51 protein-coding genes (1 of these 51 running past the window's edge) are annotated in these 57,671 nt (G+C 44.0%); 22 read left to right on the top strand and 29 right to left on the bottom strand.

Translation table 11 applies throughout. The features are described 5' to 3' along the window. A protein-coding gene (gene cysK / locus MHN02_RS15910) for a cysteine synthase A (protein WP_014949690.1) crosses the window boundary here: on the bottom strand, nt 1-11 show its beginning. Its footprint begins 955 nt before the window's first position; only the first 11 of its 966 coding nucleotides appear in the window; the start codon lies at nt 9-11; its stop codon lies beyond the left edge, outside the window. Between the two features lie 271 nt (nt 12-282). Here cysK and MHN02_RS15905 point away from each other — a divergent pair, with 271 nt between their 5' ends. The 3 genes from MHN02_RS15905 (at nt 283) to MHN02_RS15895 (ending at nt 3,238) form a co-directional block, all read left to right on the top strand. Then, a complete protein-coding gene (locus MHN02_RS15905; RefSeq protein WP_039220753.1) occupies nt 283-1,119 on the top strand; it encodes a MoxR family ATPase in 837 nt (278 codons plus the stop codon). Beyond that, the gene (locus tag MHN02_RS15900; RefSeq protein ID WP_239247301.1) at nt 1,119-2,300 is read left to right on the top strand and encodes a hypothetical protein; all 1,182 of its coding nucleotides are present in this window, start codon (nt 1,119-1,121) and stop codon (nt 2,298-2,300) included. The genes MHN02_RS15905 and MHN02_RS15900 overlap by 1 nt, the downstream gene beginning before the upstream one ends. Before the next feature lie 137 nt (nt 2,301-2,437). Further along, nucleotides 2,438-3,238, top strand: coding sequence for a nucleotidyltransferase family protein (locus MHN02_RS15895; protein ID WP_171338516.1), 801 nt, complete (start codon nt 2,438-2,440; stop codon nt 3,236-3,238). Between the two features lie 45 nt (nt 3,239-3,283). Here MHN02_RS15895 and MHN02_RS15890 read toward each other — a convergent pair whose 3' ends face one another. From MHN02_RS15890 to cmoA, 9 genes are all read right to left on the bottom strand, one after another. After that, nucleotides 3,284-4,657: an MATE family efflux transporter gene (locus MHN02_RS15890; protein ID WP_239247299.1), complete on the bottom strand. Its 1,374-nt coding sequence runs from the start codon at nt 4,655-4,657 to the stop codon at nt 3,284-3,286. Nucleotides 4,658-4,808: 151 nt separating this feature from the next. Then, a complete protein-coding gene (glp, locus tag MHN02_RS15885) occupies nt 4,809-6,023 on the bottom strand; it encodes a gephyrin-like molybdotransferase Glp (RefSeq protein ID WP_239247297.1) in 1,215 nt (404 codons plus the stop codon). Between the two features lie 138 nt (nt 6,024-6,161). Further along, entirely contained in the window at nt 6,162-6,833 is a 672-nt protein-coding gene (locus tag MHN02_RS15880; protein WP_232379032.1) for a phosphoglycolate phosphatase, read from the bottom strand. Nucleotides 6,834-6,932: 99 nt separating this feature from the next. After that, a complete protein-coding gene (locus MHN02_RS15875; protein ID WP_239247295.1) occupies nt 6,933-8,687 on the bottom strand; it encodes a sugar phosphorylase in 1,755 nt (584 codons plus the stop codon). A 5-nt stretch (nt 8,688-8,692) separates the two neighbouring features. After that, nucleotides 8,693-9,916, bottom strand: a complete 1,224-nt coding sequence (locus MHN02_RS15870; protein ID WP_014949682.1) for a glycosyl transferase — start codon at nt 9,914-9,916, stop codon at nt 8,693-8,695. Nucleotides 9,917-9,928: 12 nt separating this feature from the next. After that, nucleotides 9,929-10,738: an HAD-IIB family hydrolase gene (locus MHN02_RS15865; RefSeq protein ID WP_014949681.1), complete on the bottom strand. Its 810-nt coding sequence runs from the start codon at nt 10,736-10,738 to the stop codon at nt 9,929-9,931. Next, a complete protein-coding gene (locus MHN02_RS15860) occupies nt 10,735-11,607 on the bottom strand; it encodes a kinase (protein WP_239247293.1) in 873 nt (290 codons plus the stop codon). Before MHN02_RS15860 ends, MHN02_RS15865 begins: the two co-directional genes overlap by 4 nt. A gap of 94 nt (nt 11,608-11,701) precedes the next feature. Further along, entirely contained in the window at nt 11,702-12,700 is a 999-nt protein-coding gene (gene cmoB / locus MHN02_RS15855) for a tRNA 5-methoxyuridine(34)/uridine 5-oxyacetic acid(34) synthase CmoB (RefSeq protein ID WP_239247291.1), read from the bottom strand. 53 nt (nt 12,701-12,753) lie between these two features. Then, nucleotides 12,754-13,485 (bottom strand): carboxy-S-adenosyl-L-methionine synthase CmoA, encoded by a 732-nt coding sequence (gene cmoA / locus MHN02_RS15850; RefSeq protein ID WP_039227627.1) that lies wholly within the window; start codon nt 13,483-13,485, stop codon nt 12,754-12,756. A gap of 173 nt (nt 13,486-13,658) precedes the next feature. On the opposite strand from cmoA, the gene MHN02_RS15845 reads away from it, so the two are divergent. Beyond that, complete coding sequence (locus MHN02_RS15845; protein ID WP_014979427.1) at nt 13,659-14,294, top strand: response regulator transcription factor; 636 nt, start codon at nt 13,659-13,661, stop codon at nt 14,292-14,294. A 35-nt stretch (nt 14,295-14,329) separates the two neighbouring features. Here the strand turns inward: MHN02_RS15845 and MHN02_RS15840 are convergent, their stop codons facing one another. The 5 genes from MHN02_RS15840 to purM form a co-directional block, all read right to left on the bottom strand. Next, entirely contained in the window at nt 14,330-15,043 is a 714-nt protein-coding gene (locus MHN02_RS15840) for a CAP domain-containing protein (RefSeq protein WP_343212234.1), read from the bottom strand. Further along, the gene (gene fadE, locus MHN02_RS15835) at nt 15,027-17,489 is read right to left on the bottom strand and encodes an acyl-CoA dehydrogenase FadE (protein ID WP_014976690.1); all 2,463 of its coding nucleotides are present in this window, start codon (nt 17,487-17,489) and stop codon (nt 15,027-15,029) included. Before fadE ends, MHN02_RS15840 begins: the two co-directional genes overlap by 17 nt. Before the next feature lie 386 nt (nt 17,490-17,875). Continuing rightward, nucleotides 17,876-18,637 carry a DUF3108 domain-containing protein gene (locus MHN02_RS15830; RefSeq protein ID WP_239247287.1) on the bottom strand — a complete coding sequence of 254 codons (762 nt, stop codon included), beginning with the start codon at nt 18,635-18,637 and terminating at the stop codon, nt 17,876-17,878. Next, a complete protein-coding gene (gene purN / locus MHN02_RS15825) occupies nt 18,597-19,247 on the bottom strand; it encodes a phosphoribosylglycinamide formyltransferase (protein WP_014979424.1) in 651 nt (216 codons plus the stop codon). The genes MHN02_RS15830 and purN overlap by 41 nt, the downstream gene beginning before the upstream one ends. Further along, nucleotides 19,244-20,284 (bottom strand): phosphoribosylformylglycinamidine cyclo-ligase, encoded by a 1,041-nt coding sequence (gene purM, locus MHN02_RS15820; RefSeq protein WP_014976688.1) that lies wholly within the window; start codon nt 20,282-20,284, stop codon nt 19,244-19,246. The genes purN and purM overlap by 4 nt, the downstream gene beginning before the upstream one ends. 304 nt (nt 20,285-20,588) lie before the next feature. Between purM and MHN02_RS15815 the strand changes: the two genes are divergently transcribed. Further along, complete coding sequence (locus MHN02_RS15815) at nt 20,589-22,040, top strand: DUF2066 domain-containing protein (RefSeq protein ID WP_239247285.1); 1,452 nt, start codon at nt 20,589-20,591, stop codon at nt 22,038-22,040. A 6-nt stretch (nt 22,041-22,046) separates the two neighbouring features. Further along, entirely contained in the window at nt 22,047-22,784 is a 738-nt protein-coding gene (gene hda / locus MHN02_RS15810; RefSeq protein WP_014979421.1) for a DnaA regulatory inactivator Hda, read from the top strand. Nucleotides 22,785-22,888: 104 nt separating this feature from the next. Here hda and MHN02_RS15805 read toward each other — a convergent pair whose 3' ends face one another. From MHN02_RS15805 to arsC, 4 genes are all read right to left on the bottom strand, one after another. Further along, the gene (locus tag MHN02_RS15805) at nt 22,889-24,856 is read right to left on the bottom strand and encodes a hypothetical protein (RefSeq protein WP_239247283.1); all 1,968 of its coding nucleotides are present in this window, start codon (nt 24,854-24,856) and stop codon (nt 22,889-22,891) included. Between the two features lie 43 nt (nt 24,857-24,899). Continuing rightward, entirely contained in the window at nt 24,900-25,322 is a 423-nt protein-coding gene (locus tag MHN02_RS15800) for a DUF2069 domain-containing protein (protein ID WP_039220793.1), read from the bottom strand. 75 nt (nt 25,323-25,397) lie between these two features. Then, nucleotides 25,398-25,988: an NAD(P)H:quinone oxidoreductase gene (gene wrbA, locus MHN02_RS15795; protein ID WP_239247281.1), complete on the bottom strand. Its 591-nt coding sequence runs from the start codon at nt 25,986-25,988 to the stop codon at nt 25,398-25,400. After that, complete coding sequence (gene arsC / locus MHN02_RS15790; protein ID WP_014979417.1) at nt 25,988-26,341, bottom strand: arsenate reductase (glutaredoxin); 354 nt, start codon at nt 26,339-26,341, stop codon at nt 25,988-25,990. The genes wrbA and arsC overlap by 1 nt, the downstream gene beginning before the upstream one ends. A gap of 218 nt (nt 26,342-26,559) precedes the next feature. Between arsC and MHN02_RS15785 the strand changes: the two genes are divergently transcribed. After that, nucleotides 26,560-27,072 carry a TlpA disulfide reductase family protein gene (locus tag MHN02_RS15785; protein WP_061485947.1) on the top strand — a complete coding sequence of 171 codons (513 nt, stop codon included), beginning with the start codon at nt 26,560-26,562 and terminating at the stop codon, nt 27,070-27,072. A 17-nt stretch (nt 27,073-27,089) separates the two neighbouring features. On the opposite strand, the gene MHN02_RS15780 is transcribed toward MHN02_RS15785, so the two are convergent. Then, nucleotides 27,090-28,553, bottom strand: a complete 1,464-nt coding sequence (locus MHN02_RS15780) for a M48 family metalloprotease (RefSeq protein WP_061485946.1) — start codon at nt 28,551-28,553, stop codon at nt 27,090-27,092. A gap of 344 nt (nt 28,554-28,897) precedes the next feature. Between MHN02_RS15780 and MHN02_RS15775 the strand changes: the two genes are divergently transcribed. Further along, nucleotides 28,898-29,971, top strand: coding sequence for an AI-2E family transporter (locus tag MHN02_RS15775; protein ID WP_239247279.1), 1,074 nt, complete (start codon nt 28,898-28,900; stop codon nt 29,969-29,971). A gap of 143 nt (nt 29,972-30,114) precedes the next feature. On the opposite strand, the gene bcp is transcribed toward MHN02_RS15775, so the two are convergent. Beyond that, the gene (gene bcp / locus MHN02_RS15770) at nt 30,115-30,579 is read right to left on the bottom strand and encodes a thioredoxin-dependent thiol peroxidase (protein ID WP_239247277.1); all 465 of its coding nucleotides are present in this window, start codon (nt 30,577-30,579) and stop codon (nt 30,115-30,117) included. Beyond that, on the bottom strand, nt 30,557-31,120 hold the full coding sequence (locus tag MHN02_RS15765) for a glycine cleavage system transcriptional repressor (RefSeq protein WP_014976680.1): 564 nt from the start codon (nt 31,118-31,120) through the stop codon (nt 30,557-30,559). Before MHN02_RS15765 ends, bcp begins: the two co-directional genes overlap by 23 nt. A gap of 178 nt (nt 31,121-31,298) precedes the next feature. On the opposite strand from MHN02_RS15765, the gene dapA reads away from it, so the two are divergent. From dapA to MHN02_RS15735, 6 genes are all read left to right on the top strand, one after another. Continuing rightward, complete coding sequence (dapA, locus tag MHN02_RS15760) at nt 31,299-32,183, top strand: 4-hydroxy-tetrahydrodipicolinate synthase (RefSeq protein ID WP_061485944.1); 885 nt, start codon at nt 31,299-31,301, stop codon at nt 32,181-32,183. A gap of 12 nt (nt 32,184-32,195) precedes the next feature. Then, the gene (gene bamC, locus MHN02_RS15755) at nt 32,196-33,299 is read left to right on the top strand and encodes an outer membrane protein assembly factor BamC (RefSeq protein WP_014979413.1); all 1,104 of its coding nucleotides are present in this window, start codon (nt 32,196-32,198) and stop codon (nt 33,297-33,299) included. 12 nt (nt 33,300-33,311) lie between these two features. Then, nucleotides 33,312-34,025, top strand: coding sequence for a phosphoribosylaminoimidazolesuccinocarboxamide synthase (gene purC, locus MHN02_RS15750; protein ID WP_014949658.1), 714 nt, complete (start codon nt 33,312-33,314; stop codon nt 34,023-34,025). 187 nt (nt 34,026-34,212) lie between these two features. Continuing rightward, the gene (locus MHN02_RS15745) at nt 34,213-35,088 is read left to right on the top strand and encodes a DMT family transporter (RefSeq protein ID WP_239247275.1); all 876 of its coding nucleotides are present in this window, start codon (nt 34,213-34,215) and stop codon (nt 35,086-35,088) included. 120 nt (nt 35,089-35,208) lie between these two features. Next, the gene (locus MHN02_RS15740; protein WP_336246535.1) at nt 35,209-35,664 is read left to right on the top strand and encodes a GGDEF domain-containing protein; all 456 of its coding nucleotides are present in this window, start codon (nt 35,209-35,211) and stop codon (nt 35,662-35,664) included. A 65-nt stretch (nt 35,665-35,729) separates the two neighbouring features. After that, nucleotides 35,730-38,063 (top strand): EAL domain-containing protein, encoded by a 2,334-nt coding sequence (locus MHN02_RS15735; protein WP_239247271.1) that lies wholly within the window; start codon nt 35,730-35,732, stop codon nt 38,061-38,063. Between the two features lie 37 nt (nt 38,064-38,100). Here the strand turns inward: MHN02_RS15735 and MHN02_RS15730 are convergent, their stop codons facing one another. After that, complete coding sequence (locus tag MHN02_RS15730; RefSeq protein WP_039234623.1) at nt 38,101-39,198, bottom strand: NADH:flavin oxidoreductase; 1,098 nt, start codon at nt 39,196-39,198, stop codon at nt 38,101-38,103. 300 nt (nt 39,199-39,498) lie between these two features. Beyond that, nucleotides 39,499-39,840 (bottom strand): hypothetical protein, encoded by a 342-nt coding sequence (locus MHN02_RS15725; RefSeq protein WP_239247269.1) that lies wholly within the window; start codon nt 39,838-39,840, stop codon nt 39,499-39,501. A 326-nt stretch (nt 39,841-40,166) separates the two neighbouring features. Between MHN02_RS15725 and MHN02_RS15720 the strand changes: the two genes are divergently transcribed. Further along, nucleotides 40,167-40,409: a DUF2164 domain-containing protein gene (locus MHN02_RS15720; RefSeq protein ID WP_014949652.1), complete on the top strand. Its 243-nt coding sequence runs from the start codon at nt 40,167-40,169 to the stop codon at nt 40,407-40,409. An 82-nt stretch (nt 40,410-40,491) separates the two neighbouring features. Here the strand turns inward: MHN02_RS15720 and MHN02_RS15715 are convergent, their stop codons facing one another. The 5 genes from MHN02_RS15715 to ubiG all read right to left on the bottom strand — a co-directional run bounded on the left by MHN02_RS15715 (nt 40,492) and on the right by ubiG (nt 46,457). Continuing rightward, complete coding sequence (locus MHN02_RS15715) at nt 40,492-41,229, bottom strand: SDR family oxidoreductase (RefSeq protein WP_014949651.1); 738 nt, start codon at nt 41,227-41,229, stop codon at nt 40,492-40,494. A gap of 114 nt (nt 41,230-41,343) precedes the next feature. Then, entirely contained in the window at nt 41,344-41,616 is a 273-nt protein-coding gene (gene yfaE / locus MHN02_RS15710) for a class I ribonucleotide reductase maintenance protein YfaE (RefSeq protein WP_014949650.1), read from the bottom strand. Between the two features lie 12 nt (nt 41,617-41,628). Then, nucleotides 41,629-42,759 (bottom strand): class Ia ribonucleoside-diphosphate reductase subunit beta, encoded by a 1,131-nt coding sequence (nrdB, locus tag MHN02_RS15705; protein WP_014949649.1) that lies wholly within the window; start codon nt 42,757-42,759, stop codon nt 41,629-41,631. A 122-nt stretch (nt 42,760-42,881) separates the two neighbouring features. Further along, on the bottom strand, nt 42,882-45,203 hold the full coding sequence (nrdA, locus tag MHN02_RS15700) for a class 1a ribonucleoside-diphosphate reductase subunit alpha (RefSeq protein WP_014949648.1): 2,322 nt from the start codon (nt 45,201-45,203) through the stop codon (nt 42,882-42,884). A 549-nt stretch (nt 45,204-45,752) separates the two neighbouring features. Then, a complete protein-coding gene (gene ubiG, locus MHN02_RS15695; protein ID WP_239247267.1) occupies nt 45,753-46,457 on the bottom strand; it encodes a bifunctional 2-polyprenyl-6-hydroxyphenol methylase/3-demethylubiquinol 3-O-methyltransferase UbiG in 705 nt (234 codons plus the stop codon). 302 nt (nt 46,458-46,759) lie between these two features. Between ubiG and gyrA the strand changes: the two genes are divergently transcribed. The 7 genes from gyrA to MHN02_RS15660 all read left to right on the top strand — a co-directional run bounded on the left by gyrA (nt 46,760) and on the right by MHN02_RS15660 (nt 57,547). Further along, complete coding sequence (gene gyrA / locus MHN02_RS15690; RefSeq protein WP_239247265.1) at nt 46,760-49,474, top strand: DNA topoisomerase (ATP-hydrolyzing) subunit A; 2,715 nt, start codon at nt 46,760-46,762, stop codon at nt 49,472-49,474. A 145-nt stretch (nt 49,475-49,619) separates the two neighbouring features. Continuing rightward, nucleotides 49,620-50,705: a 3-phosphoserine/phosphohydroxythreonine transaminase gene (gene serC / locus MHN02_RS15685; protein ID WP_014949645.1), complete on the top strand. Its 1,086-nt coding sequence runs from the start codon at nt 49,620-49,622 to the stop codon at nt 50,703-50,705. Nucleotide 50,706: 1 nt separating this feature from the next. Next, nucleotides 50,707-51,990, top strand: a complete 1,284-nt coding sequence (aroA, locus tag MHN02_RS15680; protein ID WP_014949644.1) for a 3-phosphoshikimate 1-carboxyvinyltransferase — start codon at nt 50,707-50,709, stop codon at nt 51,988-51,990. 183 nt (nt 51,991-52,173) lie between these two features. Further along, the gene (gene cmk, locus MHN02_RS15675) at nt 52,174-52,845 is read left to right on the top strand and encodes a (d)CMP kinase (RefSeq protein WP_039227644.1); all 672 of its coding nucleotides are present in this window, start codon (nt 52,174-52,176) and stop codon (nt 52,843-52,845) included. 118 nt (nt 52,846-52,963) lie between these two features. After that, complete coding sequence (rpsA, locus tag MHN02_RS15670; protein WP_014949642.1) at nt 52,964-54,634, top strand: 30S ribosomal protein S1; 1,671 nt, start codon at nt 52,964-52,966, stop codon at nt 54,632-54,634. A gap of 76 nt (nt 54,635-54,710) precedes the next feature. Then, on the top strand, nt 54,711-54,998 hold the full coding sequence (gene ihfB / locus MHN02_RS15665; protein ID WP_014949641.1) for an integration host factor subunit beta: 288 nt from the start codon (nt 54,711-54,713) through the stop codon (nt 54,996-54,998). A 206-nt stretch (nt 54,999-55,204) separates the two neighbouring features. After that, nucleotides 55,205-57,547: a PilZ domain-containing protein gene (locus MHN02_RS15660; RefSeq protein ID WP_014949640.1), complete on the top strand. Its 2,343-nt coding sequence runs from the start codon at nt 55,205-55,207 to the stop codon at nt 57,545-57,547. Nucleotides 57,548-57,671 lie beyond the last annotated feature (124 nt).

The following is a 57,671-nucleotide window of genomic DNA, read 5'->3' as shown; positions in this document are numbered from 1 at the left end:
AATACGTTCATTATAAATCCTTACCTCGTTCCTTATTTTATAGGAAACCCCGTCTGTCGTGATCTGTACGACCTTTTTAGTAGTTAATAATTCAACGCGTGTGATAGTTAATAATTCACAGCCTGAATTAGGGGATTTCGTCATACCCCTATATCATTGGTCCCAATCAGTAAAATGCAAAGTGCTTTTTAGCTATATGTTATATCTATGGGCAATCATGAGAAGGCCTTGATATTATAGTTAAAATTGCAAAGACGAAAAATTATACGGAGTACAACAATAATGGCTTTTAGTGGCACGTCTAATTATATCGCAACCAAAGACTTACAGCTGGCGGTTAACGCAGCTATTACGCTAGAGCGTCCGCTTTTAATTAAAGGCGAGCCGGGCACAGGTAAAACCATGCTTGCTGAAGAATTGGCCGAGAGTTTAGGCACCGAACTAATTCAGTGGCACATTAAATCAACCACTAAAGCACAGCAAGGTTTGTACGAATACGACGCAGTGTCACGTCTTCGCGACTCTCAACTTGGTGATGATCGCGTTCACGATATCAGCAACTACATCGTAAAAGGTAAATTATGGGAAGCCTTTAGCGCAGAAAAGCGCCCGGTACTATTAATTGACGAAATTGATAAAGCTGACATTGAGTTTCCCAACGACTTGCTGCTAGAGCTCGATAAGATGGAGTTCTTCGTTTATGAAACGCAGGAACGTGTAGTCGCGAAGCAGCGTCCTATTGTTATTATTACATCGAACAACGAAAAAGAGCTGCCAGACGCTTTCTTGCGCCGTTGTTTCTTCCACTACATTCAGTTCCCGAATCCAGAGGAAATGCAAGAAATCGTTAACGTACATTTCCCAGATTTAAAGAAAAAGCTGCTTGATGAAGCGTTAAAGGCCTTCTTTGAAATTCGAGATGTACCAGGGCTTAAGAAAAAGCCTTCTACCTCTGAACTTATCGACTGGCTTAAGCTCTTGGTTGCTGAAGATATTCCACCAGAAGCGCTTCACTCAAAAGACGGAAAAGCTGCTATTCCACCACTTTACGGGGCACTACTTAAAAACGAACAAGACATACATTTGTTTGAAAAACTGGTCTTTATGGCGCGTCGCTAATGCTTATTCAGTTTTTTTATACACTGCGAAAATATCAGGTTAAAACCACGCTGCGCGAGTTGCTGGATTTGCTTAGTGCGCTTGAAAAGCACGTGGTGTATGCCGATATCGAAGCGTTCTACAGTTTGTCGCGTACCATAATGGTGAAGGACGAAACTCAGTACGATAAGTTCGACAGGGCGTTTGCTGAATATTTTGAAGGTGTTGAATCTGTTGATTTGTTTGGCAAAGACATTCCTGAAGAATGGCTGCGTAAGGAAATTGAGAAAAATTTAAGCCCCGAAGAGCGTGAGGCGCTGCGTAAAGCCGGTGGCCTTGAAGAACTGATGGAAACGTTGAAAAAACGCTTAGAAGAACAAGAAAAGCGTCATCAAGGTGGAAATAAATGGGTGGGCACCGGCGGAACATCTCCGTTTGGCGCTTATGGCGATAATCCCGAAGGTGTGCGAATAGGGCAAAAGGGCAATAGAAAGTTTTCGGCAGTAAAAGTGTGGGATAAACGCGAGTTTAAAAACTTAAGCTCTGATGTCGAACTGGGTACGCGTAATATTAAAGTGGCGCTTAGAAAGCTGCGCAAGTTTGCTCGCACGGGTGCCAGCGAGCATTTAGATGTACCTACGACGATAGGTGAAACCGCAAAGAAAGGTGGCTTGCTTGATATTCATATGGCGCCAGAACGTCATAATGCGGTTAAGGTATTGATGTTTTTTGATGTGGGCGGCTCTATGGACCCTCACGTTAAGAGCACCCAAGAGCTTTTTTCAGCAGTGCAGACCGAGTTTAAGTACCTTGAGTACTTTTACTTTCACAACTGCGTGTATGAAGAAGTGTGGAAAGATAACCTTCGCCGCAATAAAGAGCGCATTTCTATTTGGGATATCATTCACCGCTACGGAAAAGACTATAAAGTTATTTTTGTAGGTGATGCAACCATGGGGCCGTATGAAATTACCTACCCAGGGGGCAGCGTAGAGCATTGGAATGAAGAGCCAGGTAGTGTATGGATTCAGCGTTTGTTAAACCACTTTAATAACGCGGTATGGCTTAACCCACAGCCTGAAAATTATTGGCCGTATTATTCGTCTATTAAAATTATTCGTGAAATAATGGAAGACAGAATGTATGGGCTTACGCTTGAAGGACTAACGGCTGCTATAAAGGGGCTTAGCAGAAGCCGTTAAGCCCTTTGCGGTTACAAGGTTTCATACTCACGAAAACCGCGATGGCGATAATGTTATTTCCCTGGGAACTGGCTTTGTTAAAGCGTAAATGGTTTTGCGCTCGCTTAGATAAAGCGCGTTGACTAAAAGGTGTTACATTGAGTTCGGTTGTTTATCGCTTAGCTTTCGTTTTACTTGCTGGCGGGCAAAGCTCCCGCTATAACGGCAACAAACTCTTATCAGAGCATCCGATTACAAAATTGCCGCTTGTTCAGCACAGTGCTAACGAACTTATTCAAGCTCGCGATAAAATAGTGTCGATCAGCAAACATCCAGTTACGGTTGTTACAGGCAAATGGCACGACAGCGTGAGTTCGCAGTTAGCTGAAGCTTTTTCTGGTCTACCTGAAACACCCGTTGAGGTGATACACAATACGCAGTGGGAAGAGGGGATAGCATCAAGTATTCGCAGCGGGCTTTTACATTTACTACGCCTGGCATTACAACCTAAAACGTCGCTTTCACCAACTTCGCTTCCAAAATCGCCTCTACAAACATCGTCGTTATTAGATGGAACATCTTCGGGCACCAATCCTTCACATGTGCTTGTTACCCTTGCTGACCTGCCAAGTCTAAACACACAGGATCTTGCCCGCCTTATTGATGCTTCTAAAGCTTACCCAAACCACATAGTGTGTAGCGAGTGGCAGAAGCATGGGGAGAAGGACGGGCAGAGGGATGGGCAGAAATACGGGGAGCCTAATAGTCGGTTAACAGTGCCTGCTATTTTCCCAGAAGCAATGTTTAGCGAATTATTAGCGCTTCAGGGAGATACCGGCGCTAAGCCAATCATTAAAAAGTATGCGAAGTTAGGGAATGTAAGGGCTGTGTCTATACCTAATGCACGAATTGATATAGACACCCCGCAAGATTGGGTAAAATTTAAACAGCGAGACTAGCCCTTTTTCTATCGCATTTTAGGCAGTCTTCGGCAGTTAAGGTGCTCAAGCACTCGCGATGCGATGGGCTGCACTTGGCCTTTGAATGTAAAGAAGACGGGCTCCAAGCATTACGGCTGCTGCACTTAAGCCTACGATGAATCCTATCCAGAACCCCGCTGCAGCCATCGGCTCAGCCGTTACCCAGTCTGTTCTTCCCAAAACTACACCGGTAGGAAGTCCTATTAACCAGTACGACACAAAGGTAATGATAAACATCGCCGTAGTGTCTTTGTAACCGCGTAGAGCATTGGCAGAGATAACCTGAACGGCGTCTGACAGCTGAAACAGTGCAGCGTATATAAGTAGTGCATTGGCTAGCGTGTAAACAGCATCGTCGCTAGTATATAGCCCAATAATGAAACCCTTTGCTAACAATGTGAAGCTAGCAGTGCACGCAGAGGTGAAAAAGCCGATAAGAATAGCGGTACGGGCTGCTATTTTGGCCTGACGCTGATTTCTTTGCCCAATGCGATACCCAATACGAATCGCGGCAGCCATCCCAATACTCATGGGAAACATAAACATAAGCGCCGAGAAATTCAGGGCAACTTGATGGGCCGCTACCGTGGTAGCGCCAAATGGTGCCAATAGCAATGCAACTAGTGAAAACAGGGTTACTTCGAACAAAATCGTCATGGCGATGGGTAAACCCATCTTAAAGGTTCGGCTTATGGTAACCATGTTTGGCTTGTATAGCTGGCTGAACAAATTATATTTTTGCAGGGCAGGGGCAAAGCGCACATAGACAAAGGTTGCAATCAGCATAGTGTAAATAACGATGCCGGTAGCAATACCACAGCCGGCGCCACCCATAGCAGGCAGTGGGCCAACACCATAAATAAACAGGTAGTTTCCAACAATGTTTGCCATTAAGCCAATTACGGTAATGATCATAGTTGGCTTGGTTTTACCTAAGCCTTCACAATAGTTTCTAAGCCATTGGTACAGCGCAAAACCCGGCATGGCAAATAGCACGTATAGCACATAGTCTACCGTTATACTGTGTAGTTCAGGCGCCATAGGAAAAATCGCTACCATACTCTCAGTAAAAGGAATTAACCCTGCTATTACCAGCCCCACAAAAAAGATAAGGTAGCCGGCCTGCTGACTGGCATCAGCAATACTGCTAATACTTTTGTTGCCTTGTAACCGCGAGATAATAGGAGGAAGCGCAAGGGCTATACCTTGTATAAAACACAGAAGTGGTACGGTTATGCTAAACCCAAGCGCCACTGCTGCCATGTCGGTAGCGCTGTAACGTCCTGCCATAATCGTATCGCTAACGCCCATTAGCATTTGTGTAATCTGCGCAACTAGCAATGGCCAGGCTAGCTTTAAAATATCTCTTCCTTCTACAAGAAAGCGTTTCTTATTCACGGTGATGTGTCTCTATATGGGTCGCCAAAGGCGATAAGAATAATGGGTAATTGTTTCGTGTAATGCGGCGATTGCGCTTTCAATCAGATACAGCAACAAAAACTACACTGAAAAACATGTTTTAGTACAAAGCGTTTAAGCAATAGTCGTTTTAAAAATGCAGTGGCATAACGGGAACCGTGTCGCCAATGTTTAACTCACTTATATCTTCATGAACAACCATAAGACAGTTAGCAGAGGTGATTGACGTCATAACACCAGAACTTTGTGATTTAAACGGCGTGACTTCCCATTCTCCTCGGTTGTTTCTCACCATAGTTGCACGCTGAAAGTCTCGGCGGCCTGCACGTCGCTTAAGAGGTGTCGTAATGCTAGCGTTAACAAAGAACGGCTCGTGCGGTTGTACTTGTCCTTGCATTTTTTTGATAACAGGCACAACCAATAATTTTGCGGTAACAAATGAAGACACAGGATTGCCCGGCAAACCGCAAAACAACGTGTTGTTTATTTTGCCCAGAGCAAAGGGTTTACCCGGTTTAACCGCGACTTTCCAAAAGTCGATAGTGCCCAATTCAGCGATGATATCTTTTACATAGTCGGCATCGCCCACAGATACGCCACCGCTACTTACCATTACATCTACACGCTTGCTCGCCTCAATGAAGAGTTTACGCAAAGATGCTTCGTCGTCTTCTACAATGCCGAAATCAATAAGCTCTACGTTTTCATTGCTTAAAATGCTGCTTACACCAACGCGATTAGACTCGAAAATTTGTGTCGATTTACAGGGTTCGCCAGGTGCAGCAAGTTCAGAACCAGTCGCGACTACACCAACGCGAAGTTTTCTGAATACTGCCACCTTACTGTTTCCTTGGGAAGAAAGCAGCATAAGGTGTTCGGCGTGAAGGCGCGTGCCCTTGCTTATTAGTGTATCGCCACTGGCGATATCATTGGCCTTTTTACGTATATTCTCTTGCGCCGATGGAATTTTATTGATCAAAACCGCGCCATCATGACTTTCGGTATTCTCTACCATTACAACGGCGTTAGCATTGGCAGGCACCGGGGCCCCCGTCATTATTTTAAAGGCTTTGCCTTTTTCAAGCGGCTCATCAGCACTCATGCCAGCTGTAATTACACCCTGTACTTCGAGTTTATCACTGTGTTTGAGATCTTCCGCATTTACGGCATAGCCATCCATTGCTGAATTATCCCAGGGCGGGACATCAACGTGGGCAGTTACATCTTGGGCCAAGATGCGGTTGTTGGCGTCAAAAATGCTCACTTGCTCAACGTCGTTTATCGCTTTTGCAGCGTCTAATGCTTTAGTGAGGGCTTCTTCTAGTGAAAGCCATTTAGATGACATACCAACAACTCCATTAAATGATTTAACACGCGGATATTACAGAAAAAGCGGCCTTATACCAAAGGTTAAAGCGTGAAATAAAAGAAAGTATGCGTAAACGACGCAATTGAAGTTTCATCAACGGCTATGTCAGATGAATTAAGAAGCGAGCGTTAATATCTCTTCAAAGTCGTCGAAAACCCAGTTAGGTTTATATTTTGCGATGCTCTCACCATAGTTATACCCGTAGGTAAGCCCTATACTTTTTATGTTCGCGGCTTTTGCGGCAACAATGTCATTTTTAGAATCTCCAACCATTACACACTGTGAGGGCGAAACACCAAGCTTTTCACAGGCATGCAGAAGGGGAAGGGAAGAAGGCTTTTTTTCCGGTAAACTATCACCGCCAATGGTAAGCGAAAACAACGAAAATATTGAGAACGAAGAAAGAATAGGCTCAATAAATTCCGAAGGTTTATTAGTGATTAATGCTAGCGTGAACCCTTGTTCTTTTAGCGCGTGAAGTGTTGCGAACACGCCGTCGTACAGCACTGTACTTTTAGTATCTAGCGTTCGGTAATAGAAAAGAAATTTTTCTAAAGCGGCATCAATCTCGTTTGATGTGTAATGGTGTCTGATCTTTGCGTTGCCGCTCAATCCGCGTTCCACCAGAACACGAGCACCATTTCCAACCCAGTGTCTAATTGTCTGCTCGTTATACGTTGGTAATTGGTAGTCGTTTAATGTTTGGTTTAACGCTGTTGCCAAATCAGGAACAGAATCTACCAAGGTTCCGTCTAAATCGAAAAAAAAGGTATTAATTTCTTGCATTACAAACTTTTGATTTGCTAACTCGTGTGACAAGCATAACACCGCAGTATCCTTACCGCGGTAGACTTATTGGTCGACTGGCGTTATAAGCTCAAAGATTCATTCAAAATCTTGGTTGCTGATCCAAAGCACTTGATAAGGCTTCATTTGTAAGAAACCACTAGAAAGGGCTATCTCGTCACGGGTGATGAGATCAATCCAATTATCTGTGCCAATAAGATTTATGTCAGACAACAAAATTGTTTGTTCTTCGTCTGAAATATTACTAATACAGAAAATACTTTGCTTTCTATCGAGACTTTGTCGCCAGTAGCCAAATAATTGATTACCAAGCTGCAATGTAAACTGCGTTGCATTGGGGTGAAATGCGGGCTGCGCTTTACGTATGCGTATAAGCTGCGAGATTCGAGTGAGTACTTTATGATGCTGTGAAAAGGGCGAGTCTAACAGAGCCTCTAACTCGTTAAAGTCCCAACGTTTTCTGTTGATTGAACGATTTTGTCCTGTATTAGCGACTTTTTCGTAATCGTTGGATGTGCCGAGTAAACTGTGAATGTAAATTCCTGGTATACCTTCCATACCTAACATTATGGCGTGAGCACAAATAAATCGGTCCACTTGATACTTATCAGGTCCCTTGGTGGTTCCTTGCAGCGCGTCGAATAGGGTGATGTTTATCTCGTAAGGCTTTTGCTGACCGTGATCAGAAGCGCGCCACGACACCTTGCCGCCAAAGTGCTGCATTGTATGCACAAGCTCTGAAATTTCTTCATCTGACAGTAGGCCTTCCGCCGGACGCAAGCCAATACCATCGTGCGAAGCGATAAAGTTAAAGTAGGCTGTGCCGTTTTGCGCCGGTGGCATACTCATCATCCAGCTTTTCAAATACGCACAATCACCCGTTACTAATGTATTTACAAGTAACGGCGGAAGCGAAAAGTTGTAGATAGCATGGGCTTCGTTAGCATTACCAAAGTACGTTAGGTTTTCCCTGTTGGGAATATTGGTTTCGGTAATGATTATGATGGAAGGATCCACATGTTCAATCAGCGTTCGGATCAAACGTATGACTTCGTGGGTTTGGAATAGATTAATGCAGTTTGTACCTACAATTTTCCAAAGAAATGCCACTGCGTCTAAGCGAAAGATTTTAGCGCCTTTATCAATATACAGCTTGATGATATCGATAAACGCTAACAACACCTTGGGGTTTCTAAAGTCAAAGTCAACTTGGTCGTGACTAAACGTGCACCATACATGCTTTGTACCGTTGGCGGTTTCCGTTTCTCGCAGCAAGGGCGACACACGAGGGCGAGTTACCATGGAGAGGTCATCAGATGGGTCTGCTGTGAAGAAAAAGTCAGATCCCGGTCCTTCACCTTTCACAAAGTTATCAAACCACACACTTCTTGCAGAGCAGTGATTGATAACTAAGTCGGTCATCAAGCCATAATCCTCAGCAATGACTTCAATATCGTCCCATGAACCCAGTGCTTCATTCACCGTAGAGTAGTCGATAACCGAAAACCCATCGTCTGAGCTGTATGGAAAGAAGGGGAGGATGTGAACGTTATTAACGGTGTTCTTGCAGTAGCGGTGCAAAAACTTATTTAACGTAACCAGCGGGCGCTCCCCTTCGTCAATGACACTATCACCGTAGGTAATCATGATAATGTCATCTTCATCCCAATAATTGTGATGAGACTGAGGTGAAGCAATATCCGTTTGCTGCTGAATGCCTATAGTGTTCATTAACTTAGTCGCTAGCGTCTCATACGAGACGTCCAGCGATACATCGGCATAAATGCTTTCTAAATGGTGTTTTACTTTGTCATGGAGATGGTCCCATGCCATATTACTTACTCCATATATTCTGCAGTATCGGCTTCAACCGCTTCTAATAGTCGTTCTAAAATATCGGGTACCGCGCTGGTCACGCGGTTCCAGCTTGGTATAAACGGCGTTTCCATAGGGTTTTCTAAAAAGTTTTGCCCCGCTTTCATGATGTTGCTGGCAAACATTTCTACTGCTTTTTCTTCGCTGTGAATGTCTAAGTTCAAGCCATTCATTACGGCGTCATTGTGGTAGGTTTCTATAAAGTCTAGCGCAATACGGAAATAGGTGGCTTTAATTGAACGGAACATTTCGTTGCTAAACGTATAGCCTTGCGTGGCAAGTTTTCTGAAAATGGCTTTGGTAATGTCGATAGACATTTTAGACAAACCACCTTGGTCGTTATTAAGCGATAAATCCTGATGTTTATGGTCGTAAATATCACATATATCTGCCTGACACAGGCGGTTGTGCGAATAGTTGCGGTGCATTTCAGAAAGCACACCAATTTCTAAGCCCCAGTCACTTGGAATGCGAATATCGTTTAGTACGTCGCGTCTAAACGAAAATTCACCCGCTAATGGATAGCGGAAGCTATCCATAAACTCCAAGTATTCGTTGTCTCCCATAATGCGTTTTAATGCACGAAGTAATGGCGTAACAAGAAGTCGAGAAACACGGCCATTAATTTTGCCGTTAGCCACACGCGCATAGTAACCCTTACAAAACTCGTAGTTAAACATTGGGTTGGCTACAGGGTAGATAAGCTTGGCGAGCAAATCTTTGTTATAGGTAACAATATCGCAATCGTGTAACGCAACTGACTCTGCGCGATTCGATGCTAGTACGTAGCCCATGCAGTACCAAACATTTCGACCTTTACCTAACTCCTTTGGCGCCAAGCCTTGAGCCTGAAGCTCTTCATCAAGTGCTTTAAGGCGAGGACCGTCGTTCCATAGCACTCTGTGATGCTGAGGAAGTTTGCCGAAGAATTTTAGTGCGTGTTTGTACTGCTCTTCATTGGCTCGGTCCAGACCGATGACAATTTCTGATAAGTAGGGCACGTCTGTTAATTCGTTGACGATATGTGGAAGTGCGTCGCCTTCTAATTCAGAAAAGAGCGACGGTAAAATAAGTGCCATAGGGCGCTTTTGTGAAAACTGTAGAAGCTCTGCTTCAAGCTCTTCGGTAGGACGACGAGCTAAGTTATGTAACGTAGTAACCACACCATTTTGATAAAAATCAGCCATGTGTCCTCCTGATCATAGGGATAGTAATTGAGTAAGCATTTCGTTCCAGCCTTCAGGGCCGGTTAGGGTGCTGGTATAAACCTCTTCTTTTTTTACTGCTGGTGGAGGATTTACCGGGGATAAAATGCGAATGGGGACGTGCGCAGCTTCAAGCATTGCAACGTCGTTCTTACCATCGCCAAGGGCAATAGTGTTAACTTTGGTGGTATGTTGCTTTTGATATTCATTGGCCAGCCACTTGAGAGCCTGGCCTTTATCGCAATTACCTGAAATATGAATGAAGCGGCCGCCTTCTAGAGGGAAAGCACCGCGATCTTTTACTACCTTTAAAAAGCGTTGTTTTTCTTCGTCAGTGCCAAGCCACAAAACCGGCTCGCCAAACTGGCGTTTGGCAGCAAGTGACGCTGACCTTTCGTCAAGCCCAGTACATTCCTGAATTTCTTGAATCGACATTTTTGAGAATTGTTTATACTTGCCGTCAAATTCGCTACCTATTTTTTCAAGTAGCTTAATCCAGTAATTTTTGTTTGAGATAAACGCCTTACACCAGTAGCCATCTATCCAAACCGTACCGCTGGGTTTTTGTTTGAAAAAGCCATGAGGGATGAAAATAGCGGCGCCATTTTCAATAATAAAAGGCCCATCTAAACCAATACTCTCGCGCAGCGGTTGTAATTCAGCAAAGGTTTTGCTGGTAGTGGGAATAACGGGAATGTCCTTTTTTTCTAATGCCGTTAAAGCCGGTTTCGCCGCCTCGAAAGAGTAGGTATGGTGGTCTAACAGCGTGCCGTCCATATCGGTGAAAACAAGCGTTTTCGTCATCGTTTTACGTCCTGTTTAGTTATCGTTCTTGTTTCATCTAGATAAAACACGGTGTCGCACTTTTCAGGCAAGTGACTTAATGCGTGTTCAGTGATGCGTTGGTAGTGTTGCACAAAGTTTGCCACTTCTTCATCAGACATCACTCCATCGCTATCTTTTAACGCTTTTTGGGCGAGTTTATGTTCTTGTTCTAACCGCCATTGATACACACAGTCGAAACTCGGTGCTTTCAGCATAATGCGGTAGTCTATTTTGTCGAACAACGTCTGATAATCGCCTGCTAGTTCAGTGTTTACAAAAGAGCGCCAAATGCCCAATGGGTCCTCTACTTCTTCAAGGTGGTTTACTGGCCGTTTAAGTTCGCTAGATGTTTGCGCAATAGCGCCCACACACCATCCTTCAAGTATGATGAAATCGGGTGAAGATTCGATTACAGGCCACTGTTCTTTGGGGAACGGGTTATCCGTAGCTTTGTTAAAGCGCGGCAGCGATGTACGCGTGCCTTTTTCTAAACTGCGAAAGGTATTTAACGCTAGAGGAATGTCATGAGTACCCGGTACCCCACGAGTTGCTAAAAGCGGGTGTACTTTTATCGCTAGCGCATTTCGCTGCGACTGGTCGTAGTAAAAATCGTCAATTGAGAGTGATACCACTTTTTTGTTGTGGACCGAGGTAAGGAAGGACTCGATAAAACTGGTCAGAGTTGATTTACCTGAACCCTGACTGCCATTTATGCCCACGATAAATGGTTGTGTTGCACCATCATGGTGCTTAAGCAGTTGCTCACATAATGGGGTGAACCATTTTTGTGCAGTTTCTGCATAGGTACTTGGCAATTGATGCGTCGTTAGAAAGCCATGTATATCCATGTTGTCACCTTAATCAATGCAGAATTCGCACGTTCTTCTTGATTAAGGTAACAACATTTGTGCCAATAGGGTAACAGACGCGTGGACTTACGACTTACTTCTTGTTAGCGACAATAACGGCCCTTTGTGGTGCAGGGTAACCTTCGATAGTGCGAGTAATATCTTCCGGATCGAGAAAATCTTTCAAAGATTGCGTTTCCATCCAAGGCGTTGCGCGCTGCTCATCTAGGGTTGTGTGGTTGATATCTACAACGCGAATATTTTCAAAGCCTAAGCGGCCTAACCAAACAGATAGGGCTGCAGTGCTCGGTAAGAACCACACATTTCGCATTTGTGCATAGCGTTCACCCGCCATCAATACTGTATTTTCATCACCATCCACAACAAGGGTTTCAAGAACCAGTTCGCCACCTTTTCTTAGCTGGTCTTTAAGTTGCTGCAGAAACGCCATTGGGTCTTTACGGTGGTAAAGTACACCCATAGAAAACACAGTGTCGAAAGCTCTCAGTGGCTGCATGTCTTCAATGCCCATCGGTAGAAAATGGATATTCTCGGAAGGCGCACTACTTTTACTAATAAATTGTTTAATGGCGTGAAACTGAATAAGAAATAGTTGGGTAGGATCTATACCTATTACGTTATTGGCACCTTCACCCAGCATGCGCCACATGTGATAACCACTACCACAACCTACGTCTAAAACGTTTCGGTCTTTCAGCGAACTAATATGAGGTGCTACGCGATTCCATTTCCAGTCCGAACGCCACTCTGTATCAATATGAATTCCATGAAGATTAAATGGCCCTTTTCTCCAGGGCATAAACTGCTTTAGTAATCCTTCAATTTGTTTTTGGACATATTCATCTACGTCATTTTCGGTGCCAATGGAAACGCTTGAGGCTAAATCAACACAATTCGGCGACGTAGTCGGCAGCTTCGAAAGTAAACGGCACCATTTATCAAACTCACCGTGTTTAGCAGTTCGCTGCCAGGTGTCCATTTGTGCCGGCAGCGTTTGAAGCCAATGTGATAGCGGGCTGTCTATTAACGATTTGTAGCAATCGGTAAACCAAGTTTGTTCTAATTTGCTCATACTGTTCTTAATATGTGTTGGCGTTGCGGAAAGACGGACGTAGCGAGATTTGTTTAGCCTTTAATGGCAACCATAGACGTGAAGTTATAACATTTGTACCACATCACAACATCGGTAAACCCGACTTTTCTCAAGCGAGTATCATGCTCGTTAAATGTATCGGTTAGCATAACTTTTTCTAACGCGGCGCGCTTTTGGCTCACTTCTAGTTCACTATAACCGTTGTCGCGCTTAAATTGATGATGTAAATCTACCAGCAGCTCATTGCCAGTAAGGGTAGGGTGGCGTATTTTTTCTGATAGCACCAACATACCGCCGGGGTTAAGCCCATCATAAATGCGCTTTAATAACGCTTCGCGGTCAGCGGGTGGGATAAATTGCAAAGTGAAATTCATCACAACCAAAGAGGCATTCTTAATTTCTACACTTTGTGCAAACCCATGCTGAATAACAATTGGGTTTGGCAGTGTGAAGGTCTGTACGACGCGTTTGCAGCGCTCTACCATTGCTTCTGAAGCATCCACACCAATAATTTCACATGTATCGTTAGGTACAGCTCTTGCCACAGATAAACTTGCAGCACCTAAGCTACAGCCAAGATCATAAACGACGGTATTGGGCGTAACGGCAATTTTAGCCAATTCGCCTATGGTGTGAACAATGGTTTCGTATCCAGGCACTGAGCGCTGAATCATATCGGGAAACACATCAACGACAGACTCGTCAAATTTAAAGTCATCTACTTTATTGAGTGCCTTTGCGTATATATTGTCGTGTTTCTTCACTGTGGATCTTCAATTAACTAATTTGGGGCGCAATTTTACCGTTTGATACGTAAATGCCAATGGAAAACACCAAATTTGTTATATTTTGCGTGATTTTTCTGGTTTAGGGCTTTTCGTTAATGATCTAAAGTATTAATCTATACTCATAATACAATAAGGAAGCAGTAACGCTAATGACAAGAATTCTAGTAGCAGACGATCACCCATTGTTTCGCGAAGCTTTGAGCGGCGCGTTGGAACCTTACTTTGAAAACGCACAGATAATTCAAGCAGGAAGCTTGGATGATGCGATGGCGAAGCTAAACGAATTCGACGGTGTTCAGCTGATCCTTCTTGACCTTAATATGCCTGGCGGTGAATATTTTAACGGCCTTATCACCCTGCGTGAGCAATATCCGAATATTCCTGTTGGTGTTGTTTCGGGCAGCGATACTGTTGAGGTTGTCGCTCAAGTAATGAGCCTAGGTGCTCAGGGCTTTATCCCCAAAGTGTCGCAAACACGAGAAATTGCTCAGGCTATTGTAGACATTATTGGTGGCAAAAAGTGGCTTCCAGAAGGTATGGAAGAAGAACTAGAGAAAGTTGACGATGAGCTAAAAGTTCTACTTCAGCGCTTCCGTGAACTTACACCTAAACAGATTCAAGTGCTTTCTTACTTACGCGCAGGCTTAATGAACAAGCAAATCGCTCACGAGATGAACGTTACGGAAGCAACCATTAAAGCTCACATTAGTGCCATTCTTCGCAAGCTAGAGATCAACACGCGTACGCAAGCCGTATTGTTGATGGATAAACTCCAACTTAACTAAACTAAGTATTTATCTAGCGCTAATAAAAAACCGGATTATTCATCCGGTTTTTTTGTTTTTAGCGTAACCTCACCACTTTTAGTAACTATTCCTAAGCCTTTGTCAGGTACATTTTCAAACTTCTTTTGGCCCTTCAATAGTAGCGTAGTCGAAGTTTGAGGCTTTGTTTCCGAATCGGGTAAAGAGGAATCTGCTAGTTTGGTTAGGTAGATTGCCCAGTATTCAACATGGGGAGTTGAATAGTCCTTGTAAAAGGCAATACCAATTTGATCTTGCTCTTGATAAAAGGGTAGTTCAGCAAGTAAATGCTGTCGGTGAGACGTAGAACCTTTCAACCCGTACCATACGTCTTCCGCTGTCGTATAACCACCAGCCAAAGCCTCAACCTGGTTACTCATTGCGTCACCGTAGTAATCGGGCAGAGCTAACCCTGCATCGCGAATGCGGGTATTTGGGCTGCCGCCTAAGAAATGCGAAACTAGCCCTCTTTCGGCCATGTCTTTGGCTTTTGTTTCAGCCAGCATAACAAGCGTAGGATTACATTTTAGTACCGAACGTTGTTGACCTTTGTCGTTAGCAATTAATAAAGAGAGTTCTCTCGCCTGTTCGGTATTTCCGCAGGTTGTTTGATCGGCCAAGCAAAGGCTAGAAAATACGTAGGTGAGTGATGTAAATAGAATGAATCGTTGACAAAAAAGGCCGCGAGAGCGGCCCTTTTGTTTGGGTATGAAATTAAGCAGCTTTGCCACCTCGTTTCTTAGCAGTGGTGTTGGAATTAACCTTCGCTACTAATTCTTCGTGGTCGAAATCATCGACGTTGATAGTGCGAAGTCTTCCAGCTTCAGTCTTACGAAGTAGATTCGCTTCTTCTTCGTTAATAATTCCTTCTGCTAGCGCTTCGTCAGCAAGCACATCTAAACGGGTAAACGGTAGTTTAGCTTTTTTGTGCTTACAAATACGTTCGAAGATAGGCTCACTTGCTAGTACATCATCAAGAGTTTGCTCAAGATCGCCAAACAAGCTTCCTTCCTCACGGGTGAGGTACTGACCATAACCTAAACGGCTACGTGCAGTTGAAGGCGTTTGAAGCATTTGTGCAATAGCATGTTCTGTCTTGTCTGAAGGCTTACCAATACGTCGGCCAAACGGAATCACCATAACGCGAAGCGCTGCAGCGATTGCGCGGTTAGGGAAGTTAGCCAAGAAGTCATCAATTGCTGTCTCGATATCGTGCAATGTAGTTTGCATTGCCCAATGTAAAAGCGGTAAATCTTCTTTTAGACGACCTTCTTCGTCGAAGCGTTTAAGCGTTGTACTACCCATGTAAAGGCCACTTAGGATATCACCTAAACGCGCTGATAAACGCTCGCGACGTTTAAGATCACCACCAAGCACACCCATAGAAACATCGGTTAGTAGTGCTAAGTTTGCACTGTAGCCTTGAAGTAGTTTGTAGTAACGCGCCGTTTCGTCAGTGAACGGTGCGCTGCTGAATGCGCCATTGGTTAACGAGAACCAAATACTGCGAACAGTATTAGCTACCGCAAAGCCAATATGACCGAATACCGCTTTATCAAACGCTTTCAAAGCTTCTTTTTTGTCTTCGATAGACGCAGCTTCTATTTCCTTTAGCACGTAAGGGTGACAACGCATTGCACCTTGACCAAAGATCATCATGTTACGGGTTAGAATGTTTGCGCCTTCAACCGTAATTGATACTGGTACACCTTGATAGCCGCGACCAAGGTAATTGTTTGGCCCAAGCATAACGCCTTTACCGCCGTGAACATCCATCGAATCATTAATGATTTGACGCATCTTCTCGGTTAAGTGGTACTTACAGATAGCCGAGATAACAGAAGGTTTCTCACCAAGGTCTACACCCACTGTTGAGAAGCGTGTTACGCCATCCATCAAATATGCATTACCACCAATGCGCGCAAGCATTTCTTCAACACCTTCCATATGACCTACAGGCATGCGGAACTGGCGACGAATACGTGCATACGCACCCGTTGCAAGAGATACTGATTTAGCACCACCAGCAGCAGATGAAGGGAGGGTAATACAGCGACCTACCGACAAACATTCAACCAGCATACGCCAGCCGCGACCTGCCATTTTCGGACCACCAATGATGTAATCGATTGGAACGAAAATATCTTCACCTTTAATAGGGCCATTTTGAAATGGCGTATTGAGTGGGAAGTGACGACGCCCAATCTCTAAACCTTTAGTGTCGCGAGGAATAAGGGCACATGTTATGCCCGGCTCTTTGTTATCACCTAGAAGACCTTCAGGATCTTGAAGTTTAAAGGCAAGACCAATAACCGTAGCAACAGGCGCAAGGGTGATGTAGCGTTTGTTAAACGTTAGGCGCATACCCAACACTTCTTCGCCATTCCACTCGCCTTTACATACAACGCCAACATCAGGGATCGCACCTGCATCAGAGCCAGCTTCTGGGCCGGTTAATGCAAAACAAGGGATTTCTTCACCGGCAGCAAGACGGGGAAGATAATGATCTTGTTGCTCTTTTGTACCATAGTGCTGAAGTAATTCGCCCGGGCCCAATGAGTTTGGTACACCGACTGTGCTTGATAGCACCGCGCTAACGCCTGCAAGTTTTTGAAGAACGCGAGACTGGGCATATGCCGAAAACTCTAGACCGCCATACTCTTTCTTGATGATCATCGCGAAGAATTTGTGTTCCTTAAGGAACTGCCAAATTTCAGGTGAAAGATCAGCATCTTTATGGTTTATTTGCCATTCATCGACCATTGAGCACACTTTGTCACAAGGACCGTCTAAGAATGCTTGCTCTTCAGCAGTGAGTCGACCTTTCGGAATGCGGTGTAATTTATCCCAGTCTGGCTTGCCGCTGAAAATATCACCGTCCCACCATACCGTACCTGCGTCGATAGCTTCTTGCTCAGTGCTCGACATTTCAGGCATAACTTTGCGGTAGAAGGCTAGCAGCTTCTTAGAGATGTGCTGCTGTCTGATATTTGCAAGCGTGAACGGCAGTGTTAAAGCAAGGAACACTACCCAACCAAGCAGGCCGATGTCACCGAAAAGGGTGCCTAAAATCATAACACCTGCGCCCATGGCAACCGCTGTTACCAAGCTGGTTCGCTGATAACTAGCTACCGCTAGTGTCAGAACGACCAGTAAAAACCATATAAAATCTGCCATACTTCACTCCTGAAAGGCGTTAAACGTTACGCTAGTCTTAACTCGAGCGTAGTGAGTTGCTTTATGAAAAGCAGTCACAGATCGAGGTCAGACCAGCATGCTGTAAACCTATTATTTAATAGGGCAAAGATCAAGATTTTTACATGAATATTCTATTAACAACGACATAAATAATAGGGTAGTGCGTTATCCGCTCTATAAGTATAGTCGTTGCTTATAAATACTGATTTAGAATGTGAATTGTGTTGCGAAACGAGAAGAGGTTACGTGAGGATAAGACAGCAACAGTGTAAATAAAAAAGCACGTCTGAATGCTAGTTCATAACGTGCTTTATTCAACAATTGTGAAAAAGTTGTTGAGACAAAAAATGGTTTATCTTTGCGCTTTACTGCGTCTCAAACGATTTCAGTTTGATATCGCCCTGTTCATCGCCTTCTTTGAACTGTTGCAGACGAACTAACGTGTAGTTAAGTGATGGCGCAAACCAGGCAAACGTCTCACGCTTATTTGATTCGCGAATAAGCTTAACTTTTACAGTTTCAATTTTACCGAAAGGCAAAGACAATACCTCTTCATCCACCACTTGAACGCCATAATGACGAAGTTCACCGCGGTAGTTGACGAAGTTATAATCTAACGACGTTTTACCTTGCGCCAACTGCTTTGCTAGATCAATACGATAAATCTGGTTATCAAATTCACCGTTCCAATCAAATGTTTCGCCATTCTCGACTGCAATTTTGCCTTGTCCCTGATGACTAAACGTTACCTTAAGCTCTTTATCAGGTCCTGTGCCAGAACGATTATAGTAGTACTCAGAAGGTACGACGGTATTATCATTAACAGTAAAAATAGAATGTTCACTGCGTTTGTCAGACAAGAAAAACTTAGACACTTTTGACGTGTAAATTAGAGAGTACTGTTGGTCACCTAATTTCGAGAGCTCAATATTCGCTTCGCCTACGTCGTCACCCCATTTGTATGCGGTATAGGTTGCCTTGTAGGGCTGAAGCGGTAGCTCTGCACTATCCGTATTTTCTGTACTAGGGTTTGCTTGCGAGGCCACTGAAAGCGATGCTGCTAACAGTGCACCTAAAGCAAAAGGCTTAGTCGCTTGCATAACCAGATTCTGGTAATTCTTGCTCATCTAAAACTGCCTTATTGTTTCGCATCGATAATCGGCCTGCACTAAACCAAGATAGCACAAGCGGATAGATACGACGTTCTTGTTCTTGAACACGCTCGGCCAGGTCGCTTGCTGTGTCGTCTTCAAACACAGGTACGCGGCTTTGAATGATAACAGGGCCGCCGTCGAGCTCCGGTGTAACAAAGTGCACGCTAACGCCGTGCTCCTTGTCTCCATTGTCGATAGCTCGCTGATGCGTATTCAAACCTTTGTACTTCGGCAACAAAGATGGATGAATGTTCACTAATTTTCCAGCAAAGCTGTCGACGAACTCCGGTGTTAAGATACGCATAAAGCCCGCAAGAACAACACAGTCTGCGCCAAAAGCCTCAATTTGTGCTTTGAGCGCCCCGTCATAAGACTCTCGTGAATCGAAGCCTGTATGATCTAAGCAAACCGCATTGATCCCGGCTTCTTTAGCGCGTTCCAGACCATAAGCAGTAGGGCGATTACTGATTACGCCGCTGATTTCCGCATTCAGACGGCCTGCTTTTATTTCATCGATAATGGCTTGTAAATTGCTGCCATTACCTGAAATAAGTACGCATAGTTTGGTTACACTGTTACTCACGCGTTGATCTCTACTTGCTCTTCGCCATCTTTTGCTGCGATATCACCAATAACCCAAGCATTTTCACCGTGTTGTTTAAGAATGTTCAGCGCAGCATCGGTATCGCTTTCGTCAACAACGATTACAAGGCCAACACCACAGTTAAACGTGCGGTACATTTCGTGGCGAGTCACGTTACCGTTTTCTTGTAACCAAGAGAAGATTGCAGGCCATTCCCAAGTGCTTTCGTCAATAACCACTTTCGCATCTTCAGGTAATACGCGAGGGATGTTCTCCCAAAAACCACCGCCCGTGATGTGAGAAATAGCGCTTACTTGCACTTCTTCAAGCAATGCCAATACCGATTTAACATAGATGCGAGTAGGCTCGAGAAGTTGGTCGATGATAGGCTTGCCGTTTAGGTCGGCGTTTACATCTGCACCACTAACTTCAATAATCTTTCTAACTAATGAGTAACCGTTTGAGTGAGGGCCCGATGAACCAAGTGCAATTAGTTTTTGACCTGGTTTAACGTTAGTGCCGTCAATAACCTTATCAGCTTCAACCACGCCTACGCAGAAGCCTGCAATATCGTAGTCGCCATCGTGATACATTCCAGGCATTTCGGCTGTTTCACCACCAATTAATGCACAACCTGCTTGCTCACAGCCGGCGCCAATGCCGGTAACAACCGACGCGGCTACATCAACGTCAAGCTTGCCAGTTGCGTAGTAATCTAGAAAGAATAGGGGCTCAGCACCTTGAACAATAAGGTCGTTTACGCACATTGCTACTAAGTCGATACCAACACCGTCATGACGGTTAGCATCCATAGCAACTCTTAGTTTTGTACCCACGCCGTCAGTACCTGAAACAAGTAGCGGCTTTTTATATTTAGTAGGCAGTTCACAAAGTGCACCAAAACCACCCAGGTTACCTTTCACTTCTGGTCTATGGGTTTTCTTGGTAACAGATTTAATGCGTTCAACAAGTTGATTACCTGCATCGATATCTACGCCTGCATCTTTGTAACTTAAAGAGGTTTTATTTTCGCTCACGGTTGGGCCCTGAAACTAAGAGGTAGAAAACCGCGGATTCTACCAGCAAGTCGTCACAAGTCCAATTTGTGAAGGCTATTTTATGCGCTTTTTGATCTTTTTTATTTTAGGGGTGAAATTAAACCCAATATAAAAGACAATAGAAGGCTATCTATTGGTGAACATCTTGCTTGATAAAATGTCTCGCTCTAAAAAGTAGAGTGAATTGCGCGCAGGTTAGTCCAAGTTTACCGTATATAGGTAAACGAGATTAACTGACGATTCGATAGGTAAGGAATTGATTTTAAGAGAGTATGGAGTGTCAATGTTAACGGCAGTAAAGCGTAACACCAATGGAACTAATTTAACGAGAGTTAGCTTGAAAGGCATTCTGGGCATTTCATTTCTTGCTGCGCTGACTTACGCCCCCTTTATAAATGCGGCTCAACGCGTGGTGGTCAACGAAGCGCAGATTCAAGTTGAAGATCAAACTCAGCGTACCCAACAAAACGCGCTTAAAAAAGCATTAAGGCAGGTTTTTGTGAAGATGTCGGGCAGCACAAGCGTGCTCGATAATGCCGGTGTTAGAGCAGCGTTATCGTCGCCTCAATCGCTGCTTCGTTCCTATCGATTTGCTTTTGACAAAGGTAGAACGTATTACGTTGCGGAGTTCGATCAAGCAAAACTCAATGAACTTCTTCAGCGTGAAATGCTTCCGCTCTGGGGTGATAGACGCCCTGAAACGATAGTGTGGCTTGCGCAGGAAGACGAAAACGAAACTCGCGTCATCTTAGATGAATCTCTCAATACAGAATTACAACATACGCTCAAACAAACAGCGAAAGAACGAGGCGTACCATTAAGCTTGCCTTTAATGGACCTTACCGACAATGTAAATATTTCTACTTATGATGTGTGGGGACGATTTGTTGAGCCTTTGCGCAAAGCATCTACACGCTATAGCGTCGACAACATTATTGGTGCCAGAGTTTATCGTAACGACGCGAGTGCAATTCCTGATTTGCCGGAAAATGTTGTGCCTTCTGGCACAGTAGAATCTCTTGATAGCGTGCTAGATGAAGAAGCACAGTTTAGAGCACAAACTGATGGACAAAGTTTCGATGAGCGAAATCCGCGTGTAGATAATACGGACGCACAGCGCACCTTTTCAGATAACGTTGAGTCCGGTGCGATGAATAACGGTGTTGATGCTCAGTTAAACGACGGTTATGACGAAACAAACCAAAACTTGAATAATACTGATGGTACCTCGGCGAAGGAGCTAGCGCAGGAAGAGAGCACAACGATGCCGTTCACCATGAACGAGTTTGCCAACTATGCGAAGCGTGCCGATGAAGGTGACTATGCACTAGACTGGGTGTTCGTTGGTGGCGGTAAGGTTAGCTATGGCAGCATATACGGTGATTCGCCCGAAGTTCTTGGCAATCAGTTAATCGATGCCTACTCAAATTATTTATCGTCGCTTTATGCCATCGTAGGAATCGAAGCGTCTGAGCGAGAAGTTATCAAGGTATCGATTGCCAATATTGGCTCGGTAAAAAGTTACGCCAGCGCTACTGACTATTTAAATAGTTTAAGTGTGATTGAAAACGCTACGCTAGTAGAGCAATCTGGTTCTGTTGCCACGTACTCACTTACATTAATTGGAACGGTGGACGATTTACTTAACAGTATTAAACTAGAAAGCAAATTACGTCCCGTAACCGATTCGTACGGACAATCCGTGAAAGGACACAGTTTCTATTGGAGCAATTAATTTAGCATGCAGCTGCCTTTGCCTGTCACGCTACCTGTTGACGAAAACTTCGATAGTTTTGTCAATACGGGTAACGAAGAAGTAGTTTCAGTCCTTAAGCAGATTGCAGATGCGCTGCCACACTGGCGCGAGGCTCCTGAATTGGGGCCATTAGCATCGCTTCAGCTGCCTTTGCTTACTTTACTAGGCAGTACCGCTATCGGTAAAAGCCACTTATTGTTTGCCACTTGTCATCAACTAGCCGAAAAATCGGTTAGTCACCTTTATTTAAATCTTAATAATTATGAAGCGTGGTCGCTCGATATTTTTGAAGGCCTAGAGAATCTTTCGTTAATCGCATTAGACAACATTCACGCGATAGCCGGCGATTTACGTTGGGAAGAAGCGTTGTTCGATTTGTTAAACCGAGTGATTGAGACTAAACAAACCATGGTACTTTGTTCTAGTCACCTAGGCCCATCTAACCCGGCTTTTGTTTTACCTGACTTGCGTTCTCGCTTGGCGTGGGGGGTTATTTATCACGTAAACCAACTGGATGACAATGGTCGTGAAGAAGCCGTGCGCTTACGTGCAGCGGAACGTGGATTAAAGCTATCAAACCAAGCACTACAGTTTCTTTTGCACCATAGTGAACGAGACCTAAAAAGCCTCATGTCACTATTAGCCCGTTTAGACACACGCTCACTCCAAGAACAAAAACGCTTATCGGTGGGCATGGTTAAGCGCGAGCTTAACCTAAATTAGCCAAAGCGGGAGCTTAACCTAAGATAGTCTAAGCGCGAGCTCAACCTAAGTTAGCCAAAGCGCGAGTTTAACCTGCGTTAGTCAAATCGCTGCTCTGTTGCCGTTTATTGTTCTTTTCTTAAACTATGAGCGCTTGATGTGGTGCTAAATTCTTCTGCTACCGTCATTAGAGTTCCATCGGAAGTAACCGAATTGTTTCCGCCGTTCTGTAGCATTAACTTATCGCTCGCAAACTGTACGTTTGGATTTGTACTAGACGCAGAGTCCCGCCAGGTAATATCGTTCGGAAGCAGATAAGGGCTTGGAAGTGACGCTTGAATAGCAGGTACATCGAGTTCGGGTAAAATTCTACTTAATACGTAATCTACGCGCATAGTAACGTTATCATCATTAACACGGTTTCTCTGAGCCCAAGTGGGAATGAAACTGCCGTCTTCCAGTGTCTCTCTTGTAAATACGCCTACATCCGCTTCTGCCTCAAGCCGGTAAAGCATCATGAAGCGCTCGAATAACATGGCGAGATCTTCTCGTTCCGTAAAGTAAGAATAGAAAGCAACCGCACCATCATCCTCAAACCAATTTGCCACTTGTAGCGCGGTATAATTTCGCTGCGCGCTTGAAGCGGTTGCACCGCCGTATCGAACTTCGGCCAAAGCATGGAGTTGTGACGACGTAAGAGGCAATGAAGTTGTTAGCCCCGTAGAAATGGGAGAGCTGTCATCATAAGACGACAGTGGGCTCGCGCTATTGCTGAGTTGTTGCCATTCGGTGTAGTCGAAAAAGTCATTGGCGTGAGCTAGCTCGTGGTATAGCAAATAGCTTAATGCTGCTTCTACGTCGCTCACGTCACGTGGAAGTCTATCTGCTACGTTCGCTGTGCTGATATTAGGGAAATAATAGGCCCCGTTTTTCACGTAGCGCCATGACGTCGTAAAATCGAGCTCACTACCAAAACCACTTCTATAATCTGGGCGAGTATTTAGCGTGTCTCGCTCTTGCGGTGTGCGCCAAAAGTTGTTGGCATCTAAGTAAATGGCACCAGTGGCAACCCAATAAAATGACGGGCGGATATCGTAAGAAATCACAATCGCGTTAGTTGCGCGTAGTAACTTAAGCATGTCATCACGGGTTGCTGAAGTTTCTAAATACGTTCTAAATGCATCGCCCATCCACGGATGCGAGACGTATGTTCTATCTAAAATATCATCGATAGTGGGGCTTTCGGTGACTTGGCCAATCAGTGGTAGCTGAGAGAACGTACAGCTGTTTGAAACCTGATTGTTATAAACACAATCAACAAGTGCCGACGCGTAAGGGCTGTCGACTCTATAGGGCTGCATATGCGCGCTTACCGTTTCGGGAATACTTGTCTCGTCATCTACAAAAAAGCCGCTATTGTTAATGTCGATGTTTTTCACTAGAACTTGCGCGCTATCGGTTAACACCTCGCCATTTGAGAGTGTAACGGTACTTTCTATTTCAATGATTGTGTCGTTGCTGACTCGAGGCGCTTGAAAATATATCGAATGAGAATAATCACCATCATCAAAGTTGAAGTTATTGACGATTGGCCCAGACGTTTGTTGCCACGTGATATTTGAGATTGTTAACCCTTGCGAGTTAACGGTGTCAACGCGAAGAGAAACTCTGCCGCCTTCGGATGCCTCATGACCCAATCGTAATGCGGCAATCGGCGCGGTACTTTCGTTCGTTTGTAACGTTATGGTGTCTGTAAGCGTTGTGCCATTTTCTAAGCTAACGTTTACGGCGATATCGAAGCTACCTGAAGAGGTAACATCAAAGCCTATAGCCTGCGTGTGAGCACTGAGAGGCTGCTGTGATACGCCTGAGACTTGCCAATCGATATCTACAATAGCGTGGCCAGTAGGCGAGGCGACAGCAAAGTCGACCGCATCGCCTACAACGGCGTTTGTAGGGCCTGAAATGCTAATGGTTGGAGGAATGGAAGGAGTGCTTGGGGCTGAACTATCGCCTGAACCAGAGCCTCCACATGCTGCAAGTAACGATAATGATGCGATTACTAATGTAAGTTCAGGCAAATGGCGTGTCATATTAACCCCTTGGCAGCATGTGTTTTCGCTGTGTATTACATGATCATTGTTGACCTTGCTCAAAGCGTGCTTTTTCTTCTTGCATCTCTTCTTTAAGCTTTTTAAGGCCCAAACCCAATTCACGACCACGTTTTCTAGCAAACGCACTACAGCCGACAAACATACCCGTGCATAGAATAATCTCTACCACTGCATACCAACGTTCATCAGGTACAGCGTATGCCACAGTGCATCCGTGAATAAGGTAAAACAAAACGACAAAATTGGCCCACGCGTGAGTATATGGCTTGCCTTTTAATATACCCCAGTAAGGTAACAGTAAAGGTAAAATATAAAACAAGGCAATAAACAAAGGAGAGTAAGTATGCTCTTTAGTAAATGTAAATTGCCACAGTGTTATCCATACGATTAACCCGGTGTGGCTTATAAGTGCGAGATAGCGATAAAAACGCGTATCTGGTGCCATGGTAATGTCTCCGAAACAATTTGTTTTTAATGTTCTTTATAAGGTCTACGTTTTATGCGCCAAATAACGTAACTGTTAGGCGTTGTCAGCTAGTTTTTTAGCGAACATTGCAAGTCGCTTACCCTGAGCAATGCATAGCGCTTTTTCATCTGCACTCAATTGCTCTGGTGCACTTAAACTGTGATGAGCGACGTGTGTTACACCGTAAGGGGTGCCACCCATTGTGGTGTTGTGTAGCGCAGGCTCACTGTAAGGTAAACCGCAAATCACCATGCCGTGATGGATAAGCGGAACCATCATGGAAAGTAATGTGGATTCCTGGCCGCCGTGCATGGAAGAAGAAGATGTAAACACGCACGCAGGCTTATCAATCAACGCGCCTTTTAACCATTGACTGCTTGTAGAATCCAAAAAATGTTTTACTGGCGCTGCCATATTGCCGAAACGCGTAGGACTACCTAACGCCAGGGCACTGCACTGTTCGAGTTCCTGAAGGGAAACCTCGGGTACAGCACTAGATGCCGCGTCATTAGCTGCATCGCTGATACTCTTGACTGTACGTACTATCACAGGAACACCTAATGACGATACACCTTGGGCGATGGCATCAGCTAATCGCTTTGTGCTGCCGTTGCGGCTGTAATAAAGTACGAGAACAGGTTGCACTATAAAATTTCCAAAACAGATTCTGGTGGACGACCAATTCTGGCTTTCTCGCCATTAATAACAATGGGACGCTCTATCAACTTGGGCGTGTGAGCCATTGCTTCAAAAAGCGCATTGTCAGACAGTGCGATGTCACCTAAGTTAGCATCTTTATATTCTGCTTCTTTAGTACGCATCATATCTCTAACCGATCCAAGGTTAAGTTTTTTAAATATCTCTTTCAGTTCTTTTGCGTCTAGAGGGTGCTTTAGGTACTCAACAATAACAGGCGCTACACCTTGCTCTTCAAGTAATGCTAGGGTTTGTCTGCTCTTTGAACAGCGAGGATTGTGAATAATGGTAATGTCTGTCATAAATACTCTTGTTCATGATTATATGAATTGGCGCGAACTATTGCGTTTTTGTCATAGAATATCAAGCAGTTTACCGATAACGGGTAATAAATTCGTACTATTCTTTGTTTACAGCATCGTTTCTGGAAAACGGTGTTTAAAAAGCGTGGTTGAATTTATGTTAGTGCGCGAAGTAAGAATCTGGCACTATGAAAAAATAGTCAAAATTAGAAGGTTATATGTTGTTGTCACAGCCAAAAAGCAATGCAGGAAAAATAAAGTCTATACTCTTTCTAGTGCTGTTAGCGCTTGTTGCGTTTGCCGGTGCATATACGTATCAGCGTCTTCAACATGACTTTGAAACATTAGATGGAACTGCTTACCTTTGGCAAGATCTTGAGGGGAAGTGGGTTGTGGTAAATTACTTTGCGCCATGGTGTGCACCATGTCTACGAGAAATGCCTGAGCTCGTTACATTTAATCATTCGCTACCTGACGATACCCGTCTTTTTGCTATTAACTATGACCTTAAAACGAAGCCTGAACTCAAAGCCATGGCTGAGAAGTTTGATATTGATTTGCCTGTTATTATAAGTTCGCCAGACACTAAACTGCCCATGCAAAAACCCCCTTATTTACCAGCAACGTTTATTCTTGGACCTGATGGGAAAATAAAGGATACGATAATGGGAGAAATTACGGCAGCGCATCTGCGTCAGCGCCTAGCTGAATTGAAAGGCGCTGACGAATAGCAGGGAAGTGCGATGGTCTAGAGTCGTTGTAAACGCTCTTCTTGGTCGCGAAATTGTTTTATTCTCGCTCTGATTCTTTGTTTTTCAAGGTGATCATCGCCTGCGAAATTATACGCATATTGAAGTTCGTCAACCGCGCGGTTATAAGCACCATACAATGCATATACTTCCGCTTTGCTCTGATGCATTTGCGAGAAACGTTTCGACTTTTGATACGCCTCACTCATCAACTGATGTGCCAGTTGATAATCTTTTTTAACCAGCAGAAAATCCTTAAGTAGAGACACCGCTTCTTCATATTTGTTTGCGCTTATGTAAGCATTGGCCTGGTTTAGTGCCAATACTTGATTTCTAGGGTTATGCGTAACGTGAGGTCTTAGCATTTCAACGGCTTTTAAAGGCTCACCTTGCGAAATATAGATATCTGTCATAGCGTCGAGATAAAAAAGGTTTCCTCTATCTTTTGCTATTAACTCATCCATAATGTCTTTGGCTTGTTCGATTTTTTCGGCGCGCATATAAGCAAGCGCTAAACCATATAGTGACGCTTCTTTACTGCGCTGTACGTCTTGAGCCACTGCCGCTTCGAAATATTCTACAGCGTAATCAGCTTTAAACGAGTAGCGTGCCTTTATACGTGCTTTTGCCAACTCGAATTGCTTGTTAATGGGTAAGTAGCGTCTAGGGTAGTCACCAGCGCGATTTCTCGCGTCAGCAATACGGGTTTCGGTTAAAGGGTGAGTAAGCAGCCTTGCGGGTGGACGAGAAACCATGCGGTACTCTTCCGCCATGGTAGAAAAGAATGAAGCAGCCGCACTCGGATCGAAGCCCGCACGAGCAAGCATTGCGATACCAATTCTATCGGCTTCTTGTTCATTTGAACGGGTATAGTCGATTTGCAATTGTGCAGAGGCTGCGGTTCCCGCCTGCATGGCCGCAATACCCGCTTCTGGGTTGGCCATAGCAATTAGCACCCCGCCGATAAGTGACGCCAAGGCTAGGGGAGATGAGCGCTGCTGCGCCTGCATACGTCGTGCTATGTGGCGTTGAGTTACGTGAGAAATTTCGTGCGCTAGCACCGAAGCCAGTTCACTTTCATTTTCAGCACGACGCATTAAACCTGTGTGAACACCAATGTGACCGCCAAAAAACGCAAATGCGTTAATGGCATCATTATTTACCCAGAAAAATTCAAAAGGAAATTTGGCGTTGTCAGCATGGACAACCAATCGGTTGCCTACATCCTGTAAATATTCATCCAGCACCGGATCTGAGATTACAGGACTTTGACCGCGCATTTGCCGCATTACGGCATCGCCTACAATCATCTCTTTATCAAGCGATATGGCGTCTGACGCAACAACACCTATTTCAGGTAACGCATTTTTATTGCTGTAATTGGCATCTTGTGCAACAGCCGTGAGGCTCGATGTGAGCACGAAGGAAAGGGCAATCAAAGATGCTGAAAACTTTTTTCTCATGAACCTACAATCATTGTATACGGTTAATACTGCTTAATCCTTAGAGCGCTAAGTTGCTAAACAGTTTCAAATTTTATTTTTTTCTTATATGCATCATTTTCGAAGGCACAAGGCAATATCGCCTATGCCATCTCGTTTATGACACGTCAGTTATACCAATGCGACACAAACGCATCCAGTTTATTCTTTTACTGTTGTAACAACCACTCTACACATTAATGCTTATACTGTAAAAACATCATACCAGTTTGATTTTGAAAGATTCTTAAGTGCTACTTATTGCTAAGTGCTAGCGCTATCAACTATGATGCGTGTCCTATTCTTAGTAATTTCTAGGCGTTTATATGATTAGCGTTTTTGGTCGTTGGTACCGACGCAAATTTTCTGATCCTGATGCAGCAATGTTGCTTATCTTGATCCTTTTGACCACGGCAGTGTTGCTATTGTGGGGCGGGCTAATTATGCCTGTGTTGGTTGCAGCAGTGATTGCGTATTTACTCGATTGGCCAGTCTGTCGCTTGGTAAATGTCGGCGTAAGTAGAACGCTCGCCTGCGTCGTTGTAATGCTCGGCTTTATCACTATAACCATATTAACCTTAATTGGCCTTGTTCCAATTATATCAAAGCAAAGCGTTAACTTAATTCAAGAAACGCCGCTAATATGGCAGAAAGCACAAGAATGGATATTAACGCTTCCGGACAAATATCCAGATTACGTTCAGGTATATCAAATCCATCAAATGATGGAAGGTTTAAATGACAAATTGGTTGAAGTGGGCGAAACCCTTATTTCTGCTTCGTTTAGTAATATCGCCAACTTAGCTGCGTTGCTCGTTTACGTGATCCTCGTACCGCTTATGGTGTTTTTCATGCTAAAAGATAAGCTTTTCTTTTTAGGCAGTATTTCTCGCTTGCTTCCTAAGGAGCGACGCTTAATCACGCAAGTTGGTCACGAAATGAACTCTCAAATTGCCAACTATATTCGCGGCAAAGTGATCGAGATTATAATTGTGGGCGCGGTGAGCTGCGTAACGTTTGTATTGATGGATTTACGTTATGCTATTTTGCTTGGCGTATTGGTGGGATTTTCAGTACTTATTCCGTACATTGGTGCAGCAGTGGTTACCATACCCGTGGCCGTTGTCGCCATGTTTCAGTGGGGTATTTCACCAGAGTTTTGGTATTTAATGATAGCGTACGGCATTATTCAGGCGTTAGACGGTAACTTGTTGGTACCGCTGCTATTCTCGGAAGCGGTTAGCTTGCATCCGCTTTATATAATCGTAGCAGTATTAGTGTTTGGAGGTCTTTGGGGTTTCTGGGGCGTATTTTTCGCTATTCCTCTCGCTACCCTCGTGAAGGCGGTAATTACAGCGTGGTCTAGTAACCCCGTTATTGTACCCGAAGAGGCAAAATAGTTATTCCCATTTGGCGAACCAGTCAGCGCCATCCAGTACGAGATTCAAATAGGCGTTATAGGTAAACACTCATACGAATTGAGCAAGTATAAAAAAGCCCCGAAAACATAATGTTATCGGGGCTTTTTGAATTATATACAGGTTTAGCTGTTTAGATAATCAAGTACTACGGTGTGGTGTTCTTTTGTTTTGAACTTGTTGAAGACGTGCTCAATAACACCGTTTTCATCCACGAGGAATGTTTGGCGATGAATGCCATCATATTCTTTACCCATAAACTTTTTAGGTCCCCACACACCAAAAGCATCGGCAACGGCGTGGTCTTCATCTGAAAGCAACGTAAAGTTTAGGTTTTCTTTTTCGATGAATTTAGGCAGGCGTTTAACTGCATCTGGGCTAATTCCAAGCACAACCACATTTTTCGCCGTTAGTTCTTCGTTTACGTCGCGTAAGCCCTGGGCTTGTACTGTGCAACCTGGCGTCATCGCTTTAGGGTAAAAATAAACCAGTACTTTTTTACCTGCGAAATCAGCTAAAGATACGGTTTCTTCATTTTGGTTCTGCAATGAGAATTGTGGGGCTTTATCACCAGCTTGTAACGTTTTCATTGGGATCCTTTTTTTGTTTGTCTACAACTTTACCTGTCACATTTAACGAAGTGAACAGGGACATTAGATCAGATTCTAGTGCGTCTACATTTTCATTAGAGGGAAGAGAAACAACAAATTTGCAGCGCATGTTGTCTTTACCCGATGTCTTGTCTTTAAATGTGCGTTGTCTAAATGCGCTTATCATTGCATGACGCTCGGCAAAAAAGCCGGTCACCGCTTTAATCAAGCCAGCTGCATCTTCTCCGCTAAACTCGACATTAAAAAGATGGGCAAGGTTCTGCTTTTCGTGATGGCTAGTGCGCTTCATCATAGAAAGCAGGTCAAGGCGCTGAAATAGCGAAGGTAAAATACATTCAGCTTTTGTGATAGCGCTTTGCGTTCCTTCTATGATCATGGTCAACGAGAACTCTTTGCCGTAAATGGCTTGCCTGCTATCTAGAATATTGCACTGAGCTTCTGATACCGTCGTTGCAATTTCGCTTAAAATGCCACTTTTGTCTGTCCCCAAGATGGTGACGATAAGTTGGTGTTTCGACATCTACTTCACTTCAATGTTAATAATGTCGGGATGTTAGCACAGAGTTTTTTTATAAGTCAGCGCCTTTTTCTTGCCTTTGAATAAGATATTGTCAAATTCTTGTCATTTTACTTGCGCTATTACTTGTGTTTAAGCACCGACATATTTACCATGTGCGCTCACATTTTTCGGAGAGATTATGTTTACTGGTAGTTACGTAGCACTCGTCACGCCGATGTTCGAAAACGGCGATATTGATTACAAGTCTTTAGAGAAACTTGTGAAGTTTCATGTAGAGCAGGGCACCCACGGTATAGTGTCGGTTGGAACTACTGGTGAGTCAGCAACGCTACCTTTTGATGAACACATCAATGTGGTTAAAGAAACCGTTGCAATGGCATCGGGAGCAATTCCGGTTATTGCCGGCAGTGGCGCAAACTCTACGGCAGAGGCTATTTTTCTTACAGAGCAATTAGGCTCTACAGGTATAGACGGTTTCCTTAGCGTAGTACCTTATTACAATAAGCCTCAACAGGCGGGTATGGTCGCGCACTTTAATGCAATTGCAGACGCTAGTGAATTACCTGTTATTCTTTACAATGTGCCAGGCCGCACCGTAGCCGACATGCTGCCTGAAACGGTGGCTAAATTAGCAACGCACAAAAATATCGTTGGTCTTAAAGACGCGACTGGCAATATTGCACGCCTTAAGGCTACTCAGCCTTTGGTTCCCGATGACTTCGTTTTACTTAGCGGCGATGACGGTTCAAGCTGCGAGTTTATGTGTGAAGGCGGTCATGGCGTTATCTCCGTAACGGCTAACATAGTCCCTAAAGCAATCGCACAAATGTGTGAAGCTTCGCTAGAAAATAATTTTGATAAATGTCGCGATATCGATGAAACCATTAAATTACTTCACAGCGAACTATTTATTGAACCAAATCCAGTAATGCCGAAGTGGGCATTGTATAAAATGGGCATGATGGAAAGCGCAGTTATGCGATTACCTATGGTTTTACCGGAACTATCAAGCCAAAAACGTATCGAAGAACTACTAAAAAAATACGCATTGATTTCTGGTTAATAAGGAACACAGATGAAAAGAACGCTGGCTATAGCAAGTTCAGTAGCGATGGTTGCACTTGCAGGTTGTTCAAGCCAAATAGATAGAAAGACCGCGTCTGGCAGCTACGAATACTTAAAAACTAAAGAACAAGAATCGCTAAAAGTACCTTCTGATTTAGATGCACCTGCTTTTTCTCGTGATTTTGCATTACCTGACTTAGGCCAAGAGGCCGACCCGAAGCTAGTGGGCAAATCTTTGATGGTTCGTTCGCCTGCGCTTGTTTTACCATTAGTAACTGGCTCCCACATTGAAGAGGGTAAAAGCTCAGCGACTATCTGGTTTGACCAGGTTGACGATAGCCAACCGTTGAGTAGAGCAATTTGGAACTCGCTTTTAAGTTTCTTAGATGAACAAGGTATCGGTGTAGATAGCTTTAGCCCAGAAGAGAAAGTGCTGGTTACTGACTGGATGGTGATAACTAAAGAAGTCGAAGGTCCTTGGTATAGCTTTACAGATGAAGAAAGCGAAATCGGTCGACGTTTTGAATTCAGCTTAGACGTTAAACCTCACGGCCGTAGTGCTGCGCTTACTGTTGAATTAAAGGACTACATGCAAACATTGGGCAACGATGTGGTTGCAGAAGTCTCTTCAATGGAAGAACGTCGCGAAGAAGTTGAGGTGTTGAACCAAGTTATTGGTCACTATGAGTACCAAATTCAGCTAGCAGAGACACGAAGAATTGCTCGTATCCGTCAGGGTATCAATACCGAGATGGGTTTTAATGCCGATGGTGATGCGGCGTATATCGTAGAAGCTAAGTATGATGTAGCGTGGCCAAGAATGCTGTTGGTACTGCGTAAACTTGGTTTTGACGTTAAAGATTTAGATAAATCAAACGGCCTATTATTTGTCACTTACAATGGTGATCAAGGTAGTTGGTGGGATGGTTTATTCTCAAGCGATAAAGAGTTACTAAAGAAAGGTGACTATCGTTTGAAAGTTGCAAGAGCGGGTGCAGATCGCACGTCAGTTACCTTCATGAATAATGAAAGTGTACCGTTTGAAGCAAATCAGGTTTCCGACCTTTACAGTGCATTTGCTGAGGTCATGTCAGAAGATAACCTTGATATATAACTGAGACTGAGAATGGAAAAACGCGACGAGCTTTACCGCGGTAAAGCAAAAACTGTTTATTACACTGATGATAGCGATAAACTTATTCTTCACTTTAGAAACGACACTTCGGCGTTTGATGGTGAGAAGATTGAACAGCTAGAACGCAAAGGTGAAGTAAACAACAAGTTTAATCACTTTATTATGACAAAGCTTGAAGAAGCAGGCATTGCAACGCAAGTTGAGGCGCTGGTTTCTGACACTGAGTCTTTGGTTAAGAAGCTCGACATGATCCCTGTTGAGTGTGTGGTGAGAAACTTGTCTGCTGGCTCTTTAGTTCGCAGACTGGGTGTGGAAGAGGGCAAAGAGCTTAACCCACCTATTTTCGAGTTTTTCTTAAAGAATGATGCACTTCACGACCCAATGGTAAATGACTACCATATTTTATCATTTGGTTGGGCAACCGAAGCGCAAATTGCTGAAATGAAAGCATTGACCTTCAAGGTTAACAGTGTTTTGAAAGCACTCTTTGATGACGCGGGTATGTTGCTTGTAGACTATAAACTAGAGTTTGGTGTCGACAAAGATGGCAATATCGTACTAGGTGATGAGTTTACACCAGATGGCTGTCGCTTGTGGGATAAAGAAACCCGTAAAAAGATGGACAAAGACCGCTTTAGACAAGGTTTGGGCTCTGTAGTCGAGACATATATTGAAGTGGCCGAGCGCTTAGGCTTATCGCTTTAAAACTCTCATCAAGTAATGACTAATTTAAGAGGACCTTTCGGTCCTCTTTTTCGTTTTAGGCAGTTTGGCCTGTCTACGTCGTTGTAAAATATTGTCTCTTGAGTTTTAGCATTTACTTTTCGATGCATTACGGGATAAGTTAGTGTACTGCTAAGCATTTTTGCGTTTAAAACTAGGGAGATTCGGTTTGTTGAAAACCTTTGTATTGGTCGCTATTGCCATGATTGCATTTGCTGCTAATTCGCTACTTTGCCGCATGGCTCTTGCTAATACCGATATAGATCCTGCTAGTTTTACTATCTTGCGTTTAGCGAGCGGGGCGATAGCGTTATTACTTTTGTCTTCTTATTTCCAACGTCGCAAAAGTGGGAGCGTGCCTTCTCAAGGCCTTTTTCATGGCCTAAAAACCAACGCCAGCGTACTCGGTGGCATTTCGTTGTTCGTTTACGCTATCTGCTTTTCATATGCCTATATTTCAATGTCCACGGGAACGGGGGCACTTTTAATATTTGGTGCCGTGCAACTCACTATGATTTCCGTAGGGTTGTTCAATGGCGAGCGGTTTATAAAATGGCAGTGGTTGGGGTTTGTGTTGGCATTTTTAGGCCTTGTTATCTTACTGTTGCCTAGCGCGGCAGCACCGCCTCTTTTAGCAGGCGCGGTTATGGTTTTGGCGGGTATGGCCTGGGGCGTCTATTCGCTTTTGGGTAAAAAAAGTAGCTCAGCCCTATTATCTACATCGGGTAATTTCGTCTTTGCCGCGTTTTTCTGTGTTCCTTTGGTTGGGGTGGTTTGCTTCGTGGGCGCAGATAATTTTGTCTTAGACAGCGAGGGTGTTTATTACGCGCTTGCATCAGGGGTGTTTGCATCGGGTTGCGGATACGCTATTTGGTACAGCGCGCTTCCCCTTATCAAATCAACCACCGCCGCGACAGTGCAACTGAGCGTGCCTGTCATAGCATCGCTGATGGGGTGGATAGCGCTTGGTGAGCCACTCACAATGCAGATCCTGGTTGCTTCAATAGCTACGTTGGGTGGCATCTACTTGGTTATAAAAAAATAGCGTTTTATACGCTACGTTTAAAACAGCAAAAGCGTTATTTTCCGCCGTAGCGAAATAATTCTATATAAGTTTAAAGGGGGAGCGTTTACGCGTATTTTTGCACTAAAGAGCAATATTTGAATTTTCCAACAAGCAACGGCGGATAGTTACCGCTACAAGCGTTCGCTGTCAGTGGTGATGATCGATATCGATTTTTTTAAACGTATCAACGACACTCTCGACCACGACATGGGTGATAAAGCGATTAAGCACGTAGCAAAAATTTTAAAAATGTCTTCGCGTAATGCAGATTGCGTAGCGCGCACTGGCGGCGAGGAATTCGTACTGTTATTGCCTGATACCGACCCCGACCCCGACCCCGACCGCGCAGGCACCTTCAAGTTAGCTGAAAAGTTAAGAGATCGAATAAGTAAAAAACCTCTAGATGTGAACGGGAAGTTTATTGATATCACTGTTAGTGTGGGTGTATCTTATGTAAAAGAACATCATGACACTATTGAGTCAGCACTATCGGAAGCCGATGACGCATTATACAAAGCCAAAGAGAGTGGCAGAAATAATGTTCAACTGGCTTAACCACGCTATTGAAAGCGTGTTGCACAATGTGCGCAATTCGACCGTGTTCGATTTAGGAGTGAGTTGTGCGCACACCCCCGACTATTGTAAATGAAAATGAGAGGCTGGCCGCACTCAACAAACTGAGAGTGCTCGATACCCCACCAGAAGAGCGCTTTGACCGTATTACTCGACTAGCGAGTAGCATTTTTAATTGTAGTTTCGCATCGGTCACATTTGTCGATGACAGTAGGCAGTGGTTTAAGTCGGCTATTAATCTCGATATGACTGAAACAGAAAGGGATGTCGCGTTTTGTGCCCATGCTATAGCGCAGGACAAAACCTTAGTCGTTCCAGATACTCAAGAGGACCCTCGCTTCAAAAGCAATCCTTTTGTGGTTGGTCATCCTCACATTCGTTTTTACGCGGGTGTTAGGCTGATGATAGAGGGGTTTGCGGTGGGAACGCTATGTGTGTCGGATAATAATCCAAAAATATTCAATTGCGTTCAAATACAGCAATTAGAGCAGCTTGCAAAACTTGTAGAGTCGGAACTACAGCGACAAGAATTCAATGATCTCTCAACTCAGTTGGAAGAGTACCAATTTAAGCTAGCTCAAACACAAAAAATCACCCGTGTGAGGAGCGCTATTTTAGAGAAAGTGGTAAATGCAGAGTCATTGCATACCGTACTCCACGACATTGTGAATGCTATAGAGGCCGAATACACAGATCAAATTTGCAGTATCCTGCTATTAGAAGATGGCAAGCTGAAAATGGGTGCTGCGCCTTCTTTACCCGACTTTTATAACGACGCTATCGATGGCGTTGAGTTTGGTGTAGGCAGGGGATCATGTGGAAATACAGCCGCGACGAACTTACCGACCATTGTTGAAGATATCAGTACGCACCCGTTTTGGACCGATTGGAAAGATTTAGCATTGCGCGCTGGTGTATGTTCTTGTTGGTCACAGCCAATACAAGGAGCTAATGGTGACGCTATTGGTACTTTTGCAATTTATCATAGAGAAAGAGCAGTACCGACAGCGGACGAAATGCGCTTAATCGAACAGTTCGCGCATATCGCTAGCATCGCTATTGAAAGAGAGCTGGCGAATCAACTTATATGGAAGCAAGCCAACTTTGATTCTTTGACAGGACTTCCTAACCGAAACCTTATGTTGGATCACTTACAGTTAGCCATTAAGGCTGCCGATAGAGAGAGCGATAAGGTAGCGGTGATATTCTTGGACCTTGATAATTTCAAAGATATTAATGACACGCTTGGTCACGATATAGGTGATAAGCTTTTAATTGAGTGCGCCAGAAGAATAAAGCAGTGTTTGCGTTCAGATGACACCGTTTCCCGATTAGGCGGTGACGAATTTGTCATTATCCTAAACGGCATTAAAGGCCTAAGTTCTATAGAACTGGTCGTACAAAAGCTACTTGGCGAGATCGTAAAACCTTATAGTTTAGAGCTGGAACGTGTGCATACTAGCGCGAGCCTAGGTGTCACCTTATACCCGGACGACGCAAAAGATGTCAAAGGCCTGTTAAAGAATGCCGACCAAGCGATGTACGGTGCTAAAGATCTCGGTAAAAACAACTATCAGTATTATACCCACGACATGCAAACTGCAGCAATCAAGAGAATGACCTTGTTGAATGATTTGCGCTATGCAGTTAAGAACAAAGAATTGTTTATTGAGTACCAGCCAATTGCATGTTTCAGCAGCCAGAAAGTGATGAAAGCTGAAGCGTTACTTCGATGGCAGCATCCCACGAAGGGGAGAATTACACCAGATGAATTTATTCCACTTGCGGAAGAATCTGGACTCATCATTGATATCAGTAATTGGGTATTTAATGAAGTCTGTGCCAATATCAAACAATGGAAAGCCCAAAACCGTCAAGAGCTGCAGGTGAGTATTAATACGTCACCTAGCCACTACTTCAATTTAGAATCTAATATAACTCAATGGTTAAACCTGCTTTTAGACCAGAAGATCTCTGCGCGTTCTATACTTCTTGAAGTCACGGAAAACTTATTAATGGAAGCCAATGAGATGGTGTCCAAGAAGCTTTTCCAGTTTAGGCAAGCAGGCGTTGATATCGCGTTGGATGATTTTGGTACAGGTTACAGCTCTATTTCTTATTTAAAGCGCTTTCCTACAGACTTTATCAAGATTGACAGGAGCTTTGTGAAGTCGATGACTGACGTTAGCAATGATAAGGTGCTGTGCGAAGCCATTATTGTGATGGCGAATAAACTCGGAATAAAGGTAGTAGCGGAAGGTGTCGAGACACAAGAACAATACGATATTCTAAAAAGCATGGGCTGTGATTATGCGCAGGGTTATTTCATTGCAAAACCGCTCAGCAAATCAGACTTTGAGTCCTTTTGGGAGAGGCACTAGCGCAACTTTGCCGCGCTAGTGCTTAATTTAATAGGGCTTAAGACAGCGTTGCTAACGCTTTACCAGAGTATTGCTCTAGTTCGTTGGTGCGGTTTTCTTTTATTTTGTTTGCCCAGTTCGGATCTTGTAGTAGCGCTCTTCCTACAGCAACCAGATCAAATTCGCCAGCGTCTAAACGTTCAAGTAAATCATCGACTGAGCGAGTGCTGGAATCTTGCCCTTTGAATGCGCCGAAGAAGTCGTCATTGAGCCCAACTGACCCTACCGTTATGGTGGGCTTGCCAGTTAATTTTTTCGTCCAGCCTGCAAGGTTTAAATCACTGCCTTCAAATTCGTTTTCCCAATAGCGGCGCTGAGAACAATGAAAAACATCTACTCCAGCTTCACTTAGCGGAAGAAGAAACTGTTCTAGTTCTTGGGGCGTGTGCGCTAAACGAGCGGTGTAATCTTGTTGTTTCCACTGCGAATAGCGCAGTACGATCGGAAAATCGGGACCGGTTGCATCACGTATGGCTTTAATTATTTCAACCGCAAATCGTCCACGATTTTCCATGTTACCGCCCCAACTGTCAGTTCGCTGGTTTGTGCCTTCCCAGAAGAACTGGTCGATTAGATAACCATGAGCACCGTGAATCTCAATTCCATCCATACCAATAGTTTTGGCATCTGCTGCTGCTTGTGCAAAGGCAGTAATCACGGATTCAATGTGTTCAACGGTCATAGGTTCAGCGCCCTGTTTTCCTGGTTTGAATAAACCTGAAGGCCCTGCACTTGGAAGTTCAGGATAAGGCGCTTTTTCCGCTACCCTCGCCATACCCACGTGCCATAGTTGAGGCATAATTTTCCCACCGACACTGTGAACTTCATCTACCACATTTTTCCAACCGGCTAGCGCTTCATCGCCATGGAATTGAGGGATATTTGCGTCCATCGTAGCGACTTTATCGTTTACTGTAGTGCCCTCGGTGATAATCAAACCTGTGCCACCTTGAGCGCGGCGCTTATAGTAACCAGCTACATCGTTGGTAGGTACGCCGTTAGGCGAAAATTGACGAGTCATGGGGGCCATAACAATTCGGTTGGTTAACGATAGGTTGCCCTGTGAGTAAGGCTTAAACAGTGCGTTAGCTGCCATTTTTTGTTCCTGATTTCTTTATTGCAATTGGGGCCGTTTGTACTTTCATCATAGAAAATGAAACGCCGCCATTATTATAGAAGTGTTAAACAAGTCATTAAGTTGGGGATTGTTGAGTCTTGATGTACAACAAAGAATAACTGGCTCTAGTATATCCTGCGTGATGTGTTGCAGGAATAACATGATGGCTACCCAACTAAAAAACTATGGTTGATTCCAGATACTACTGTCGAGTGAGGGCAAGTCAATTTTCAAATGTTGATAGTAAGCCATAAGTAAAAGTGAGCTAAGAGCTCCATATCAGAAGCTCTCTTTCAGATATGAGCAGGCATAATCTAAAATCTCTACAATTTCCCTTGTGGCTTGAAAAAGGCGTACCACTTTGTTTTCAATGCGAACTGTTACTAACCCGTCTTCTCCCAAAGGCACAATGATGCGGGCATGGTTGTAAATATCACGATCTAAACGATTTCCAACGGCTAGCTTTTTTTCCCAACCCGGCGGTAATTCACCTGTTCGTTCATACTTTTTTTCTATACCCGGAGGGAGTGATTTATCTTTATGAGGGTTAGGGTTGGCGCAAGCAGGTAAACTATTTGCTGCTAGTACGGTTGTTATTCCGATAATAGGTAGAACTTTCATTGTTAACCTCGCAAATTACGTGAAAGCGATGCCCCATTTTGATGTAATTATCTACGCAAACTATTGCGATAGTGCTTTGAACAAAAGGGCATGTAGACTCTGCATTAAAATATCTGTTTTTAGACAATCAGCAATTAAAAATAGAGAAGTCTACAAGGTGTATACGAAAATCATACCAGGCCGAGTCTACATGCTAAAAAAATCTAAAATTAGGCGTGCGGCGTGTTAACGTTAAAACGTTTATAATTGCTAACGAACAAGAAAAACGATAGTTGAGTCTAAAACAAAGAACGTGACATTTTATAAGTGACAAATGAAGGATGACAATGAGTGATATTGCATTTACCCGTGAGGAAAAAGACGCGCTAGTCGCTAAACTGCAACGATATTTTGATGATGAATTAAGCGTGGAACTTGGTCAATTTGACGGAGAATTTCTTCTGGACTTCATTAGTAAAGAAATGGGCGCATCGTTTTATAATAAAGGCGTAAACGACGCGAGAGCCGTTGTTGCATCTCGCTTACAGGTCATTGATGAAGAATTGTATGCCATCGAAAAAGTACTTTAAATTCAGAAATAAATTAAGCCTGCTTTTGCAGGCTTAATTATTAGATGGCCAATCAATACCATTACGTTAGAAATGAGCTGTATTAGAGTTCCTGACGGGTAGGTCTGATGATCATTTCGTTTATGTCTACGTCGCCAGGCTGCTCTATGGCAAACGTTACTGCACGTGCAATAGCATCTGCATCGATAGCATCGTCATACATATCATCTGCCATTTGCTTTGAGTCTTTGTGAGAAATGTGGTCAGTAAGTTCTGTCGCCACTGCACCAGGTGAGATGTTGGTAGAGCGAATTTCACCATTTGACTCTCTGCGAATGCCTTCACTTATTGCTTTTACAGCGAATTTAGTTGCGCAATAAACCGTTGCTCCAGGGAACACAACATGACCTGCCACAGAGGAAAGATTGATAATATGCCCGCTTTTTTGCTCTCGCATTTGTCCTAATACAGCTGCTACTCCATACATAACGCCTTTTATGTTTACATCTATCATCTGATCCCACTCGTCAACTTTCATCTCGTCAAGCGGAGCGAGTGGCATAAGACCAGCATTGTTGACGAGCACGTCAATACGCCCATAGGCATCTATGGCCGCTTTCGCAAGCGCCTTGACTTCATCCTTTTTCGTGACATCTACCGTTTGATAAGTAGCTTGGCCACCTGAAGATTCAATTTCATCTACAAGTTTTTTAAGACGGTCTTCACGGCGGGCGCCCAACACTAATTTAGCACCTTTATCCGCAAGCATTTTCGCCGTTGCTTCTCCAAGCCCGCTACTTGCACCTGTAATGATGACAACTTTTCCAGAAACTTCACTCATAACATTATCCTTACGTTTGATTAGTGTTAAGTTGCTACGTAAAACTATTGAAGTGGATTACTCTAACGCGCAGAAACACTGTGAGTGTGATAGTGAGAACGATGAATGAAGATTTTACAGCGGTACTTTTATTTTTAGCGGGCATTTAGCCACGCAACAACAAGGAAGAATTTCATCGTCGTCAATGAAGGCGAGGGGATCTGTGGTGTACTCAACTTCGCCTTCAATTAGCTTTGTGCGGCATGCACCACAAAAGCCTTCACGACAATGGTAGTGAATATGAACGTCCGCTGCTTCAAGGGCGTTTAAGATAGTGGAATCAGAAGGGGAAATAATCGCCCCCACATCGACAACGTCGATGCGGAGTGATTTATCGTTGCTGCTCATTAAGCTGTAGTTTTACAGCTCAAAATCAGCAAAGTCGTCTTCGCTCACGGCAGAGTCGATTTGACCAACAAGATAAGAGCTGATTTCAGACTCTTGAGGTGCCACTTGCACGTTGTCTGAATTCAAATAGTTATTCATCCATGGAAGTGGATTACTGCTTATCTCGAACGGGGTGTCTAGACCAATAGCAGACATACGTTGATTCGCAATGTACTCAACGTACTGGCAAAGAATTTCTTTATTCAAACCAATCATTGAGCCGTTTTGGAACAAGTAGTCAGCCCACTGCTTTTCTTGCTCAACAGCGTTCATGAAGATAGCGCGCGCTTCTTCTTTACACTCTTCTGCAATTTGCGCCATTTCAGGGTCATCTTTACCCTTAGCCCACAAATTAAGGATATGCTGTGTTGAAGATAAGTGCAGATTCTCGTCACGGGCAATCAAACGAATAATCTTAGAATTACCTTCCATCAGCTTCCGCTCAGCGAAAGCGAATGTGCAGGCAAAAGACACGTAGAAACGGATTGCTTCCAGTGCGTTCACCGAGTTCATGCATAGGTAAAGCTTCTTCTTAAGCTCATACATGTTGATAGTGTGTGCAACACCATTCACTGTATGTACGCCTTCACCCTGTGTCTGCCAAAGCTGAGTGGCGAAAATGAGATCATCGTAATATTTAGAAATATCAGCAGCACGTCGCTTAATTTCGTCATTCACTACGATATCTTCGAATATTTCGCTTGGGTCTGAGAACAAGTTTCTCAAAATATGGGTATACGAACGTGAGTGAATAGTCTCGAAGAAAGACCATGTTTCAACCCAAGTTTCTAACTCTGGTAGTGAAATAATAGGCAAGAACGCGATGTTCGGACTACGGCCTTGCACCGAATCTAACAGGGTTTGGTACTTAAGGTTTGAAATAAAGATGTGCTTTTCTGGGTCGGTCAATTTTTGGAAATCAACACGGTCGCGAGAAACGTCAACTTCTTCAGGGCGCCAAAAAAAGCTAATTTGCTTCTCAATAAGCTTTTCGAATATGGCATGCTTTTGCTGGTCGTAGCGTGCAACGTTTACGGGGTTACCGAAAAACATCGGCTCGATCAATGGATTAGTACTTTGCTGATTAAACGTAGTGTATTTCATGATGGCCTAACTAAAAACTTAATGATTAACGCGTATTATTGTTTGTGTTCTTGCTGCGAAACGTTAATGGCAAATGCAGTTAACTCCTTTTATGCATTTGCCATTTAAACAGGGGGCGTGTTCTAAATCTTACACGCACCGCCTGCACAATCATCATCTTCCTCTACAACCACTTCTTCTTGACGTGGCATAGGCTCGCTCGCTTTAGCATCGAGAGCAGATGTGTCTGACGCGCCGTCGCGAGTGTTATGATAGTAAAGTGTTTTAACACCCAGTTTATACGTAGTAAGAAGGTCCTTAAGAAGAAGCTTCATTGGTACCTTGTTACCTTCGTAACGGCTTGGATCGTAGTTGGTATTCGCTGAGATAGTTTGGTCGATAAACTTCTGCATGATACCAACAAGTTGTAGGTAACCATCGTTTGAAGGAATATCCCAAAGTAGCTCGTATTGGTCTCTTAGCGTTTCGTACTCAGGTACAACTTGCTTAAGAACACCATCTTTACTCGACTTAATGCTGATAAAACCACGCGGTGGCTCAATGCCGTTTGTCGCGTTTGAAATCTGAGAAGACGTCTCTGACGGCATTAATGCTGACAGCGTAGAGTTACGCAAACCGTGAGTTTTGATTTCTTCACGAAGTGCATCCCAGTCGTAATGAAGTGGTTCATTACATACGCTATCAAGATCTTTCTTGTAGCTATCAATTGGCATGATGCCTTGAGAATAGGTGGTTTCGTTAAACTTAGGACACGCACCTTTTTCTTTAGCAAGATTGTTCGACGCTTTTAATAGGTAATACTGCATTGCTTCGAACGTGCGGTGAACTAGACCGTTCGCGCTGTGATCAGAATATTTAACGCCATTTTTAGCAAGGTAGTATGCAAAGTTGATAACACCAACACCCAGCGTACGACGTCCCATCGTTGCGTTATATGCAGCAGGAACTGGGTAGTCCTGGTAGTCAAGCAGGTTATCTAGCGCACGTACTGCAAGGTCAGACAGCTCTTCAAACTCGTCCAGTGACTTAATCGCACCTAAGTTAAACGCTGACAGCGTACATAGTGCAATTTCACCATTCTCATCATTAACGTGCTGAAGCGGCTTAGTAGGTAGCGCAATTTCAAGGCACAGGTTGCTCTGACGAACTGGCGCAACTTCTGGGTTAAACGGGCTGTGCGTATTACAGTGGTCAACGTTTTGTAGGTAAATACGACCTGTGCTTGCACGCTCTTGCATGAACAAGCTGAATAGCTCCATCGCTTTAATTTGCTTCTTACGGATGCTGTCGTCGTTTTCGTATTTAACGTATAGCTCTTCAAACTTCTCTTGGTCAGCGAAGAAGGCATCGTAAAGACCTGGAACGTCAGACGGGCTAAATAGTGAGATATAGCCGTCTTTCATCATGCGCTGGTACATTAGTTTGTTGAACTGAACGCCGTAATCTAGGTGACGTACACGGTTTTCTTCAACACCACGGTTGTTCTTAAGCACTAACAGTGATTCAACTTCCATATGCCAGATAGGGTAGAACAGCGTAGCAGCGCCACCACGAACACCACCTTGTGAACAGCTTTTAACGGCTGTTTGGAAGTATTTGTAGAACGGAATACAACCCGTATGGAATGCTTCACCGCCGCGAATAGGGCTACCTAGTGCGCGTATACGGCCTGCATTTACACCGATACCAGCGCGCTGGCTTACGTATTTAACAATGGCACTTGCCGTTGCATTGATTGAGTCTAAGCTATCGCCGGTTTCGATAAGTACACATGAGCTAAACTGGCGAGTAGGCGTACGTACGCCAGCCATAATAGGTGTAGGCAATGACAGCTTGAATGTTGAAGCGGCATCATAGAAGCGGCGGATGTAGTCCATACGCGTCGCTTTATCGTAATTTGCGAAAAGGCATGCCGCCACTAAGATATATAGGAACTGTGCACTTTCGTAGATTTCACCTGTAACTCGGTTTTGAACCAGGTATTTACCTTCGAGCTGTTTAACTGCAGCGTAGCTGAAGTTCATGTCTCGCCAATGGTCGATATACGAGTCCATTTCAGCGAATTCTTCAGGCGTGTAGTCTTCAAGCAGGTGCTTATCGTATTTGCCCATATCAACCATTTTACCTACATGCTCAAGTAGGGCAGGCGGCTCAAATTGACCATAGGCTTTTTTGCGAAGGTGGAAAATGGCCAAGCGCGCAGCCAGGTATTGATAATCTGGCGCATCGGTAGAAATAAGATCTGCCGCTGATTTGATCAGGGTTTCATGGATCTCGCTAGTATTGATACCGTCATAAAACTGGATTTGTGCCTTGATTTCAACTTGTGAAACTGAAACGTTTTTAAGTCCTTTGGCTGCCCATGTCACGACTTTGTGGATTTTCTCTAAGTCGATGGACTCTTTTTCACCGTTGCGTTTGGTGACTAATAAGTTGTTGTTCATGTTACTGGCCGTTTGTCTGTTAGCGCTTGATGCGTGGGCTATGTTATGCCCATTTTCATTTTTAATTTATTGAGTGTGAGTGACATTATCACCATTGGCTCACGCCAGATAACAACACACACGAAAGCGGCCTAAACCAATACTGAAAGTACAAAGTAGAGACTGCTCATTTAATTTTTTCACTGCATTTATATTTTCAGCGAGGTTGATGTCACACACTACATATGGCATTGCCATAATCTCGTTAGCGATCTGTGCGATCCCAGAAAATCTGCATTGGGATCACGTGCTGAATTAAACACAAGATAGTGAGGTTTTAGTCTTAATGCAACCCAATATCTGGTGGTATTTCAAGCACTCAATCTGGCATGAAATTTATGTTAGTAACAACTAACTTTTTAGCGTTCTACAAGCGTAAAATATCTGGATTGCAAGCATTTTTAATTATTTCTTCGACATAAAAATTAATTTATTCTTAGAAAATAGTTTTTATATAAACACGATATATGGTGTTTAAAATATCGCCGCAACCCAATATATAGTGTTAAATTAATTTTGCGCTACTGTATATAGTAAGTAGTTAACGTCGACATTATTCGCAGAGAGATAAAAGCCGTGAGAAATTGGGTCCATGTGTAGACCTGTCATATCTCGAGGCAGCAAACCAGCATTATCGGTCATCGCCATAAGTTCAGATGGTTTGATGAACTTACTGTGATCGTGGGTGCCTTTTGGAACCAGTTTAAGGATATATTCCGCTCCTACGATCCCCATCAGATAAGACTTTAGGTTTCGGTTAAGCGTAGAAAAGAAAACATGGCCACCAGGCTTAACCAACTTAGCACAGGCCAATACAACAGAAGCCGGGTCGGGTACATGCTCTAACATTTCCATACAGGTTACCACGTCGAACTGTCCCGCATTTACTTCTGCGAATGCTTCGGCAGTTGAACATACGTAGTCAACTTTTACACCTGATTCTAAACCGTGCAGCTTCGCTACTTCTAACGACGCTTCAGCCATATCCAAGCCGGTTACCGTCGCGCCTGCACGCGCCATAGACTCTGCTAAAATACCGCCACCACAGCCAATATCGACGACCTTTTTGTCAAACAGGCCTTCACTGTGTTGATTAATGAAGTCTAAGCGAAGTGGGTTAATAAGGTGCAATGGCTTAAATTCGCCTTCTGGATCCCACCAGCGTGAAGCGAGTTCAGAGAACTTATTGATTTCTTGTTGATCGACGTTCGTCATGAGTAAAACAATCCTTAATCTATCTCTTTTTAAGATATCGTAAATTACGGTTGTGTTTCACTGTTTTTAAACAGAAATAGACAAATTATAAGAAGGGTCGAACGAAAAATAATCGCTTGCCTTTTAGTTGATTAATAAGCGTAATTAAGCGCTACATAATTCTGTCATCAAGTGGTACACTCGAAGCACGATTATGACCCACATAATAATAACAGTGCGCTCCCACGCCTTGTTTTCACAATGATGTGAAGCGAAGTGCTGGATAACGCAGAACAAACCAAGATAAAGGGATTAAGCAGTTTATGTCTGATAACGCTAAAGAAATCCTCCCCGTTAATATTGAGGAAGAGTTAAAGAACTCTTACCTTGATTACGCGATGAGCGTTATTGTCGGGCGAGCCTTGCCTGACGTAAGAGATGGCTTGAAGCCAGTGCACCGTCGTGTGCTGTTCGCAATGAACGAACTGAAAAACGACTTTAACAAGCCATACAAAAAATCTGCCCGTGTGGTAGGTGACGTAATTGGTAAATATCACCCTCACGGTGACTCTGCAGTTTACGACACTATTGTTCGTATGGCCCAACCGTTCTCACTTCGCTATATGCTAGTAGACGGTCAAGGTAACTTCGGATCGGTAGACGGCGACTCTGCTGCTGCGATGCGTTATACCGAAGTTCGCATGGCTAAAATTGCGCACGAGTTACTTGCCGATTTAGATAAAGAGACCGTAGATTTCGTACCTAACTACGATGGTACAGAGCATATTCCTGAAGTATTACCAACGAAGGTGCCTAACCTTCTTGTTAACGGTTCATCGGGTATCGCGGTTGGTATGGCGACGAATATTCCGCCACATAACCTCACCGAAGTAATCAACGGCTGCGTAGCGTTAATTCAAGACCCGTCTATTACCATCGACGACTTGATGACACACATTCCAGGTCCAGATTTCCCAACGGCGGCGATGATCAGCGGGCGCAAGGGAATTGAAGATGCGTATCGCACAGGTCGCGGTAAAATTTATCTTCGTGCTAAGGCGGAAATTGAAACTGACAGCAACGGTAAAGAAACCATTGTTGTTAACGAGATCCCTTACCAGGTTAACAAAGCGCGTCTTATTGAAAAGATTGCTGAACTGGTAAAAGAAAAGCGCATCGAAGGCGTTTCTGCACTGCGAGACGAGTCTGATAAAGACGGTATGCGCATTGTTATCGAAGTTAAACGCAACGAATCTGCTGAAGTCCTACTTAATCATTTATACGCGAATACCCAGCTTCAAACGGTATTCGGTATTAACATGGTTGCGCTTGATAACGGTCAGCCTAAGGTATTCAACCTTAAAGAAACGCTAGAATGCTTTATTCTTCACCGCCGTGAAGTAGTAACACGTCGTACTGTTTTTGAATTACGTAAAGCCCGTGACCGCGCTCACATTCTTGAAGGTTTGGCGATAGCGCTTGCGAACATCGACCCAATTATCGAGTTGATTAAAGCGTCACAAAGCCCAGCAGACGCCAAGAAATCGCTTGTAGCACAAGGTTGGGACTTAGGTGATGTAGCGCAAATGCTTGAGCGTGCAGGCGATGACGCTGCACGTCCTGACTGGTTAATGCCAGAATTTGGTATTCGCGACGGCAAGTACTACCTGACAGAACAGCAAGCGCAAGCTATTCTTGACCTTCGCTTACACAAGCTAACGGGTCTTGAGCACGAGAAGATCCTTGAAGAGTACAAGCAACTTCTAGAGATCATCGCAGAACTTCTTCACATCCTAAATAGCCCAGAGCGCTTGATGGAAGTGATTCAAGAAGAACTTGAAAAAGTACGTGATGAATTTGGTGATGAGCGTCGTACTGAAATTACGGCAGCAAGTCACGATATTGATATTGAAGATCTTATAGAGCAAGAAGATGTTGTAGTAACGCTTTCTCGCGAAGGTTATGTGAAATATCAAAAACTTACAGACTACGAAGCACAGCGTCGTGGTGGCCGTGGTAAGTCAGCAACCAAGATGAAAGATGAAGATTTCATCGAAAGATTATTGGTAGCTAATACTCACGATCACATACTTTGCTTCTCAACCCGTGGTCGCTTGTACTGGTTGAAAGTATATCAGTTGCCGTTTGCTAGCCGTAACGCGCGCGGACGCCCAATTGTTAACATCCTACCGCTTGAAGAAAACGAACGTATTACTGCTATTCTTCCTATTAAAGAGTTTGAAGAAGGCAAGTTTGTACTGATGGCGACGGCAAACGGTACGGTTAAAAAGACTGACCTGAGCCTATACTCTCGACCACGTTCAAGCGGTATTATCGCCGTTAACCTGAACGAAGGTGATGAGCTGATTGGTGTTGATATCACTCACGGTGATGACGACATAATGTTGTTCTCTGATGCAGGTAAAGTTGTTCGCTTCAACGAGAAGCTTCGCGACAGCGAAACCGGTGAAGTTAAGCGTGACCCAGAGACGGGTGAAGAGCTTCTGGCACTTCGTCCTATGGGAAGAACAGCCACAGGTGTTCGCGGTATTCGTCTGCAAGATGGTCAAAAAGTGGTATCACTTATTGTTCCTAAAGGCGACGGCCCAATCCTGACAGCAACAGAGAATGGTTTCGGTAAGCGTACTCCGCTTGAAGATTACCCTGCTAAGAGCCGTGCGACACAAGGTGTTGTATCAATTAAGGTGTCTGAGCGTAATGGTAAAGTGGTTGGCGCGGTTCAAGTAGACGAAACCAATGAAATTATGCTTATTAGTGACCAAGGCACACTGGTTCGCACCCGTGTAGGCGAAGTGTCAGTAGTAGGCCGTAACACACAAGGCGTTCGCTTAATACGTACAGTAGAAGGTGAGCACGTTGTAGGGTTACAACGCATTGAAGAAGTGGAAGAGTTAAAAGAATTCGACGAAGACGGTAACCTAATCATTTCAGACGATGCGCCAGAACAAGCAGAAACTGCTGTTCAAGAGCAAGAGAACACCGCAGAAGACGGTGACGGCTCAACGACAGAAGAGTAGGGATAGGGCGCAGGTATTCATACTTGCGCATTATCAGTGTTCTTTCAAACAAGCGGCTTAAGCCGCTTGTTTACCTAATAGACCCGCAAAACGTTCAAAACAAAGCGAGTTAAACGGTAATTATCTACAGGTGTTGAAAAACGCGATGAAAGAGGTTTTTAATTTTAGTGCTGGCCCGGCCATGCTTCCAAAAGAAGTCATGGAAAAAGCACAATCAGAATTTACAAATTGGCGCGATTTAGGCTGCTCTGTAATGGAAGTAAGCCATCGTGGTAAAGACTTCATTGAAATAGCGGCAAAAGCTGAGCAAGATTTGCGAGATTTATTGTCCATTCCTTCCAACTACCATGTGCTGTTCACGCACGGTGGTGGGCGTGGGCAATTTGCCGCTGTACCACTCAACTTATCCAACGCTAACGATACCAGTCTTCACCTAGTCAGCGGTTCTTGGTCTAAAGGTGCCGTTGACGAAGCAAACAAATACAACCACGCCAAAGTGGTGGGTGAAGTGTCTGAAAAAGACGGCTGTCACTACGTTGCGCAGCCTCAGTTGAGCGATATTGATCAATCTGCCGCGTATTACCATTTCTGTCCAAATGAAACCGTTGACGGAATCGCTTTTGATTGGCTACCAGAGTCGGGCAAGGTTCCGCTGGTTTCTGATATGTCTTCGACTATATTGTCACAGCCGTTAGATGTAGCAAAACATGGCGTTATATACGCTGGCGCACAAAAGAATATCGGCCCAAGCGGCTTATCGGTTGTTATTGTTCGCGAAGACCTGGTTGGCAAAGCACGTAAAGAAACGCCGTCTATCTTCGATTATGCATTAGCGGCAAAGTCTGACTCTATGTACAACACACCGCCAACGTTCTCATGGTACTTAGCGGGGCTTGTATTTGAATGGCTTAAAGATATGGGCGGCGTTGACGCTATGGCTAAACGCAATGCTGAAAAGGCGGCGTTATTATATTCAGCCATCGACAGCTCTGACTTCTATTCAAGTAAAGTTCACCCTGACAACCGTTCAAAAATGAACGTGCCGTTTCATTTAGCCAATGCTGAACTTGACGGATTGTTCCTTAAACAGTCACAAGAAGCAGGGTTACTTGCTCTTAAAGGGCATCGTTCAGTTGGGGGCATGCGTGCCAGTATTTATAATGCAATGCCAGTAGAGGGCATTGTTGCGCTAGTTGAATTTATGCGCGAATTTGAAAGAGTGAATGGATAAAATGGAGCAGTTAACATTAGACCCGATTGCAAAAGTATCGGGAGAGGTCAATGTACCTGGCTCAAAAAGTCTGTCTAACCGCGCACTACTACTAGCCGCGTTAGCTGAAGGTGAAACTGAATTAACTAACTTGCTTGATAGCGAAGATATTGAGCATATGCTTAATGCACTAACAAAGTTAGGCATTAACTATCGCTTGAGCGAAGACAAAACGCAATGTGTTGTACAAGGTAACGGTGGCGCATTCAACGTAGCTGAGCCTCTTGAGCTTTTCTTAGGTAATGCCGGTACCGCAATGCGTCCTTTATGCGCGGCACTTGCTGCTAGTAATGTCGACACAGTACTTACTGGTGAGCCACGCATGGAAGAGCGTCCAATTGGTGATTTAGTGGATGCGCTGCGCGAAGCTGATGCTGAAGTAACCTATCTCAAAAACGAAGGTTTCCCGCCGCTTCAAATTAAAGGTAAAACTTTAAACGGTGGCGAAATGTCGGTGGACGGCAGTGTATCTAGCCAGTTTTTAACAGCCCTTTTAATGGCTGCGCCGTTATTTTCTGGTGATGTGACTATTCGCATTAAGGGCGAATTGGTTTCTAAGCCTTATATCGATATCACGTTAGATACCATGGCGAAGTTTGGCGTTACTGTTGAAAATGATAACTACCAAACGTTCACGGTTTCTGGTGACGCTAAGTATATTGCGCCGGGTAAATTTATGGTTGAAGGCGATGCATCGTCAGCATCTTACTTCCTTGCAGCCGGTGCCATTAAAGGTGGAACGGTACGCGTAACCGGAATTGGCCAGAACAGCATTCAAGGTGACATTCGTTTTGCTGATGTACTTGAGGCCATGGGTGCAACGGTGGTTTGGAACGATGAGTATGTTGAAATAACGGGGGCGCCGCTTAAAGGCGTGAACATGGATATGAACCATATTCCAGATGCGGCCATGACCATCGCGACTACGGCATTGTTTGCTGAAGGTCCAACTACCATGACTAATATTTATAACTGGCGTGTTAAGGAAACAGACCGTCTTGCGGCTATGGCCACCGAGCTTCAAAAGTTGGGTGCGAAAGTGGAAGAAGGGCATGATTATATTAAAGTGTGGCCGACTGACTCGCTAAAACATGCTGAGATAGACACGTATAACGACCATCGCATTGCCATGTGCTTCTCGCTTGTTGCGTTAAGCGATACTCCGGTAACAATAAACGATCCGGGCTGCACGCGCAAAACGTTCCCAGACTACTTTACCCGCTTTAAAACACTGTATAGCGCGTAAAGGCTCAAAAAATATTCCTCTTAAATAATGGTAGGCAATGCCGGTAATCGCCTCACTTGCCCCATTGATCTGAATCAGGTTTAACCTGATGTTCAATGCCGCCAATTAGAGGCGGCATTGCTTATCTCTCACTAAAGCGTATAATTGCGCGCGATTTTTAGTAATTTAAACGATGGAGCAGGTATGCATTCCACACCCGTAGTCACGGTTGACGGTCCTAGTGGTGCTGGTAAAGGTACGTTAAGTAGCTTGCTGGCAAAGAAATTAGGGTGGCACTTTCTAGATAGCGGCGCAATTTACCGCGTATTAGCAGTTGCTGCACTTCACCACGACCTTCCGTGTGATGATGAAGAATGTGTTGTTCCTCTAGCAACCGGTCTTGATGTTAGTTTCGAGACGAATGGCGATAGCACTCGCATAATCTTAGAAGGCGAAGACGTTACTGACGATATTCGCACCGAAGAAGTTGGCGCCGTGGCGTCAAAAGTTGCGGCATTACCCCGGGTTCGCGAAGCACTACTTCGCAGACAGCGTGCTTTCCAACAAGATCCTGGTCTTGTTGCCGACGGTCGCGACATGGGTACAGTGGTATTTCCCGAAGCGCCTGTAAAGATTTTTCTTACAGCAAGCGCAGAAGCCCGTGCAGAACGCCGCTATAGCCAGTTGAAAGCAAAGGGCATGGATGTTAATATTGCGCGCCTTTTAACCGATATCAAGGCAAGAGACGAGCGCGATACACAGCGTGCAGTGGCTCCTTTGGTACCGGCACAAGATGCAGTAATTATAGATTCAACGGACTTGGATATTGACCAAGTCTTTGAAAAAGCGATGGATATTATTTCCTCACGCCTTTAATGACGAGAGCTGATCGCATCCAAAGCAGTGTTGCTACAGGAAGTGGCGACTAATTTTAATAACCCCGCGTTATCCGGATAAGAAGCGTGGATATCAACTTAAAAGTTATTTGAGACTTATGACTGAAAATTTTGCACAACTTTTTGAAGAAAGCTTACAAGAACTAGAAACACGTCCTGGTTCAATTGTAAAAGGTACTGTTGTTTCTATCGACAAAGACATCGTTCTTGTTGATGCAGGCTTGAAATCAGAAAGTGCTATCCCAGCTGACCAATTCAAAAACGCTGAAGGCGAACTAGAAATCGCTATCGGTGACCAAGTAGACGTAGCACTAGATGCAGTTGAAGACGGTTTCGGTGAAACTATCCTTTCTCGCGAAAAAGCGAAGCGTCACGAAGCGTGGGTTGAGCTGGAAAAAGCTTACGAAGATAAAGCTACTATCAAAGGCGTTATCAACGGTAAAGTTAAAGGCGGTTTCACTGTTGAAGTTAACAGTGTACGCGCGTTCCTTCCTGGTTCTCTTGTTGACGTACGTCCGGTACGTGACACTACGCACCTTGAAGGCAAAGAGCTTGAATTTAAAGTTATCAAGCTTGACGCTAAGCGTAACAACGTTGTTGTTTCTCGTCGTGCAGTTATCGAAGCAGAAAGCAGCGCAGAGCGCGAAACGCTTCTTGCTAACCTTGAAGAAGGTCATGAAATCAAGGGTATCGTTAAGAACCTTACCGATTACGGTGCGTTCGTTGACCTTGGTGGCGTAGACGGTCTTCTACACATCACTGACATGGCTTGGAAGCGCGTTAAGCACCCAAGTGAAATCGTGAATGTTGGTGACGAAATCAACGTTAAAGTACTTAAGTTCGACAAAGAGAAGCAGCGTGTTTCTCTTGGTATGAAGCAAATGGGCAACGATCCATGGCAAGAAATTGCTTCTCGTTACCCAGAAGGTACTAAGATCAACGGTCAGGTTACTAACCTTACTGACTACGGCTGCTTCGTTGAAATCGAAGACGGCGTTGAAGGTCTTGTACACGTTTCTGAAATGGATTGGACTAACAAGAACATCCACCCATCTAAAGTTGTTAACCTAGGTGACACTGTAGATGTAATGGTTCTTGAAATTGACGAAGAGCGTCGTCGTATTTCTCTAGGTCTTAAGCAGTGCATTGCTAACCCTTGGGAAACATTTGCTGAGTCACACGAAAAAGGTGACAAAGTGTCTGGTAAGATCAAGTCAATCACTGACTTCGGTATCTTCATCGGTCTTGACGGCGGCATCGACGGTCTAGTTCACCTTTCTGACATCAGCTGGAACAAGTCTGGTGAAGACGCGGTTCGCGACTACAAGAAAGGCGACGAAATCTCTGCAGTTGTACTTCAAGTCGACCCAGAGCGTGAGCGTATCTCTCTTGGCGTTAAGCAAATCGAAGAAGATCCTTTCAACAAGTATCTGACAGATAACAAGAAAGGTGCTATCGTTACTGGTACAGTAACAGCAGTTGATGCGAAAGGCGTTACTGTAAACCTAGCTGAAGAAGTTGACGGCTACATCCGCGTTGCAGATCTTGCTGTAGAGCGTGTTGAAGACGCAACAGAAGTAGCAAGCGTTGGTGATAGCATCGAAGCGAAGTTCATGGGCGTTGACCGTAAGAACCGCACTGTTAACCTATCTGTTAAAGCGAAAGATCAGGCTGACGAAAAAGAAGCTATCGATAAAGTTAACCAGCAAGAAGATGTTGGTTTCGCTAACGCGATGGCAGAAGCATTTAAAGCTGCTAAAGGCGAATAATGCTTTTGTGGGTGTGCAGATGCACACCCAATTCGCGATAGCTGTTTAAACAATAATATTGACAATGAGGTTAAGCATGACCAAGTCTGAATTAATTGAACGGCTCGCGGATCAAGCGCGTCATATTCCGGCGAAGGAACTTGAGCTGGCGATAAAAGAACTTCTAGAGCAAATGGCGCAAACTCTCCAAAAGGGTGAGCGTATTGAAATTAGAGGTTTTGGCAGTTTCTCTCTTCACTACCGCGCTCCACGCGTAGGTAGAAACCCAAAAACGGGTGAGACAGTGAAACTTGACGGTAAATATGTACCGCACTTTAAGCCTGGTAAAGAGCTTCGTGAAAGGGTAGACGCCTCAATCGCATAATGCATTTTAAAAGCCGCTGAAAAGCGGCTTTTTTGTGTCTGCTGCCCTATTGTTATTTAGCAAAATTCAATAGTCTATTTGCCTTAGCTAAAATAAGGCACTCGTTATTGCTGATATACTTTCGTTTAATTTTTGATACCTATTGACCCCAACTCAAATAGGGTTATATATTGTTCAAATAATAATAAACGGTATTCATAGAAGTAATGTCAGCCGGCGACGAACAAGCAATAATAAAACAATACCAGCCGCTCATTCGCGCGTTAATTCCTTATGAACAACAAAACAAGCTGTTAGAAGGAATTAACAAGTTTTCGAAGCGTCTACCTAGTAGTGTTCGAAAAGTAGTAAAAGAGGAGGTTGTTCGATTAACGTCGTTAACCGACGCACCTGCTGATAACTCTGCCTTTGCTCAATTCCCCGTCATGAAATTCAAGCACTTCGGGGTTCAAATGCGCCTTGATAAAGTCGGCGCGCAGATACTCAAAAACGAAACATCGCTTTATCAAGACAGATATACGGTAGGCGTGTTTGAGTCAGTAATGAACTCAGACTTCTACCAAAACCAAATAAAAAAAGAACAGTTCAAAAAAATTGTCGATGCTTTTAATGTTGAAAGCCAATCATTTACTGATATAGATTTCGGCGATGACATCGCAATTCGCCCAAATTTTACTATTTCTTCCCCCGATTTTGAGAAAGGCCGTCATTGTTCAATCAGTTCGATGTCACACAAAGGCATTGCTCTTGAAACTAAAAGGCCACCGAACGCTTCTACTGGTGACATTATTACGTTCACTATTCCTGAAGTTAAAGGACTTACTAAAGAACCGACTGAAATAACACTTGAACTAGAGTCGGTAAAATACAACAAGCACTTAGGGAAGTATGAGACATCGTTTGTTTTTCAAGACGACGTGGATAAAGGCTTTCTTGCAACCCTTAAACGATATGTAGCGATTACTGCGTATAAACAGCCTTTGCAGCGTGATTTAGAAATAGAACGCGCCATGCAAGAGCTAGAACGCGACCGAATACTTGAAAATAGCCCGTGGTTGCCCGTGTTTCTCGCGCCAGAGAAGAAGTCGCTTAAGCCCATTATTGCGCTGTTTACCAAAGCCAATGTCGAGCATAACGACGCCGAAAAACTATTGGCTAGCCTACAAGATAAGCCTATCTTCGCGACGTTAGTTGACGAGCTACGCAAGTACAATGAAGCGTATGTCTTTCATGGCAACATCAAAACCAAAAATGGTAACGTTCAAATAACAGCGACGCATAGACAACTGCTGGCATTAAAACAGCTTAACGCGTTGGTTTATCTTCTTGCCAAAAGTGGCGACTTCATCTGTACCCATTGTCGACTTGATAGCGTGACGCGAGAAGATAAACAAAAAGCGTTCGCTATTCACGATATTGCCAGTAAAGAATTTGAGCAACTGGCGCAGATTTCCCATGTTCTTTACTGTAAAGACGTGTCTGCTTATCTTACTAATCTGACCCTTTCAGCAAAATGCGATTTCAAACCCTTGTCAAAAACATTGAGGGCTAGTGGCAATAACTGGCGAATTGATTATGTTATGGAAGAGGATTTAGATAGACGTAGTGAGACACGTTACGTTATTGATAAACCTGCCTCTATTAAAGTTGGACTGCTGACATCGATTGATGCGCGGGTTGCTGATCTAAGTGCAAGCGGGATGAAGTTAATCGTTGCACCGAAAAGTGAGCTACAAAAGGAAATTCGTGTTTCAGTACCGGAACTGAAAATTAAAGGTGAAAAATATAAGGTTGTGCACTACCAAGCGGAAACGGGCGTGGTGAGGTTGTGTCTTGTTGAAGATACACGTAAGGCTAAAGTGAGCTCGAGCGTCGATCATATGGTTGAAGAAAATACCGCGTATTTCAAAGTAAGAGATATTGCGCGTATTCAACGCTCAACTCACCGTTATATCTGGGAATTGGCGGTTAGGCATATGCCGTCTTTATCGGTACTATGTGTGATGAACCGCTTTACGTTAGACAGGCTCAAAACGGTGTATCAAAGTGACGCATCTGATGATCTTTATCCTTTTTCGCGCACTCAAAATATTATCCCACTGCACGGCTTTTTTGCAGACAAAGGGCAGGCTAAGCCCAAGTCACAAATTCTAGAGGCGATGTTCAAAGAAACATCTGAACAAGCGTTAGTGGTTCACTGCGTTAGAAAGAGCGACAGCCGCTTAGTGTATATAAAAGAGCGCGACTTCCTTTTTTCTAAGTTGCGAACACAGATAAAAACTCAGTTAGATGAAGAAAAAATACATCTCAGCGCCACAGATGTCACTGCTATTCGATGTCACGGTGCGATAACGCCATTAACTAAGAAGCGTCTTGCCCAGCTATCAAAGCTAGACAAAGCCATGTATGACAAGCTCGAAACGATGCAGGCGGGTTATACACACTGTATTTTTATTACTAATATGTCAGCCCTTCACCACGATTTAGTGGTAGACAATCTTATTGCCAAACCCCAACGTCAGGATCTAGAAAGCGAAGGCGCTGCTTAATGCCAAAGCCTTCTGAGTGGGCAAATATCTATGCGGATTAATGGTATGGACCCTCTCCTCCCATAAAGGCTTCAAATGAGCCAAGATAGGGTTGTTCAAATCACTATCAAGAAGGAGAAGGTCA

It is taken from the genome of Alteromonas sp. CNT1-28, assembly GCF_022348345.1.
GTDB lineage: Bacteria > Pseudomonadota > Gammaproteobacteria > Enterobacterales > Alteromonadaceae > Alteromonas > Alteromonas macleodii.
The sequence above is the reverse complement of the archived record's forward strand: the minus strand, read 5'-3'. Positions and strand labels throughout refer to the sequence as shown.

Excerpts from the sequence above, each read along its gene's own strand:
- MHN02_RS15725 (WP_239247269.1), bottom strand. The coding sequence starts at position 39,840 with ATGAAAGTTCTACCTATTATCGGAATAACAACCGTACTAGCAGCAAAT.
- MHN02_RS15830 (WP_239247287.1), bottom strand. The coding sequence starts at position 18,637 with ATGAGCAAGAATTACCAGAATCTGGTTATGCAAGCGACTAAGCCTTTT.
- MHN02_RS15785 (WP_061485947.1), top strand. The coding sequence starts at position 26,560 with ATGTTGTTGTCACAGCCAAAAAGCAATGCAGGAAAAATAAAGTCTATA.
- aroA (WP_014949644.1), top strand. The coding sequence starts at position 50,707 with ATGGAGCAGTTAACATTAGACCCGATTGCAAAAGTATCGGGAGAGGTC.
- purC (WP_014949658.1), top strand. The coding sequence starts at position 33,312 with ATGGAAAAACGCGACGAGCTTTACCGCGGTAAAGCAAAAACTGTTTAT.
- MHN02_RS15815 (WP_239247285.1), top strand. The coding sequence starts at position 20,589 with ATGTTAACGGCAGTAAAGCGTAACACCAATGGAACTAATTTAACGAGA.
- MHN02_RS15860 (WP_239247293.1), bottom strand. The coding sequence starts at position 11,607 with ATGGATATACATGGCTTTCTAACGACGCATCAATTGCCAAGTACCTAT.
- dapA (WP_061485944.1), top strand. The coding sequence starts at position 31,299 with ATGTTTACTGGTAGTTACGTAGCACTCGTCACGCCGATGTTCGAAAAC.
- MHN02_RS15870 (WP_014949682.1), bottom strand. The coding sequence starts at position 9,916 with ATGGCTGATTTTTATCAAAATGGTGTGGTTACTACGTTACATAACTTA.
- nrdB (WP_014949649.1), bottom strand. The coding sequence starts at position 42,759 with ATGAAATACACTACGTTTAATCAGCAAAGTACTAATCCATTGATCGAG.
- MHN02_RS15865 (WP_014949681.1), bottom strand. The coding sequence starts at position 10,738 with ATGACGAAAACGCTTGTTTTCACCGATATGGACGGCACGCTGTTAGAC.
- MHN02_RS15805 (WP_239247283.1), bottom strand. The coding sequence starts at position 24,856 with ATGACACGCCATTTGCCTGAACTTACATTAGTAATCGCATCATTATCG.
- cmk (WP_039227644.1), top strand. The coding sequence starts at position 52,174 with ATGCATTCCACACCCGTAGTCACGGTTGACGGTCCTAGTGGTGCTGGT.
- MHN02_RS15845 (WP_014979427.1), top strand. The coding sequence starts at position 13,659 with ATGACAAGAATTCTAGTAGCAGACGATCACCCATTGTTTCGCGAAGCT.
- MHN02_RS15880 (WP_232379032.1), bottom strand. The coding sequence starts at position 6,833 with ATGCAAGAAATTAATACCTTTTTTTTCGATTTAGACGGAACCTTGGTA.
- yfaE (WP_014949650.1), bottom strand. The coding sequence starts at position 41,616 with ATGAGCAGCAACGATAAATCACTCCGCATCGACGTTGTCGATGTGGGG.
- MHN02_RS15660 (WP_014949640.1), top strand. The coding sequence starts at position 55,205 with ATGTCAGCCGGCGACGAACAAGCAATAATAAAACAATACCAGCCGCTC.
- MHN02_RS15715 (WP_014949651.1), bottom strand. The coding sequence starts at position 41,229 with ATGAGTGAAGTTTCTGGAAAAGTTGTCATCATTACAGGTGCAAGTAGC.
- bamC (WP_014979413.1), top strand. The coding sequence starts at position 32,196 with ATGAAAAGAACGCTGGCTATAGCAAGTTCAGTAGCGATGGTTGCACTT.
- MHN02_RS15875 (WP_239247295.1), bottom strand. The coding sequence starts at position 8,687 with ATGGCATGGGACCATCTCCATGACAAAGTAAAACACCATTTAGAAAGC.
- MHN02_RS15720 (WP_014949652.1), top strand. The coding sequence starts at position 40,167 with ATGAGTGATATTGCATTTACCCGTGAGGAAAAAGACGCGCTAGTCGCT.
- arsC (WP_014979417.1), bottom strand. The coding sequence starts at position 26,341 with ATGACAGACATTACCATTATTCACAATCCTCGCTGTTCAAAGAGCAGA.
- gyrA (WP_239247265.1), top strand. The coding sequence starts at position 46,760 with ATGTCTGATAACGCTAAAGAAATCCTCCCCGTTAATATTGAGGAAGAG.
- rpsA (WP_014949642.1), top strand. The coding sequence starts at position 52,964 with ATGACTGAAAATTTTGCACAACTTTTTGAAGAAAGCTTACAAGAACTA.
- MHN02_RS15800 (WP_039220793.1), bottom strand. The coding sequence starts at position 25,322 with ATGGCACCAGATACGCGTTTTTATCGCTATCTCGCACTTATAAGCCAC.
- glp (WP_239247297.1), bottom strand. The coding sequence starts at position 6,023 with ATGTCATCTAAATGGCTTTCACTAGAAGAAGCCCTCACTAAAGCATTA.
- MHN02_RS15900 (WP_239247301.1), top strand. The coding sequence starts at position 1,119 with ATGCTTATTCAGTTTTTTTATACACTGCGAAAATATCAGGTTAAAACC.
- MHN02_RS15765 (WP_014976680.1), bottom strand. The coding sequence starts at position 31,120 with ATGTCGAAACACCAACTTATCGTCACCATCTTGGGGACAGACAAAAGT.
- MHN02_RS15905 (WP_039220753.1), top strand. The coding sequence starts at position 283 with ATGGCTTTTAGTGGCACGTCTAATTATATCGCAACCAAAGACTTACAG.
- bcp (WP_239247277.1), bottom strand. The coding sequence starts at position 30,579 with ATGAAAACGTTACAAGCTGGTGATAAAGCCCCACAATTCTCATTGCAG.
- ubiG (WP_239247267.1), bottom strand. The coding sequence starts at position 46,457 with ATGACGAACGTCGATCAACAAGAAATCAATAAGTTCTCTGAACTCGCT.
- fadE (WP_014976690.1), bottom strand. The coding sequence starts at position 17,489 with ATGGCAGATTTTATATGGTTTTTACTGGTCGTTCTGACACTAGCGGTA.
- nrdA (WP_014949648.1), bottom strand. The coding sequence starts at position 45,203 with ATGAACAACAACTTATTAGTCACCAAACGCAACGGTGAAAAAGAGTCC.
- MHN02_RS15730 (WP_039234623.1), bottom strand. The coding sequence starts at position 39,198 with ATGGCAGCTAACGCACTGTTTAAGCCTTACTCACAGGGCAACCTATCG.
- MHN02_RS15775 (WP_239247279.1), top strand. The coding sequence starts at position 28,898 with ATGATTAGCGTTTTTGGTCGTTGGTACCGACGCAAATTTTCTGATCCT.
- MHN02_RS15780 (WP_061485946.1), bottom strand. The coding sequence starts at position 28,553 with ATGAGAAAAAAGTTTTCAGCATCTTTGATTGCCCTTTCCTTCGTGCTC.
- hda (WP_014979421.1), top strand. The coding sequence starts at position 22,047 with ATGCAGCTGCCTTTGCCTGTCACGCTACCTGTTGACGAAAACTTCGAT.
- ihfB (WP_014949641.1), top strand. The coding sequence starts at position 54,711 with ATGACCAAGTCTGAATTAATTGAACGGCTCGCGGATCAAGCGCGTCAT.
- cmoB (WP_239247291.1), bottom strand. The coding sequence starts at position 12,700 with ATGAGCAAATTAGAACAAACTTGGTTTACCGATTGCTACAAATCGTTA.
- serC (WP_014949645.1), top strand. The coding sequence starts at position 49,620 with ATGAAAGAGGTTTTTAATTTTAGTGCTGGCCCGGCCATGCTTCCAAAA.